The organism is Thermocoleostomius sinensis A174 (assembly GCF_026802175.1).
Lineage (GTDB): Bacteria > Cyanobacteriota > Cyanobacteriia > Elainellales > Elainellaceae > Thermocoleostomius > Thermocoleostomius sinensis.
Genome location: NZ_CP113797.1, coordinates 57,672 through 115,342 on the forward strand (window position 1 = coordinate 57,672; position 57,671 = coordinate 115,342).

General features: G+C 49.0%; 40 protein-coding genes (2 of these 40 cut by a window edge). 24 read left to right on the forward strand and 16 right to left on the reverse strand.

Annotation, left to right across the window (positions count from 1 at the left end):
* From OXH18_RS00240 to OXH18_RS00295, 12 genes are all read left to right on the forward strand, one after another.
* Positions 1 to 540: the end of a glycosyl hydrolase family 8 gene (locus tag OXH18_RS00240; protein ID WP_268610361.1), read on the forward strand. It extends 870 nt beyond the left edge of the window; the window shows 540 of its 1,410 coding nt (coding positions 871–1,410); the start codon falls outside the window, past its left edge; it ends in the stop codon at positions 538 to 540.
* Between the two features lie 38 nt (positions 541 to 578).
* Positions 579 to 3,011 (forward strand): cellulose biosynthesis cyclic di-GMP-binding regulatory protein BcsB, encoded by a 2,433-nt coding sequence (locus tag OXH18_RS00245; RefSeq protein WP_268610362.1) that lies wholly within the window; start codon positions 579 to 581, stop codon positions 3,009 to 3,011.
* A gap of 102 nt (positions 3,012 to 3,113) precedes the next feature.
* Positions 3,114 to 5,741 carry a UDP-forming cellulose synthase catalytic subunit gene (gene bcsA, locus OXH18_RS00250; protein ID WP_315874798.1) on the forward strand — a complete coding sequence of 876 codons (2,628 nt, stop codon included), beginning with the start codon at positions 3,114 to 3,116 and terminating at the stop codon, positions 5,739 to 5,741.
* Positions 5,742 to 6,470: 729 nt separating this feature from the next.
* A complete protein-coding gene (locus tag OXH18_RS00255; protein WP_268610365.1) occupies positions 6,471 to 7,580 on the forward strand; it encodes a response regulator in 1,110 nt (369 codons plus the stop codon).
* Positions 7,581 to 7,764: 184 nt separating this feature from the next.
* Positions 7,765 to 8,142 carry a response regulator transcription factor gene (locus OXH18_RS00260; protein ID WP_268610367.1) on the forward strand — a complete coding sequence of 126 codons (378 nt, stop codon included), beginning with the start codon at positions 7,765 to 7,767 and terminating at the stop codon, positions 8,140 to 8,142.
* 4 nt (positions 8,143 to 8,146) lie between these two features.
* A complete protein-coding gene (locus OXH18_RS00265) occupies positions 8,147 to 8,659 on the forward strand; it encodes a chemotaxis protein CheW (protein ID WP_268610368.1) in 513 nt (170 codons plus the stop codon).
* A 64-nt stretch (positions 8,660 to 8,723) separates the two neighbouring features.
* On the forward strand, positions 8,724 to 12,230 hold the full coding sequence (locus OXH18_RS00270; RefSeq protein WP_268610370.1) for a GAF domain-containing protein: 3,507 nt from the start codon (positions 8,724 to 8,726) through the stop codon (positions 12,228 to 12,230).
* A 116-nt stretch (positions 12,231 to 12,346) separates the two neighbouring features.
* On the forward strand, positions 12,347 to 15,613 hold the full coding sequence (locus OXH18_RS00275; RefSeq protein WP_268610371.1) for a hybrid sensor histidine kinase/response regulator: 3,267 nt from the start codon (positions 12,347 to 12,349) through the stop codon (positions 15,611 to 15,613).
* 44 nt (positions 15,614 to 15,657) lie between these two features.
* Positions 15,658 to 16,239, forward strand: coding sequence for a chemotaxis protein CheW (locus tag OXH18_RS00280; protein ID WP_268610372.1), 582 nt, complete (start codon positions 15,658 to 15,660; stop codon positions 16,237 to 16,239).
* An 86-nt stretch (positions 16,240 to 16,325) separates the two neighbouring features.
* The gene (locus tag OXH18_RS00285) at positions 16,326 to 17,021 is read left to right on the forward strand and encodes a pentapeptide repeat-containing protein (RefSeq protein WP_268610374.1); all 696 of its coding nucleotides are present in this window, start codon (positions 16,326 to 16,328) and stop codon (positions 17,019 to 17,021) included.
* 121 nt (positions 17,022 to 17,142) lie between these two features.
* Positions 17,143 to 17,898, forward strand: a complete 756-nt coding sequence (locus tag OXH18_RS00290; RefSeq protein ID WP_268610375.1) for a hypothetical protein — start codon at positions 17,143 to 17,145, stop codon at positions 17,896 to 17,898.
* Positions 17,899 to 17,910: 12 nt separating this feature from the next.
* Positions 17,911 to 18,465 (forward strand): hypothetical protein, encoded by a 555-nt coding sequence (locus OXH18_RS00295; protein ID WP_268610377.1) that lies wholly within the window; start codon positions 17,911 to 17,913, stop codon positions 18,463 to 18,465.
* Positions 18,466 to 18,509: 44 nt separating this feature from the next.
* On the opposite strand, the gene OXH18_RS00300 is transcribed toward OXH18_RS00295, so the two are convergent.
* The 3 genes from OXH18_RS00300 to OXH18_RS00310 all read right to left on the reverse strand — a co-directional run bounded on the left by OXH18_RS00300 (position 18,510) and on the right by OXH18_RS00310 (position 22,409).
* Positions 18,510 to 20,324 (reverse strand): tetratricopeptide repeat protein, encoded by a 1,815-nt coding sequence (locus OXH18_RS00300; protein WP_268610379.1) that lies wholly within the window; start codon positions 20,322 to 20,324, stop codon positions 18,510 to 18,512.
* 346 nt (positions 20,325 to 20,670) lie between these two features.
* Entirely contained in the window at positions 20,671 to 21,048 is a 378-nt protein-coding gene (locus OXH18_RS00305) for a roadblock/LC7 domain-containing protein (RefSeq protein ID WP_268610380.1), read from the reverse strand.
* Between the two features lie 446 nt (positions 21,049 to 21,494).
* Entirely contained in the window at positions 21,495 to 22,409 is a 915-nt protein-coding gene (locus tag OXH18_RS00310; protein ID WP_268610381.1) for a glutaminase, read from the reverse strand.
* 371 nt (positions 22,410 to 22,780) lie between these two features.
* On the opposite strand from OXH18_RS00310, the gene OXH18_RS00315 reads away from it, so the two are divergent.
* Together OXH18_RS00315 and OXH18_RS00320 are read left to right on the forward strand one after the other, a co-directional pair.
* Complete coding sequence (locus OXH18_RS00315; RefSeq protein WP_268610382.1) at positions 22,781 to 25,354, forward strand: serine/threonine-protein kinase; 2,574 nt, start codon at positions 22,781 to 22,783, stop codon at positions 25,352 to 25,354.
* Positions 25,355 to 25,653: 299 nt separating this feature from the next.
* A complete protein-coding gene (locus OXH18_RS00320) occupies positions 25,654 to 27,390 on the forward strand; it encodes a tetratricopeptide repeat protein (protein WP_268610386.1) in 1,737 nt (578 codons plus the stop codon).
* 35 nt (positions 27,391 to 27,425) lie between these two features.
* On the opposite strand, the gene OXH18_RS00325 is transcribed toward OXH18_RS00320, so the two are convergent.
* Complete coding sequence (locus tag OXH18_RS00325) at positions 27,426 to 28,073, reverse strand: pentapeptide repeat-containing protein (protein WP_268610387.1); 648 nt, start codon at positions 28,071 to 28,073, stop codon at positions 27,426 to 27,428.
* A 39-nt stretch (positions 28,074 to 28,112) separates the two neighbouring features.
* Positions 28,113 to 29,546: a DICT sensory domain-containing protein gene (locus tag OXH18_RS00330; protein WP_268610388.1), complete on the reverse strand. Its 1,434-nt coding sequence runs from the start codon at positions 29,544 to 29,546 to the stop codon at positions 28,113 to 28,115.
* Positions 29,547 to 29,850: 304 nt separating this feature from the next.
* On the opposite strand from OXH18_RS00330, the gene OXH18_RS00335 reads away from it, so the two are divergent.
* The 4 genes from OXH18_RS00335 (at position 29,851) to OXH18_RS00350 (ending at position 34,648) form a co-directional block, all read left to right on the forward strand.
* Positions 29,851 to 32,079: a WD40 repeat domain-containing serine/threonine protein kinase gene (locus OXH18_RS00335; RefSeq protein ID WP_268610389.1), complete on the forward strand. Its 2,229-nt coding sequence runs from the start codon at positions 29,851 to 29,853 to the stop codon at positions 32,077 to 32,079.
* Complete coding sequence (locus tag OXH18_RS00340; protein ID WP_268610390.1) at positions 32,073 to 32,261, forward strand: hypothetical protein; 189 nt, start codon at positions 32,073 to 32,075, stop codon at positions 32,259 to 32,261. Before OXH18_RS00335 ends, OXH18_RS00340 begins: the two co-directional genes overlap by 7 nt.
* Before the next feature lie 82 nt (positions 32,262 to 32,343).
* Positions 32,344 to 33,081, forward strand: a complete 738-nt coding sequence (locus OXH18_RS00345; protein WP_268610391.1) for a dienelactone hydrolase family protein — start codon at positions 32,344 to 32,346, stop codon at positions 33,079 to 33,081.
* 133 nt (positions 33,082 to 33,214) lie between these two features.
* Complete coding sequence (locus OXH18_RS00350) at positions 33,215 to 34,648, forward strand: MFS transporter (protein ID WP_268610392.1); 1,434 nt, start codon at positions 33,215 to 33,217, stop codon at positions 34,646 to 34,648.
* 225 nt (positions 34,649 to 34,873) lie between these two features.
* On the opposite strand, the gene OXH18_RS00355 is transcribed toward OXH18_RS00350, so the two are convergent.
* The 4 genes from OXH18_RS00355 to OXH18_RS00370 form a co-directional block, all read right to left on the reverse strand.
* On the reverse strand, positions 34,874 to 36,031 hold the full coding sequence (locus OXH18_RS00355) for a septal ring lytic transglycosylase RlpA family protein (RefSeq protein WP_268610393.1): 1,158 nt from the start codon (positions 36,029 to 36,031) through the stop codon (positions 34,874 to 34,876).
* Between the two features lie 558 nt (positions 36,032 to 36,589).
* A complete protein-coding gene (locus OXH18_RS00360; protein ID WP_268610394.1) occupies positions 36,590 to 37,801 on the reverse strand; it encodes a DUF3747 domain-containing protein in 1,212 nt (403 codons plus the stop codon).
* A gap of 828 nt (positions 37,802 to 38,629) precedes the next feature.
* Positions 38,630 to 39,487 carry a DUF1206 domain-containing protein gene (locus OXH18_RS00365; protein ID WP_268610395.1) on the reverse strand — a complete coding sequence of 286 codons (858 nt, stop codon included), beginning with the start codon at positions 39,485 to 39,487 and terminating at the stop codon, positions 38,630 to 38,632.
* Positions 39,488 to 39,696: 209 nt separating this feature from the next.
* Entirely contained in the window at positions 39,697 to 42,108 is a 2,412-nt protein-coding gene (locus tag OXH18_RS00370) for a glycogen/starch/alpha-glucan phosphorylase (RefSeq protein WP_268610396.1), read from the reverse strand.
* Between the two features lie 233 nt (positions 42,109 to 42,341).
* Here OXH18_RS00370 and rlmD point away from each other — a divergent pair, with 233 nt between their 5' ends.
* Positions 42,342 to 43,793, forward strand: a complete 1,452-nt coding sequence (gene rlmD / locus OXH18_RS00375; RefSeq protein WP_268610397.1) for a 23S rRNA (uracil(1939)-C(5))-methyltransferase RlmD — start codon at positions 42,342 to 42,344, stop codon at positions 43,791 to 43,793.
* 42 nt (positions 43,794 to 43,835) lie between these two features.
* On the opposite strand, the gene OXH18_RS00380 is transcribed toward rlmD, so the two are convergent.
* On the reverse strand, positions 43,836 to 44,342 hold the full coding sequence (locus tag OXH18_RS00380) for a molybdenum cofactor biosynthesis protein MoaE (RefSeq protein ID WP_268610399.1): 507 nt from the start codon (positions 44,340 to 44,342) through the stop codon (positions 43,836 to 43,838).
* 142 nt (positions 44,343 to 44,484) lie between these two features.
* A complete protein-coding gene (locus tag OXH18_RS00385) occupies positions 44,485 to 45,132 on the reverse strand; it encodes a sigma-70 family RNA polymerase sigma factor (protein ID WP_268610400.1) in 648 nt (215 codons plus the stop codon).
* A gap of 966 nt (positions 45,133 to 46,098) precedes the next feature.
* Here OXH18_RS00385 and OXH18_RS00390 point away from each other — a divergent pair.
* On the forward strand, positions 46,099 to 48,273 hold the full coding sequence (locus tag OXH18_RS00390; protein ID WP_268610401.1) for a S8 family peptidase: 2,175 nt from the start codon (positions 46,099 to 46,101) through the stop codon (positions 48,271 to 48,273).
* 11 nt (positions 48,274 to 48,284) lie between these two features.
* On the opposite strand, the gene OXH18_RS00395 is transcribed toward OXH18_RS00390, so the two are convergent.
* Positions 48,285 to 48,506, reverse strand: a complete 222-nt coding sequence (locus OXH18_RS00395) for a cupin domain-containing protein (protein ID WP_268610402.1) — start codon at positions 48,504 to 48,506, stop codon at positions 48,285 to 48,287.
* Positions 48,507 to 48,662: 156 nt separating this feature from the next.
* Entirely contained in the window at positions 48,663 to 49,103 is a 441-nt protein-coding gene (locus tag OXH18_RS00400) for an allophanate hydrolase-related protein (RefSeq protein ID WP_268610404.1), read from the reverse strand.
* A 97-nt stretch (positions 49,104 to 49,200) separates the two neighbouring features.
* Between OXH18_RS00400 and OXH18_RS00405 the strand changes: the two genes are divergently transcribed.
* Positions 49,201 to 50,436 (forward strand): DUF4336 domain-containing protein, encoded by a 1,236-nt coding sequence (locus tag OXH18_RS00405; RefSeq protein WP_390904409.1) that lies wholly within the window; start codon positions 49,201 to 49,203, stop codon positions 50,434 to 50,436.
* A 153-nt stretch (positions 50,437 to 50,589) separates the two neighbouring features.
* Here the strand turns inward: OXH18_RS00405 and OXH18_RS00410 are convergent, their stop codons facing one another.
* Entirely contained in the window at positions 50,590 to 51,309 is a 720-nt protein-coding gene (locus OXH18_RS00410; RefSeq protein ID WP_268610408.1) for a DUF305 domain-containing protein, read from the reverse strand.
* Positions 51,310 to 51,484: 175 nt separating this feature from the next.
* Positions 51,485 to 53,317 carry a ShlB/FhaC/HecB family hemolysin secretion/activation protein gene (locus tag OXH18_RS00415; protein WP_268610410.1) on the reverse strand — a complete coding sequence of 611 codons (1,833 nt, stop codon included), beginning with the start codon at positions 53,315 to 53,317 and terminating at the stop codon, positions 51,485 to 51,487.
* 150 nt (positions 53,318 to 53,467) lie between these two features.
* On the opposite strand from OXH18_RS00415, the gene OXH18_RS00420 reads away from it, so the two are divergent.
* On the forward strand, positions 53,468 to 54,673 hold the full coding sequence (locus OXH18_RS00420) for an HhoA/HhoB/HtrA family serine endopeptidase (RefSeq protein ID WP_268610411.1): 1,206 nt from the start codon (positions 53,468 to 53,470) through the stop codon (positions 54,671 to 54,673).
* Positions 54,674 to 54,715: 42 nt separating this feature from the next.
* Here the strand turns inward: OXH18_RS00420 and OXH18_RS00425 are convergent, their stop codons facing one another.
* On the reverse strand, positions 54,716 to 56,053 hold the full coding sequence (locus OXH18_RS00425) for a TldD/PmbA family protein (RefSeq protein WP_268610412.1): 1,338 nt from the start codon (positions 56,051 to 56,053) through the stop codon (positions 54,716 to 54,718).
* A 250-nt stretch (positions 56,054 to 56,303) separates the two neighbouring features.
* On the opposite strand from OXH18_RS00425, the gene OXH18_RS00430 reads away from it, so the two are divergent.
* Together OXH18_RS00430 and OXH18_RS00435 are read left to right on the forward strand one after the other, a co-directional pair.
* Entirely contained in the window at positions 56,304 to 56,915 is a 612-nt protein-coding gene (locus tag OXH18_RS00430; RefSeq protein WP_268610414.1) for a chorismate lyase, read from the forward strand.
* A gap of 480 nt (positions 56,916 to 57,395) precedes the next feature.
* Positions 57,396 to 57,671, forward strand: partial view of an ArnT family glycosyltransferase gene (locus OXH18_RS00435; RefSeq protein WP_268610415.1) — the beginning only. It continues 1,545 nt past the right edge of the window; only the first 276 of its 1,821 coding nucleotides appear in the window; it begins with the start codon at positions 57,396 to 57,398; its stop codon lies off the right edge, out of view.

Sequence of the window (57,671 nt, forward strand, 5' to 3'; positions counted from 1 at the left end):
GGCAAATTTGAACCCGTGCAAGAAACTGAAACGCTGCGATCGAGCTATGGATTTGATGCCTATCGAGTTTGGTGGCGAATTGCTTGGGATTTAGCCTGGTATGGCGAACCACGGGCTGAAGAATATTTGAGTCAACACTTATCTCACTTGCAACAGCGCTGGCAAATGACTCAAACCATTCCCGCTCGCATTAGTTTGCAGGGAGATGCCTTGGTTGATTATGAAGCCACGTCCCAGTATGCCATGTTGTACTATGCCTTTCGCCTAATCGATCGTCCAGTGGCAGAGCAAATCTATCAACAAAAGCTAGAACCCGCCTATCAGGATGGTTTCTGGGATAATGATTCTGCTTACTATACGCAAAACTTGGCTTGGTTTGGGCTATTGCCGTTTACCGTTTCAGAGGATTTGATGCGGGCCCAATCGCGCTGCATTAACTTTTTAGGATCAATTCCTAATTATCTTTTAGATGAACCTGCTTCACCTCCTCACACTCAGGGAGACACTGGAGGTCTCTTTGCTTGTCGATCGTTATCTTAAGGTTTTGTTTTAATTTTTCCTAATCTACCTCTAGCCGTATGAAATATCGTCACCGCTCTACCCGTTCATCTGCTCGCGATCGTCTCTTGCGAAATCGCATTTCTGGTCATGACATCAGTTGCAAATCGCATCATCGTGTTTCGCGATCAATAGTTTCTCAAAAACTAGCGATTCTACTCACCTGTGTATTGACTAGCAGTCTTATTGCTGTCACTTTGCCGCTGATTTCTACGGCTCAGGCTCAGCGTGAACCTGAACCGGCATCCATCTCTCAACCATCTCCATCTACATCCCTATCTCCATCACCTACCTATGTTCTGCCCTCGTCAACTGATGTTCCAGTTGTGGAGCCGCCCGCTGGTGGACAATATGTACTAGAATTTAACCGCAGTCCAGTCGTGGGCAATCGTCTACGTCTGGAAAGTATTTATGATGAAGTGCGCTTGGGATTCACGCGACCGCGCAACTGGACCCCGGAAAATGTTCAAGTACTGCTGCGCTATCGCCATTCAGCAGCGCTCTATGCCAGTCGTTCAAACCTGACCGTGTTGGTGAATGGAACGAGCATCGGTAGTGTCCCGCTGAACAAGCCGCGGGGCGAAATTGGTAGCGTTACGTTGAGTGTGCCAAAGGATTTGATCCAGGACTACAACGAAGTAGTGGTGGCGGCGCTGCAAAACAACTCGCCGACGTGTACCCAAGATCCCTACGATCCGTCCTTGTGGTCAGAGATTTTACCAGACTCTAAGATTGTGTTTGATTTTCAGCCACAACCTGTGGCAATGGACTTCAACCGCTACCCCTATCCAGTTTACGATACGCTGAGCTTGCAAACTAATCAGGTAGCCTATTTACAACCAGAAACCTTAAACGAGGCGTGGCTGACAGCAGCAACTCGCTATCACGCCTCCCTCGGTCGAGTAGCAGACTATCGTGCCCTCGATACCCGTTTGGTGCAATCGTTAGATGAGGTGGAAGAAACCGATCGGCTTGTTATTATTGGTACACCAGAGAATCAGGCGGCTTTGTCCTCGCTCGATTTGCCCCTGCCGCTACAAAACGGACGCATTTTAGACGCCGAGCAAAAAGTACTGCCGCCGGATGTGGGTGTGCTGATGTTAACGACGACCGCCGATCGACGAGTTCCTGTTTTGGTAGCAACCGGAAATGGAGATGCGGGTGTCACCAAAGCCGTGCAATTCCTAGTACAGGCTCAAGATCAAAAAATTGGTACAGGGAATGTCATTTTTGTAGAACAAGTTAATGAAATTCCTTCTCCCGCATTGCGCGAATGGCCCAATTACTTACCCATTGAAGATTCATTCAAACTGGCAGATCTGCGATCGTTCAATGGTGAACCCTACAACGATGTCACGGTGCGTGGCTCTCATGCTCCTGCACTAGAGTTTGATTTTCGGGCATTACCAGACGATCAATTTTTGCCGGGAAGTTCCATGATCCTGCGCTACAGTTATGGCCCTCAAACGAATCCCGTTACCTCACTGGTAGAAGTGGAACTTGACGGCATTCCCCTAGACGGACGCCGCTTGACTTCAACTAATGGCGCCAATCGACAAGAATTTCGTCTTGACTTACCCACCGATCGCATCAAGCCCAACTCTAAAATGCAGGTGAATTTTCGCCTTGATCCGCGTGAACGCCGTTCTTGTAGCCGCGTTACCGATCAGCAGCTTTGGGGCACAATTCATGCGGATACCAGTTTCAGCTTGCAGCGGCAAAACGTGGTGCGCCTGCCCGATCTAGAGTTATTTCGCTATGGTTATCCGTTTGCGGCTCCGCAGGATCTGTCTGCCACCGCGATGGTTGTTCCTGATCAACCCAGCGATGCCGATCTATTGCTGTTGCTAGAAGCTAGCGAACGACTGGGGCGATTGAGCAAAGCTGATTCAATTAAACTCAATGCCTATCGTGCCAGCCAATTACCACCCGAAGCACGCAATCAAGCTCATTTAATTGCGATCGGCACACAGGCTCAGTTTCCTTTCCCCGAAGCCTTCCAAGGTAGTGGATTTGCACTGAACGCTGCTTCGGTGCGCCAGTGGCAACAGAGCCAAATTCAAACCAACCCCGATCGGGGCGGCGTCGTGAAACAAATGGTATCGCCGTGGAATCAAGAGCGAGTGTTGCTGGTGCTGACCGGACAAACCGATGCAGGACTTGAGCAAGTGCGCCATCTCATTGGGCAAGATCCGCTGTTCTATCAACTAGAGGGAGACACAGTGCTGATTAGCGCCAACCGCGATAACCCATCTCCCTATGAAGCCAACGACTACAACCTAGAGTTTTTGCAGGAATCGCCCCAGCGTCAAATTGTAGGCGATCAGAGAAGTTGGTGGTTATTGCTACGAAGCAACTGGTTTATTTTGGTTCCCGCTGTCGTGGTAGCTGCCCTCTTCCTTTATGGCGTCGCGCAACTGTACCTGAAACGAGTCGCCGTCCAGCAGCGCTAGAAGCAAAGAGGAGAGGTGAAGGATAAAAGAAAAGATGAAACATGCCCCACTCCCGACTCCTCGCCCCCCAGTTCCCACAGCCGATCGCAACAGGAGCATTTGATGGTCAGTCCTTCTTCCAAGCCGCATCGAACCCCAGCATGGCTCGATCGATTTAAGGAAAATTTTACACATTGGCTGGTAGACGATATTCCACAGCTATTTGATTGGCTGTTGCAGTGGTTAAGCCGTCGCCAGTTAATTGTGCTATTAAGCTGTTTGTTGTGGCTCTTCACCCCGCTCATCTCAGTGCGTCCAACACTTTGGCAACAGGGATTTGTGGCACTGTTGTTAATTAGCGTAGGACGGTTTTTGCTGCATTTAGAAGAACGACAGCGACGATCGACAACGAGCGAGCAGTTACATTTACTGTTGATGTGCCTGAGTGTGATGGTGACATTGCGGTACTTCTATTACCGCACAATTTATACCCTCAACTTTGATACGTGGGTGAATACAGTTTTTTCTGTTCTGTTATATATGGCAGAGATGTATGCTATCGCTACGTTGATGTTGGCATACTTTCAAACGGCCCGAATTCGACATCGGGAACCGATCGACATTTCTACCATTCCTGAGAACAACTTACCCACGGTTGATGTCTACATTCCCACCTATAACGAAGATGTAGAAATTGTACGGAAAACCATCCTGGGTGCATTGGCGATCGACTATCCAGCCGCGAAGAAACGAGTGTATGTGCTAGATGATGGCCGCAAGTTTCACGATCGCCGTATTCACCTCTATCGCATTTGTGAAGAGTTGGGCTGTACACTGTTAACCCGAACTAATAACGATCATGCGAAAGCGGGGAATATCAACACAGCACTGCAAAAAACGCACGGCGATCTGATTTTGATTCTTGATTGTGATCACATTCCCTCGCGCCCATTTCTACAAGAAACGGTTGGATTTTTCTTAGATGAAAAAGTAGCACTGGTGCAAACCCCGCACTGGTTCTATAATCCTGATCCGTTTGAGCGCAACTTGAAAACGGGCGGACGTGTGCCTGTTGGCAATGAGTTGTTCTACAAAGTCTTGCAGAAAGGAAATGATTTCTGGAACGCGGCGTTCTTCTGTGGTTCAGCGGCGATCGTGCGACGTAAACCGCTGATGGAAGTGGGCGGCATTGCGGTAGAAACGGTGACAGAAGATTGTCATACCTCACTGCGGCTGCATTCACTAGGCTACCGAACGGTGTATTACGACAAAATCATGGTGGCAGGATTAGCCCCCGAAAAATTCTCGGCCTATGTGGGGCAACAGGTGCGCTGGGCGCGGGGCATGGCGCAAATTTTGCGGCTAGAGCATCCCTTAGTAAACCCCAAACTGAAGCTCAGCATTGGGCAACGATTGTGTTATTTCAGTGCCACCTCTCACTTCTTCTTTGGCTTTCCTCGCCTGATGTATGCCGTCGCTCCAACACTATTTCTGTTGTTTGGTATCAACTCAGTCCGTGGTTTGGGTCTAGAAACGTTGTTTTATGCGTTGCCGCACATTGTACTATCGATGCAAACCAACCACATTCGCTATCGACATGTCCGCTTTTCGTTCTGGAACGAAATTTATGAATTTGCCATGTCGTTCCAAGCAGGAATTGTAACGATGCTGGCGATGGTGAATCCCAAACTCGGCAAATTTAACGTCACCGATAAAGGGTTAACCGTCACTGAACGTAAGTTTGACCTAGACTCGATTCGCTATTTGGTGATTTTGGGAGCTATTACCAGTGCCTCACTGATTGCAGTTCCGTTTTGGCTCTTGCTCAGCCCCCGCGATACAGAGGCGGTTCTAATTAATGCCCTATGGTGTACGTTTAATATTCTGCTGGTGCTAGCTGCCTGTTTAGCTGCATTCGAGCAACCCCAACTACGCAGTGCCCACCGTTTACCGCGCCAATTGACCGCCATTATCCACAGTGGCGATCACAGTTGGACCGGACGAACCATGAACGTCAGCGAATCCGGTGCGTCGATTTTGTTGGATGTTTGGCCCAATATTCCCGATCAGGTGCGGGTGGAGTTGATTGGCGATTTTGGCGCACGGGCGTTATTAGACGCAGAAGTGGTGCGCGGCATTGCCACCGACAGGCTAGAAACCGTACTCGCAGTGAATTTCATCAATGTTAGTCGTACTCAATTAGATGATTTGATTTTAGTGATCTTTTCCGATGTGCAAGAGTGGTACTCGCAGAAGCGCCGAGAGGCTGATAAGCCCCTAGATTCGCTGCGGTTCATTTCTAATAGCCTCAGACGAGCCTTTCGCGAATTTCGCCCAGAGATTGGGGTCAAGGTGCGCAAATATGTGGATGCTGATGTGCAGCTTTACTGGGAAGGCTGGGAAGGGAGTTCTTACAATGCTAAACTCACCGAGATGGGACTACGAGAGTTGCGGTTGGAATATAGTGGGCCATCGATTTTGCACCTAGATGCTGTTCGAGTGACGCAACCCCTAGTTGCATTGGCTATGGGGCATGACAAAACTGACCCCTATGCCTATAGTTTGCTAGCCCAGGTACAAATGGTGGAAGAATTGCCGCCGCTTCCGGCTGATTATTTTTCCGAAACGTATGTACAACGAGTGGCGATCGAACTGCGCTTTCCCGAATTTCTCGATCGGCAGCAGCAGAACAAAATTCGGCGCATTTTGCAGTTGCTAGATAGTGAACGGGAAAATTCCCTGTCGGCTTAGGAAAGGGGGAGGTTGGCTTGCTTAAGCCTTACGACATCTTCACGCTTGCAGCCTAGATCTTCACAAACCCATCCTAGAAACATGGAATAGATTTGATAGGCTAGGTGAAAGATTACCTATGCAGTCGTTAATTCGTTCATTGATCGCTAATTGAAGCGATCGTTGACTTCTGTGAAGCGTTTCGTAACAGCTTCCACCTCAAGTTTTTAGGGACGCGCTACCACAGCTATCTTGTCGATTTTCTCTTTCAGCCTTTTTTCTTTCAGCCTGTTGATGACAGTTGTGCAATCGTCTGACCTCAGTTGGCTCACGGTCGATCGCAATTCATCATCTCTTTAAGATTCATGCCATTCTGCTGAGCTATTGATGAGAAGCTTGATTTCAAAATTGGCAGTGTTATTTTCGGCAGAAGTTGACTGATGAAGGTGATTTCGCTTGAAAAATGTTCAAGGTAGCTGTTACTAGTTTCCATCTACTGTTGAAGCTTGTCCTAATTTAAGTTTAATTTGTAACTTTTAATGGGCAGATTACAGCAATTACCATTCAACTCATTCAACCCACATTGTTTCAATTTCATTCCCAAACTTAATTATAGTCCGCATCAACTGAACTGACCAACCATTGTGATAAGGGCGTTCTCAAATACTGTGCAGCCTCATCAGGAGTGCTTTCATCTTCGCGATAAGGCTCGTTCAGATCTTGCCCCACAAGTTCAACGGAGCGATACACATGAATACCACGACTATGGCTAGCTACAGACCTTTTCAGAAGTTGCATCCTTTAACGCTCTTGGCACAATTGTCCAGTCGCCAAGCGAACGGCTGTCTACAGGTATCCAATGGTTCTACCTCGTGGTTACTGTATCTGGAACAAGGGAAACTGTTGTATGCCACCAATTCAATGAACCCGTTTGAACGGCTCGATCGGCATTTGCGTCGGCTCAGCGCTCAAATTCCCAGTTTGGTGAGTGCAGTTCGGGTACAAGTGCGGTTGCTGTTTGAAACACAGGTAGAAAATGCATCGGGGCTACCCGCTGACTATCAGGCCATTTGCTGGCTTGTAGAGCAGCAGCATCTTCAGTCCAATCAAACTAGTCTTTTAATTGAAGCCCTGGCAGTTGAAGTCATCGAGTCGTTCCTGACGGTTCAAGATGGCAGCCACGAACTAGTTCCACCAGAGCAGTTGAACGAGATGCCCAAGTTCTGTCAGCTTGACTTGCGGTTTCTTGTCGAACAGTGTCAAACCCGCCAGCGGCAGACGGCTCGGGCTGTAACGAAATCGCCCGTTGAACAACCATTTATTGCGAATCAACCTCCTCAACAAAACGGCATGGGCTTGAAGCCGGAGATAGATTCGGAACCAGAACCTGCTTCAGAGCCAACGGTGCCGACGACGACGACCCCAGCGATCGCCAATTCTGATCCTGGACGTCCCCAATTCACCGTTCCATCCTTACTAAGTTCCACCAGTAAAACCCACTACACGATTGCTTGCATTGACGATAGCCCCACTGTGCTGCAAGCCATTCGATCGTTTCTTGACGACAAAAGCTTCACAGTTTTGATGATCGATAACCCGGTGAAAGCCTTAATGCAAATCGTGCGCAGCAAACCCGATCTCATTTTGCTAGACGTCACCATGCCCAACCTCGACGGCTATGAACTATGTTCATTATTGAGGAAACATCCTAACTTCCGCTATACCCCCGTGATTATGGTAACTGGCAATACTGGTTTTATCGATCGAGCCAGAGCGAAATTAGTTGGTGCATCGGGCTATTTAACGAAACCCTTTACCCAGTCAGATTTAGTGAAGATGGTGTTCAAGCATTTGACCTAGTTGGGGATTAGGGGTTGGGGGTTAGGAATTAGAAGCAACATACTCATCGACCTATGTACTCATCTACGTTTTATTCTTTACCTCTCGTTCTTCATTTCGGACTTATCCTTCATCCTTTATTCCTCAAAATCCGGATGTCGATAGCGTTTGCAGAAAGAATTAATTGACTTGCAAGGAATTTAGAATGAGCACAACCTTGATGGGCACCATTTTAATTGTTGAAGATACCCTTTCCGAGATGGAATTGATCACCCATTATTTGCGAGAAAGCGGGTACAGCGTTATCGGTGCGGTGAGTGCCAAAGAGGCGTTGAATCTAGCGATCGAACAAAAACCAGATGTGATTGTGACAGATATTGTCATGCCTGGTATGAGTGGATTTGAATTATGTCGCAACTTAAAAAAGAACCCGGCCACGGAAAAAGTTCCCGTGGTCATTTGTACATCTAAGAATCAGGAAATCGATCGGCTTTGGGGAATGAAACAAGGGGCCGATGCTTACATCACTAAACCCTTTACTCGTGAACAACTCATTCGCGCAATCAAGTCTGTTGCTGGCTAATGCTATGAATTCCTCTGCTCTGGTTCCTTCCTCAAAAAATTCCTCTCGTCGTACGTCAGGAGATGCTTACCTGCGGTTTGAATTGTGCCCTCAAACTTCAGCGGTTCTATTCATGCGCTATGTGCAAGAAGCCATGATTTTGTCGGCCCGTCGCCTGACCCCCATGCCCAACATGCCTCCCTGTATGTTGGGGTTGATGAACCGCCGCAGTCGCGTTCTTTGGGTGGTGGATCTAGCGCAAATGCTAGGTTTGGCAATTTTGGATACTAATGCTCAGCAGTACAGTTTAGTGCTCATTCAAGTGGGAGCGGTGTCATTGGGATTAGCGGTACAACGGGTAGAAGGAATTGCTTGGATTGATCCCAACCAAACGCAACCGCCGATCGGTCAAGTGCTACCGTCCTTGCTTCCCTATTTACGAGGCTGTGCCGTTCAACAACAAGAGCACAGACAAGACATTTTGTTGATGCTGGATGCGGAGGCGATCGCCCAGTCTCCGATTTTGCGCAACCCATAAACCATCTCTCGTTTGCGATTTTTCATTCCTCTCTCGTCTAGCCGTGCTATAGGGCATTCGTTGTATGACTACTCAACCTCGTCACCTCTCCGCTGATGACCACTCGGGACAACCAGAAGACTCCTTTTCGTTTCAACCCATGCTCGATTCATCAACAGAGCGACCAGAGCGACCAGAGCGACCAGATGCAAGCAAGCCATCTCCTCTGATGCGCCATCCAGATGTTCAATCCAGCAAACCCATCACCGAAGGATCGCGGCTGCAATGGTTCTATGACATGCCTGTTCGCCGCAAACAATTGACCGGGCTGATTACGTCTGAGGTGATCTCAGTTGTGGGACTAGTGGGCGTCGGCTCCTTCTTGATTGTGGCAGGCGGGCGTGCCCAGTTGCTGCAACAAGCCAAGTCAGAACTCTCCGTTACCGATCTGGCTTATAACATCAAAGTTAACCAGATGGGATATGGCTTTCGGGGGCAGTCAGACAATGCTGCCATTATTGCAGCCGCTCGGGAAGCGGCATCAGGTCGTCTTCCGGCTCCAGAAACGATCGATCCAGTAGAACGCATTCTTAAAAATGAGGTGACAGCCCGAGAAATTGAGTATGCCACGCTAGTCGGTCGGGATTTACGCATCATCGCCGGAGCCAATGCCGATCGACGCGGCGAGCGATTTGACCCTGGTGGACTGGTGGGCACAGTGTTGGCCAATCCGCGCCAAATTAAAACGAATGCGATTGTCAGTTGGGAAGAACTGCAACGGGAAGCGCCACCTCTGCCTGAAGGCTTAACCGAGCAAGATGCCCTCATTCGCTATGTGCTGACGCCGGTCAAAGATCCCACCACTCAAGAGGTACTGGGTGTGTTGGTAGCAGGGGATATTGTCAACAACAAATTGCCGATCGTTCAGGGAACCGTCGAAGCCTTCGACAATGGCTACAGCGCTGTTTACACCCGCCAGCCAGACGGAACGTTTCAGCTAGCGACCGCTCTACAGTTGCCAGATAATAGTCCGATCGAAGCGGCACGTCCCGCTATTCCGTTGTCTGATACCAACATTTTGGAGTGGGCCACCCAGCAATCGAACGGGCCAGTCACGCGCCGGATGCAAATTGGTGATCAAACCTACACCGTTGCGGCTCAGGCGGTCTACGACTTTAATAATCAACCTGTGGGGGTATTAGTTCGAGGCACATCGGAAGTCGCTTTAAATCAACTGCTGCGCAACAGTTTGCTGCTACAGCTTGTGATTGCAGCCCTGGCCTTGGCGGCTGACATTGTTTTGGCAGGGTTGTTGGGGCGTGCCGTGGCCAATCCAATCGAGGAATTGCGCCGGGCAAATCGGCGGTTTGCCGAGGGCGATCGCAGTGCCAGAGCGAAACTGTTTGCCAAAGATGAGATTGGGCAACTGGTGGGAACCTTTAATCAGCTAGCTGATACGGTGGTGCGGTCGGAAGCAGTCCTAGAAGAGCAATTTCATCGTCAGGAAGCGTCTGCTAGACGATCGCAGCTACTCGCAGAGTTAACCAGCCGCATTCGCCAGTCGTTGGATTTTGACGAAATTCTCAAAACCTCGGTGACGGGTGTGCGCGAGGTGCTTAAGGTCGATCGGGTCTTAATCTATCGCTTTAATCCAGATTTGAAGAGCGGTGTCATTGTGGCGGAATCGGTGGGTCGCGGTTGGCTGAAAGCATTAGGGCAAACCATTCACGATCCACTGGTTCCTGGGGCGATTGAACGTTTCAAGAGCGGTCGCATTTCTACGATTGATGATTTGGCCACCGCAGAACTGAGCGAATGCCACTGCGAAATCCTGCGTCGCCTAGAGGTGCGAGCTAATATGGTGGCGCCGATCGTGATTGGCGATGACCTGATTGGATTGTTGTGTGCGCATCAATGTTCTGGGCCCAAACATTGGGAAGAAGAAGAACTTGATTTAATACAACAGATTTCTACTCAGGTAGGCTATGCCTTGGCTCAAGCCACAGTGCTTAGACAGCAGGAAGAAACAGCCGAGCGCGAACAGCAATTGACGAAAATTATCTTGCACATGTGGGAATCGCTGGAGCGCGAAACAATTTTCCAGACCGTGGTGCACGATACCCGCGCCGTCCTCAAGACCGATCGCCTGCTTGTGTTTCTCTTCGATGAAAAGTGGGAAGGCACCGTAGTGGCAGAGTCCGTCGAGCCAGGCTATCCTGCTGCAATGGGCGCGCAGATTGCCGATCCGTGCTTTACCGAGAAATACATTGAACAATATCGTCAGGGACGGGTAAAAGCCACAGATAATCTACAAGAAGCGGGGTTAACCCAGTGCCACCTAAAGCTGTTGGCTCCGTTCCAGGTGAAGGCCAATTTGGTTGCTCCGATTAAAGTAGACGATCGGCTGTTGGGGCTATTAATTGCCCATCAGTGTTCCGGGCCACGCCACTGGCAGGATGGTGAAATTAAATTTTTCCGTCAATTGGCGGCTCAGCTTGGGTTTGCCCTAGAGCAAGCGGAGTTGTTTGCCGAATTAGAGCAAGCACGCCTCAAAGCCGAGAAGCTATCGGAAGAAAGACGGCTACAAAAAGAAGCCCTGCAACTTCAGTTACTGGATTTGCTGAGTCAGGTAGAAGGAGCCGCACGCGGAGATCTAACGGTGCGCGCCGATGTCACCGATGGGGAAATTGGTACAGTAGCCGATTTCTTCAACTCGATTGTGGAAAGCTTGCGACAAATTGTGACTCAGGTAAAACAATCTGTTGTGCAGGTGAATGCGTCCCTCGGAGAAAACGAAGCGGCGATTCAACGCTTGGCCGAACAAGCTCTGCAACAAGCCGATGAAACCACACGCACCCTTAGCTCGATCGAAATGATGACGCGATCGATTCAGGTCATGGCTGAAAATGCTCAGCAAGCAGCGAAGGTCGCTAAATCGGCTTCTACGACGGCTGAGATGGGTGGCTCGGCGATGGATCTCACCGTACAAAATATTCTGAGCTTGCGGGAAACGGTGGGCGAAACGGCCAAAAAGGTCAAACGCTTAGGCGAATCATCGCAACAGATCTCTAAAGTAGTATCGCTGATTAATCAAATCGCCATGCAAACCAATTTACTGGCTATCAATGCCGGGATTGAAGCAGCACGGGCGGGTGAGGAAGGACAAGGATTTGCCGTGGTTGCCGAAGAAGTAGGTGAACTAGCAGCCCGATCGGCCGCAGCCACTCAGGAAATTGAACGCATTGTAGACAACATTCAGCGCGAAACCAGCCAAGTTGTCGAAGCGATGGAGCAAAGCACTGCGCAAGTAGTGGAAGGTACACACCTAGTAGAAGACGCCAAACAAAGCCTCCAGCAAATCCTGGATGTTTCTCAACAAATTGATCAGTTGGTGCAGTCGATTTCAGAAGCGACCGTTTCACAGGTGTCAACTTCGGAAGTGGTATCCAAGCTGATGAAAGAAATTGCACTGGTATCTGAACAGACTTCACAATCCTCGCATCAGGTATCATCGGCACTGCGCCGCACGGTTGAAGTTGCTCAAACCTTACAAGCTTCGGTAGGAGCATTTGAAGTCGGTGCGGATATCTAGAAAAGGATAAAGTCTCAAGGATAAACCTAGCATTTCCTTTGTATCCTTCTGTATCCTTCAGCCTTTCGCCTTTCGCCTTTGTCCTCTTTCCTCCCCTATCTACCCCCTCTAGAGCTATGTCACAGGATAAGGAACTCGAAATACAGCTTCAGTTTCTCGATGAGGCGCAGGAGTACCTGGATACCGTAGAGGCAGCGCTCCTGGGATTAGCCAACAGTGGCGTTGACAGTCAAAAGATCAATGCTGCTTTGCGGGCCGCTCACTCTGTCAAAGGCGGTGCAGCGATGATGGGATTTCAAGCCCTGAGTCAGTTGTCCCACCGCTTGGAAGATTCGTTTAAGGTGCTCAAAGTTCAAAAGAATACAATCGCCATTGATACAGACCTGGAATGGCTGTTGTTGTCTGGGTTGGACTGTTTACGGCGCGTGACCGAAGACTGTCGTCAACGACGATCGATCGATGCCGCTTGGTTAAATGACCATGCACAACCAATTTTTGATCAATTGCGCGATCGACTAGGCGAACCCCAAGCCGAAGATGCCACCTCGGTGCTGTCACCAGAAGAAGGGCAGGATGTTGTGCGGCTGATCTTTGAAACCGAAGTAGATGGCTGCCTTCAGCGCTTAGAAACAGCGATTCAAACCCAAGATCCCTGCTTGCGAGAAGAAGTTGAAATTTTGGCGCAAGAATTAGAAGGACTGGGAGAAATGTTGCAACTGCCAGCCTTTACGCAATTGTGCCAATCGATTGCGCAGCATTTGACCTCCACCGATCGAGTGGTTGTGGTCGCCCAAGCTGCCCTGGAAGCCTGGAGACGCTCACAAGCCTGTGTATTGACTGGTAATCACAGTGCGCTGCCCGATCGCATTCAGGTAGAAGGAGTTGTGATTTCTGACGCAGCAAGTCCTGAGATCGCAGCGTTTGATTGGGGCACAGAATCAATATCAGAAGCGATCGAACCAGCCGTTGATCCATTCTTTCATTCAACAGACTTTGAGCAATCCGAGTTTGCTTCAGCAGAATTCGATGATTTCAACGATACAGACCGATCGCCAGTTGAACCGCTTGTCGATTCAGATGAATTTGACGTTCCTGCTGCGTTAGCTTCAACCGAACTCACTAATTTTGAGTTAACCGGTTCTGAATTGACGAAGGCTGATCAACTCGATTCTGAGCAAGTTGATGCTGCAACACCCCATTCGCCTACCTTCCATCAGGAGTCACTAGATTCGTTCACAAATCCATTTTCGCTTTCTGAATTAGACTCGTCCTCCGTCAACACCGACTACGAAGCCCAAATTGTTAAGTCCGATCGATCGGATGCACAGACGTTTCATTCACCCAAAGATACCTATAAAGCAGAGTTTCAGATTTCTAGTGATACAGCCTCTGCTTCGTTTACAGAAGAAATTCAAGACAATACGGTTCGTGTTCCAGTCAAGCATCTTAATCATCTTAATGATTTGTTAGGCGAATTGACCATCGAACGAAATCGCCTTGATCTTCACCTGAAACGGTTACGCAGTTTAATTCGGACAATGACTCTGCGGGTGCAAGTTCTTGATCAATCAAATTCTCAATTGCGTAATGCTTACGATCGCGTTACAACCAAATCTTTGACAACCTCACCATTGCTCTTAGCTTCAGCAAATGTAGAGGTGCCGCTTGAATCCATTTCGACAACAAACAGCGAGAATCATTTACACAATCAATTTGATGAACGGTTTGATGCGCTGGAAATGGATCGCTACAATGAGCTACATTTATTGTCCCAAGAAGTGATGGAAACAATCGTCCAGATTCAAGAAGTCACCAGCGATATAGAACTGGGGCTGGACGATACCGAGCAAATTAATCGCGACTTACATAAAACTACCAAGCAACTGCAAATTGGCCTCAGCCAAGTACGGATGCGTCCCCTATCTGATGTGGTGGATCGCTTTCCTAAAGCTATCCGGGAATTATCTCTTCAGTACAACAAGCCAGTTCAACTTAAAGTTCACGGAAGCAATACTTTAGTCGATCGCAATATTCTGGAAGCTTTAAGTGATCCATTGCTACATTTGATTCGCAATGCGTTTGATCATGGTATTGAGGACTCGGAGACTCGCCGTTCTCATGGAAAACCAGAACAAGGGTTGATCGAAATTCAAGCATTTCATCGGGGTAATCGCACAATTATTACCGTTCGAGATGATGGTAGAGGGATTTCGCTAGAGAAAATTCGATCGCGAGCACAACAAATGGGGCTAGACGAAATGTTGCTCGCAGCGGCAACGGACGAAGAACTGCTGTCGCTAATTTTTGAACCCGGATTTAGCACCACCGATCGTGTGACTGATTTATCTGGGCGTGGTATTGGCATGGATGTGGTGCGCAACAACTTGAAACAAGTGCGGGGTGAAATTCGTGTTAGCACCGAAGCTGGGCTGGGAACCACTTTCACTTTGTCAGTTCCATTTACGTTGTCGATCGCCCGAGTATTGCTGGCTGAAGCGGGCGGCATGTTGATTGCCTTCCCCACCGATGTCATTGAAGAAGTGACAATTTTAGAGCCAGAGCAAGTCACCAACACCGCTGGCAGTGAAGCGCTGCGCTGGCATGATCAGTTACTGCAATTGATCCGATTGTCGCGCTGGCTAAAGTTTAATTGTCCTCGTCAGATGGATGGTCTGGAAACACCACCGACCATTAACGAGCCAGCCGTGTTAATTCTGAATCAGGCTGACCAACGCATGGGAATGCAGATCGATCGCTGTTGGGGGGAACAAGAAGTAGCCCTCCGCAAAGTTGAAGGCAATCTTCCATTACCACCTGGCTTCAACAGTTGCACCATCCTAGGAGATGGGCGAGTTGTGCCTTTGGTCAGCATCTCGGAAATGCTGCATTGGATTGCAAGCTGCGATCGCGCAGAATTCTTGACCGGTGATCAGGCGATCGCCCCTAGCTTGCCCGAAAGCGGAGGGGGACGGTTGCCTGCGCCAACAATTATTCCGACGCGCAAGCCTACTATCCTAGTGGTTGATGATTCCATCAATGTGCGCCGCTTGTTGGCGCTGACGTTGGAAAAAGCGGGCTATCAAGTAGCCCAAGCGAAAGATGGGCAAGATGCCATTGACAAACTCACAGCCGGCTTGCAGGTTCAAGCGGTGATCTGCGACATTGAAATGCCTCGATTAGATGGCTACGGCTTCCTGGCCAAAGTGAAATCGACCCCTACTCTGGAGCAATTGCCTGTTGCCATGTTGACCTCTCGCAGTGGCGATAAGCACCGGCAATTAGCGATGAACCTTGGTGCAACTGCCTATTTCTCTAAACCATACAATGAACAGGTGCTGCTCCAAACCCTGAGTCGGCTAATTGACCTAGCCCCCGCTAGTTAATTCTTACTAGTCCGTTTCAGCGCTTACTCTTCACATGTGGCCCTATGACGCTCTCTCACTATCGGCGCGATCGACGCAATTTGACTCGGCGTGAAACAACCCAGCAACTAATTGTCTTTCGCATTCGTCGGGATTGGTTTGCGCTGCCAATTCGGGCTGCCTATCGAGTGATTCCGCTGGGGCAAGTGTATGGTATCCAAGGCGATGTCAGCCTAACTCGTTATCAAGATCGGGATGTCAGTATCATTGATATTCAACGCCGCATTTTTGGGGATGGTCAAAAACCGATCGATCGTCCCAGTTTGCCCACGTCATCCTCAACTGCTGCGTCTCACATTACCAGCCAGAACACAGCGTCGATCGAAAGAACCGGACAGCATCACCTTTTGCTTTTACAAAGCGCAGAAGGAGAGTTAATTGGCATTCCGCTCAATGAGTTTCCAAGTCTGCGCCGTGTGCCAGAGTCGGCGTTCACACCTGTTCCCCAAACTTATTTAGCCGAAGGAGGGATTCGCTGCGTCAGTGCCCTGATCACCTCACCTCAAAACGAAGCACCCATTTTTTTACTGAATCTTAATCAACTGATTGATAGTCAAGTTAATCTACCTCTAATTAAAGATAAGTAGAGAAATATATTTCATTTCAGCCAACAATATACGAATTAATTAAACGAGACTATGAACTTGTTGATGAAACAGATAAACAAATAATTATGAGCATTCGAACAATTTTAGCTGTGATATCTGTACTGGCTGCGCTCTTGCCGCTCGTTATTCATGTGGCCATGAATACTTCTGTCACCCGGTCGCTAGAAATCAGCGAAACTGATAGCGATCATTCAATCCAAAATCAGCCAGCCCCTACCCAAGATATAGGGGCGATCGGGCACAATAAGCAGTGTGCAGGTTGTGACCTAACTGAAGTCAATTGGCGCGGACTAGATATGAGCCGCGCGAACTTACGAGGAGCACAGTTACAACGAGCTAACCTTCAAGGAACAAAGCTGATCAACGCCGTGCTAACAGGTGCAAACCTGAATCAGTCCAACCTCTCACAAGCGCATTTGTATGGCGCTGATTTGAAGACCGCCAGCTTGCAAGACGCCAATTTAGAAAACGCTCAATTACTGCATGCCAGTTTGACCAATGCAGACTTAACCGATGCTGTGTTGGATCAGATCGAATTACGCGATGCCGACCTCAGCGCCGCTACTCTCAAAAATGCTTCCATGCAGCGGGCCAGTTTGTATGGAGCCATCCTTCGTGAAGCCGATCTCTCAGGAGCTAACCTAAACAGCGCCGATTTGCGCTATGCGGATTTATCCGATGCCAACCTAGAAGGAGCCGACTTTACCAACGCTCGGTTGGACTTCGCCATTCTTCCTCCAAATGTTCCCCATTTGCGCTAATTCAAACTAATCGTCAATCTACTGTGATGCTCTCTTAAAGTTTGGCTGAAGCTCAACCCTAGCCTATTTTCAGTCTTCTATACTCGAAATAGACCATATTGCTGAAGGGTGAAGTTTTGATATGTCTGGAATGCGAAGAGGAGATCGGCGCACTAATTCTGATGATAATGCTGTAAGAAATCCACGATCGCGACAACAAGAACCGCCTTCTCCCCACGACATTAAAATTCGGATCGCGACGCTACAGGCTCAGCGAGATGAGGCCCAACAAATTGCCAAAGCGAAAGAAAAAGAAGCTCAAGAAGCTCAACGATTGTATTTAGAAGAACAACAACAGCGGCAATCCACTCTTGCTCTCTATCAGGAAGAGCAGCAACGATATCAATCAACTTTGACCCTTTATCAAGAAGAACAACAACGGTATCAATCAACTTTAGTACTATACGAAGAAGCCCAAACGCAAGTGCAAACTTATCTAACCTTCTATGAGCAAGAAAAGGTTAGAAATAACGAATTGCTAGCTCAATATGAAACGGCGCGAGCCGAACGCGATCGATATTTAATGCTCTACAATGAAACGCAAGCCGAATTGAAGTTTGAACGACGCTCAAAAGCAGGGATTAAAGGTTGGGAAACCCGTCGCAAACGGGAAAATGAACGGTTAAAGCGAGAAATTGCCGATATGGCGATCGTATTACGCGATTCCCTAGAGCGGAAAGAAGCAGCGATTGCACATTTAGAAGAACTAGCAAACCGAATGGATCGAATTCAAAACTTGGTTGACTCGGTAGAAGACAATTCTGATAATAATCCAATTGGGCTGCTGCAAAAATTTAAGCTAATTTGGCAGGCTGTAAAAGATATTCTTGCGGAATAGGGAGTCGAATTGATGAGCAGCGATCTAGTACCTGTTTCTTCCATCGCTCAGTCACCAACTCAGCCAACAAGAATAAATGCAAACTTGAGCGATCGCCTCCGCCATATTGTTACTCAATTGAGGCAAGAAGGAGAGGTGCAAATCAAAGCTACGTCTCGTATCTTGGGAGCGGCGGCCCAAATCGCTGAAAATCACGATCGTCTGATTGATGAAGTAGTGGACATGGTTGAGGAAGATCTCAATCAACCATCTCCGTCACCTCTGCCTGCGTTATCGGAAGCATACACTGTAGAACGACTCAAACAACAGTTTGGAAAATTCCAAGCTGCCAAAGACCATTTTGGCGTCAAAGCTTCAAGCTGGGCAAATTTAGTAGATAAGCTTAATCAGCCCATTACGACGCCTCCACAGAAGCCGCATTCCCATTTGTCACATGCGTATAAGTCACGGCAAGATTCGGCTATCGATCAACGACTAGCAGCGATCGAAGCAGAGATTCAAGCCATGCGAGGCGATATCAACCGCATTCTCACTCTGTTGGAACATCTTGTTTTAACGAGAGAATGATGCAGGAAAGTCTCTGTAGCGATTAATCTTTGATTGGTTTGATGCTATTCGTTTGATTCATTTGTTAGAAACCGTTTAATGGCTTTGCCCATTGACTGAAAAAAACTTTGAGAAACCCTACGATCGGGCATTTCCTCGGTCAATAGCTGCCATAAACTCGGATCAGTGCTCTGCATCCATCGGTTCAGGTACTGCTGCTCCGACGAATCTGCTGGCAAACTGTTCAACGCTTCCTGCCAAGCCTCTTGTGCTGATTGCGATCGCCCTTTCTGAAGATGTAAAACACCCAAGTTGGTGAGCGTCTTGGCTGCCGAGTTCTTCAACCCCAGTTCTTTCAGTAACGTTAGACTCTGGTTGTAAAGGGTTTCCGCTCGATCGAGATCAGATTGATACACACAGAGATTCCCTAAATTGTTTAGTAGCTCTGCTTCAGCTTGCCGATCGGCTAGTTGACGAGTGGCTTCGAGGGCTACTCGATGCAACCATTCGGAGTCTTGCCAGTGGGCATGGGCGGTAAAAAAGAGCGCCAATCGCCTAGCAAAATCCACTACCAGACTCCACGATTCTGCTTGAACTGCCCACTCGATGGCCATCATCAAACTGAGATACTCCCGTTCAAACCACGTTAATACTCCCTTTGCCAACTGTTGTTCCGCTTTCGAGGTAGGTTGCTGGCGGGTTTGGTTCAGGGTTTGTGTCACCTGCGATCGCGTTTGAACATCTAATCCTAGGTTCATGATGCCGCAGGTAGTTGAGTACCATTGACTTACCCGCAGTCGAATGGTTTGCCGCGTGGCAATCGATTCTTCGGTTGCTGATAGCCGCCGTGCCAACAAGCGGATGCTATCGTGAAACACTTGATAATGATCCCCTCCTATTCGCTTGACAAGGTTCACATCAACTAATTGCTCAACTAGTTGTTTAGCCTCATCTAAGTCAACGTCCAGCAAGGCGGCGGCCAATGACAGCGTGAAGTGCGCATCATTTAAAAGTCCTAATCTTCGTAATAATTGTGCCGCTTGGGGGGCAAGCTGTTGATAGCTGAGGGTGAAACTGGGGCGAATGGTTGCATAGGCCGAGTGCAGGTGTTGAATGGATTTGTGTTGCTGACGCAGTTGCTCAACGTAATTGGCTAATGCTTTAGCAGGCTGATTTTTGATGGTTCCAGCCGTTAGATGAATGGACAGCGGTAAGCAATGACACAACTCAACAATTTCTTTTGCAACATTCATTGTCAGATGAATGATATCTCGATTCACGAGTTTATGTAAAAGTTCAATTGCTTCTGTTTCCGCTAGTTCCGTTAATTCCAGTTGAATAGCATTTTCTAGTGATAGTGCCTTACGACTAGTGATCAAAACAATGCCAGGCATTTGTGTGGGAATCAAGTTGTGAATTTGCGCATTCTCAACATTGTCTAGCACCAAAAGAATAGGTTGGTGACTCAATGCTGCTTGAAAAAGCTGAGTGCGCTCGTGCGGGTCAATCGGGATTGACGCTTCTGCAACGCCCCAAGCTCGTAGAAGGCTGAGAGTAATGTCGTTTAGAGAGCGAGATGGTTGTTCAGTACTGCGCAAATTTACGTAGAATTGTGCCTCTAGAAAGTTGGTTCGCAACCGATGCGCTAGATGAATGGCTAGCGCTGATTTGCCAACACCAACCTGCCCAGTGATACAAACGATCGTTGGTTTGGGTTTAGGATCGGGTTCTCCGTGATTCACTAGCGCCAGAACCTGTTGAACCTCGATCGATCGTCCAACAAACTGATCAATATCCGGCGGAAGCTCGTGTAGTGCTGTTGGTTGAACCAAATGACATGCCAAAACTTGAGCAACGCGCCCAACGTTCTGGCTTGGCATAGGGTTTGCACTAAAGTAGTGCAATGGATACCCTGATCGATCGCCAATCATGTGAGATCCTGCCGTATTCGATAAGATTAATGTTTTTTAACGGTGGCTTCCAGAATGGACTATTGCATGGTCAGCCGCAGCTTCATAGACCGGAAGACGACAGACGCTTACGTCTGCTGCCGACCGGCTATAGGTTTGTGGTTGCAACGCTTCCCATTCTATCCATTGCTATACCTGTTGATTCCCCCTTGCCTTTTTAAACAAGGGGAAACCAAGCTCAATGTCCCCTTGCGTCGGCGAAATTGAGGGGATCTCAATTTTTGTCACCTAATAGTACGACTTTTCAATTTATCCGTTAAGGGATATTTAGCACCTGTCTTAACTCTGAAACGGCCCGCTTAATTTCTAATAGCAACACGCCCTGCTTAGCCGATCGATTAGCCAACACTAAAAATACGGCATCTTGACCACAACTGGTTAAAATGCTAAACCCTTCTTCTCCCTCAACATAAATGCGATCGATCGCTCCGCGAACCAACTCCACGCCAATTCGTTCACCCAACGACAGCATTGCTGCCGACATAGCCGACACTCGCTCCTCGTCCATTGAACCAGGTAGGTTAGTTGCAAGCGGCAACCCATCGGGCGTCACTAAGGCAGCCCCTTGCACTTCCGCTGTCGTGGTGACAAAATTTTGCAAAATATATCCCAACTTTTCGGTACTAATGGCCATCTTGCGTCCTTAATTAAGTAGAGTACTTGCGTTGTTTGCCCTATCGTTGGTCGTTACTCATCTCGAATACATTCCCGTTTTGTCAGTTTGTCCTGATTCCCCAACCCCTACTTCCAAGTTTGGCAGAGGGATAGGGGACAGGGGCACAGACGTGGGGTGTACTCATCATCTCAACGATTGTGTTGACACCGGATCGACTAATTGCTGCGTCAATCTTGCATCACTAAATTAATTCGTATGAAGGACGATCGATCCGCATAATTCATTTAGAAAAGCGGGAAAATCCACAGAGTTTTTGCACCTGGTGTGGTGATAGCGCCCTGAACCAATGGACAGGCTGATTCAGCATTAGGGTTGTGGTATTGATTGGACATTCTGTTCGCTACAGAGTCATACCAAGTCGCGGGATTGTACAGTTGCTTTGCCTCACCGCAGTTGACGATATCCTAGCCAAACACGCTAAGTTGTAGAGCTTGTGAGAGAGTTTCTACTAAGGCCACGCCAGCTACGGGGTTGCCAACGTGATCGAGGGTAGGGCTATAGCAAGCGATCGCACCTTGATGGGGCACAACGGCAACCAAAGCCCCGCTAATGCCAGATTTCATTGGCAGCCCAATTCGCACCGCGTACACGGCAGACGCTTCATATAATCCGCAGGTCAGCATAATGGCATTGACCGTCCGGCGGTGGTAAGCGGAAATAGTCGAGCGATCGCTAGCGAGTAGTGTTCCCAGTTGCGCCAGATCGCTAACACAACCAGACAAACAACAGATTTGCTCATAGGTATCAATGGCGCTCTCTGGCTCGTTCAGCGCTCCAACCTGAGACAGATAATGAACCAACGCTTGATTCGGTTCTCGTCCTGCCGATCGCACAGACGTTAGCATAGCTTGGTCAAGGCTCAGATGGCAGCCCCCCTGTCGATTGAGCCACGCACAAAACTGTTGACAGCGATCGTCTCCGGTTTTGCCCGGTAATTTATCGGCAAGTGTAATAGCACCACTGTTGATCATGGGGTTGCGCGGCCGACCGCCATCGTTGATCAATTGTTGTAACGAGTTAAACGGCAAATTGGATGGCTCCACCCCTACCAAGTCAAAGACCTGCATTCCTCGTTGCTCTAGCAAATACAGCAACAGAAATGGTTTAATCGCACTCATTAAGGGAAAGGTCCGATCAAGATCACCACTTTGATAAAGGACGCCTGTTTGAGTACGGATTTCGACTGCGAACCACTGGGGGTCTGTTTTGGATAGAAGCGCAATACGGCTGGCAACATGTCCCTGATGAGCTTGCAGTTTTACTTGGTTAATCCAACCATCTAAATCCGTTTGTGAGAACGCTTCTAGTTTAGTTAACACAATTTACCTGCATGAATGACAAATAAGCAGATTGAGCAAGACTTGTTCAACCCTCTTTCAAGGTATTAACAGATAAATCGCAGATAGATTGTTCAGGATCATAAATTTTTGCTACAACAGCCGCCTATTTCAGGAAACGCAAAAATCTATTGTGAAATAACCAGTGTGGCAAACAGAGATCGCTGACCGAGTATAGACCAGACAAGATCCATCAGATCCTAGATTAGGCATTTAGTCGAACGATAAAGTTCTACCTTCAAGAGACCGATCGCCCATCGCAAAGGTCTCTAACTTTTGTAGCGTCACGACTGCCTTCTAGTGACTTGTCTCATCTTCTATGTCTCTTATCTCTCTTTACTACTTTCTTTGCCATGCTCAGCACAATTCTAAGTGGACGCTATAAACTAATTCAACATTTGCGATCGAGCGAATTCACCGATATTTATCTAGCTCAAGACGAGCAATTCCCCAATGCTCCCCACTGTATCGCCAAGCAACTCAAGCCACGATCAACCGATCCAGATACTTTAGAAGCCGCCAGGCGCTTATTTGAAACCGAGGCAAAAGTTTTGTCGCAGTTGGGTAGCCACGATCGAATTCCCCGCTTGTTGGCCTATTTTGAAGAAAACCAAGAATTCTACCTCATTGAAGAATTAATTGATGGGCAAACGCTGGATCAGGAACTAGCTCAGGAACAAAAATTCACTGAAACGCAAGTGATTTGCTTGCTACAAGAGGTGCTAAAAATCCTTGAATTTGTGCATGAACAGCATGTAATTCATCGCGATATTCATCCCAATCACTTAATTCGTTGTCGAGCAGACGGTAAGCTCATGCTGACAGGGTTTGGTGCAGTGAAGCAGGTCAATACGCAAGTTGTGACGCAACCAGGACAAACTAGCTTTGTTATGGCAGTAGGCAATCCGGGTTACATGCCGAATGAACAACGAGGCGGCCATCCTCGCTTCAGCAGTGATATCTATGCTTTGGGAATGACGGCCATTCAAGCGTTGACGGGCGTTGCTCCAAGAGACTTACCCGAGGATGAGCAAACTGGAGAAGTGCTTTGGCGATCGTATGCACCGCAGATTAGCCCCAAATTTGCTGCTATTCTAGACAAAATGGTGCGGACTCACTTCCGCGATCGCTATCAAACAGTTGAAGAGGTGCTGCACGATCTTCACGGTTCACAGCAGATCAGCAAAAAACGACTAATTTTGGCGCTGTCTGCGTTGGGACTTGTGGCAGCAGTAGGACTGACGGCAACGGCGCTTCATGTGTTCTCTCCCAGGCAACCGCGGATTGCGGCTGAAAATTGCCGACCTCAAAGTGCTGCTGAATTTATCGCCTGTGGGCAAGCGCGGCTGGAAGCAGGACAGTATAACGAAGCTTTGGTAGATTTTGCAGCGGCGGCCGAACGAGACCCAGACCTAATCGAAGCCTGGATCGGTCAAGGCGATGCGCTCCAAGCGCTCAATCGTCCTGATGAAGCGATCGCCGCCTACGATCGGGCGTTGCAACTTGATCCGAATCATGTAGAAACGCTAGCTCGCAAAGCCAATACACTGCTATTTAGTCAGCAGCAGTACGAGGAGGCTTTGGCGGTGTTTGACCAAGCGGTTGAGATCGATGCCACCAATCCTGATTTGTGGAGCGATCGCAGCATTGTCCTACTCAACTTGCAGCACAACGAAGAAGCCCTGGCTTCAGCCGACAAAGCGATTCAAATTCAGGCCAATCATCCCTATGCGCTGGCTAACCGAGGAGATGCGCTGTTTGCTCTCAATCGACAGGATGAGGCGATCGCCGCCTATCAGCAAGCCCAGATGGCTGCACCCGATTATCCCTATCCCTTCATTCGGCACGGTGATGTGCTCAGATTTTTAGAGCAGTACGCTGACGCGATCGAGCCGTATGATCAGGCGATTGCACTCGATCGTCGGAATTCGGATGCGTGGGCTGGTAAAGGGTATGCGCTGAATGGACTGGGGCAATCAACAGAAGCTCTAGCCGCGTTCGATCGGGCGGTTGAAGCAAATCCAAATTCTGTCTATGCGCTTTCCGGTCGAGCCGCTCTCCTTGATGTGCTGGGGCGACACGAAGCAGCCTTGGCTGCAACGGAACAAGTTTTGGCAATCGATCCGACTTATTTCGACGGGTGGTTAACGAAATCTTCTACATTACTAAAATTAAGACGGTTAGACGAAGCGATCGAAGCGGCCGATCGGGCAATCGAGCTTAGTCCGGATAATCCAATCTTTCAAGCAGAGGCTTGGACTCGAAAAGCTAATGCCGTTTATGAATCTGGACGCTTGGAAGAGTCTTTGCCAGTTTATCAAAAGGTCATTGAACTTTATCCAGAGGGCGACGTTGGCTGGTCAAACCTCAGTGAATTGTTGAATCGGCTTAAGCGCTATGCTGAGGCTCTGGAATCTGCTAATAAAGCATTAGAAATTCGAGAAACCCAATCGGGATGGAATCAGCAAGGTAATGCCCTGGCAGGGTTACGGCGCTATGACGAGGCGATCGAGTCCTTTGATCAGGTGCTTAGTCTCAATCCCGACTACCACTATGCATGGGTCAGTAAGGGGAATGCATTTCAGCAGCTTGGGCAATATCAGGAGGCTGTAGAGTCCTACAATCGAGCACTGGCAATTCAGCCGATCGATCGCAAATTGCAAGATCAAACTGATCAATTCAGTACTTTAAATCAAAAAGGGAATGCCCTACTCCAGCTACAGCAATACGAACAAGCATTAGAGGCGTTTGAACAATCTGTCGCCATTAAGCCAGATTTTGCTGACGCTTGGTTCAACCAAGGACGAGCTTTAACCGCACTACAACGCTATGAAGAAGCTCTAGCGGCCTATGACCAAGCTTTAGCACTGAACCCGAATTTTAGCGAAGCAAAAACAAGGCGAGAACAAGTACAGCAACAGCTTTAGTGACAAATCAAGATCAAGGGTGAACGAACATTCACCCTTGGTAAAAATCCTATGAAAAAATTATTTCTCGATAGAGAGTATGACTACTATTTGGCAATAATCTGTGATGCAATGGGAAGTTTTCGGAAATGATTCTGACAGTTATTCGATGTACAACCTTGATAGGTGGTTGATAGACAGAAATTCTCCAGAACCTGTTCACTCGATCGAACAAGAATTGGCTTTAGAACACAGCTTGAATGCAGTTTGTATTCTCATCAATCCTGTAATACTTTATTTCTTACATCAATTACACAACCATGCAAGGACAAGTTATTGGCGGACGCTATCAAATCATCCGATTTTTGGGAAAAGGAGGATTTGCGGAGACCTACTTGGCCGAAGATACACAAATGCTAAACAGTGCAGAGTGTGTCGTCAAGAAACTCATTCCTCACGCCTTTGATCCCAAAACACTACAAGCGGCTAGAGAACTATTTAATCAGGAAGCACATGAGCTATCTCAGTTAGGTAATCACGATCAAATTCCTCGCTTGTTGGCTCACCTCGAGGAAAATGGCGAGTTTTATTTAGTTGAAGAGTTCATCGATGGAATAGATTTAGACAAAGAGTTGCGAAATCAGCAGCAACTCAGTGAAGAACAGGTCGTTGAATTATTAAGAGATGTTCTCAACATTTTGACGTTTGTTCACCATCATCGCACCATTCATCGAGATATCAAACCCTCTAATTTAATTAGACGAACAGATGGCAAGATTGTGCTGATTGATTTTGGAGCCGTTAAGAAGGTTCGGACTCAAATGGTGACAGCGGGTGGACACACCGTGCAAACCAAAGTAGTGGGTACCTATGGTTATATGCCCAATGAGCAGCAGGGCGGCAAACCTCGGTTTAGTAGTGATATTTACGCTTTGGGCATGACCGCCATTCAAGCCTTAACAGGTCGATCGCCCGATCGCATTGAAGAAGATGTGCGGACGGGGGAGGTGATTTGGCGACCTCATGCGCCTCAGATCAATCCTAAACTGGCGGCAGTTCTCGATAAGATGGTGCGGTCTCACTTTCCCGATCGCTATCAAACAGCCGAAGACGTACTCAAGGACTTGCCTCGCTCTAGTAAAATTACTAATCCTCAGCCAGACGAACCCACATCTACGCCTTGGCGATCGTTGCTCAAACCTTGGTATGCCGCCGCCCTTCTAGGGACAGCCTTGGCCACGTTTGGTGGATACAAGCTGGTTTCGCGTGATCCAGTCGTTGTGGCAGCAGAGGTGAATGAATTGATCAATCAGTGCTACGAATTACAAACGGTTCAGCAGTATGACGAAGCGATCGAGGTAGCTAATCGAGCAATTAAGATCCAGCGCAATCATCCAAATAGTTGGAATTGCAAAGGCAATGCTCTACAAAGCTCCGGGCAGTATGAAGAGGCAGCCGAAGCCTATAATCAAGCGTTACAATTCAACCCAAACGAAAGTTTGCGTCTAGCCTTGTTAAACCAACAGGGAGTAGTGCTGAGTAGTTTAGAACGATTTGATGAGGCGATTGAATCCTTTGAAGCAGCGATTGCACTCAATGGAGATGAGCCAACTGCCCAAGGAAATCGAGGCTGGGTGTTTCTGTTACAAGCACAGTATGATGAAGCACTAGTCGTTTTTGACCAGGTACTCGCGCGAGATGCTAACAACATAAATGCGTTAGAAGGGAAAGGGCGAGCATTACTGGCCCTAGAGCGGTATGATGAAGCCTTAATGATTTACGGCAGACTGACTGCGCTAAATAGCAAATCATCGGTGATTTGGTTTAATCAAGGATTAGCCCAATACCACCTAGAACGCTATGCTGAAGCTCGCCGCTCCTTTGAAGAAGCCACCCGGCTGCAAGATGATTATGCCGATGCTTGGTTCGGCTTAGGGCGATCGTTAGAAGAATTAGGACTATCTGATCAAGCAACCGCTGCCTACGAGAAAGCAACGGCACTCAATCCCGATCTGGAAGAGACGATCGACGCTGAAGACTCCCAAATTGAGCTATAGCAAACGTCATCACCAAGCATACCTACTAACCATCACTACGGTTCTAGAGGCGGATGTTCCAGAACGGTTCCTTTTAAGCAAGCGTTGACAAGGCGTGCTCCGTCTAGGTTCGCTCCCTCTAGATCAGCGCAAAGAAGATTGGCTCCGGTGAAATTAGCTCCAGCTAAGTTGGCATCGCGGAGATCGGCTTCTTCTAAATTGGCATCACTGACGATCGCTCCCTGCAAATCAGCCTGCGCTAAGTTAGCTCCGCGCAGATCAGCAGCACTGAGATTGCTTCCACGGAGATCGGCTCCGCGTAAATCAACCCCGCGCAAGTTCACATTCATCAAATTTGCTCCGCTGAGAAATGCCCCTGCCAACACCGTTTGGGCTAAGCGCGACTGCATCAAGTTAGCGCCGCGAAGATTAGCGCCGCGTAAGTCAGATTCCGACAAATCGGCTTGCATCAGGTTGGCTCCTAAGAAATTAGCTCGCAAATCGGCCCGCACCAGTTGACAGCCCAGCAAACTCGCACCGTCTAAACTGGCACCGTTAAGCTTTGCGGCGGATAAATTCGCGCCATTGAGGTTGGCCCCCGCCAGATTGACACGACTTAAATTGACCTGAGACAAATCCTCATCTTCAAGATTAACTCCGGCTAGTTGCTTTAGTTCTCCGGCGCGAATCGCGTCAATATCCATAGTGAGTCAGCTTAGTTTCCAGTCTTTCTAGTTTTAGTCTTATTTCGCCTTTAATTCTCCCATTTCGTGATAAGTCAGCGGTAGGTCTTCCTCCGAGTAGGAGTCCAGTAGCCACAGCCCTGACGCAATTTTGGGTAACGCAACCGGCAAACTTAATCCTTGCTGCATGGCGCTAACCAGCAAACCCAAGGCTTCCACCAGTTTCGGGTCCCAGCGATCGCCCTGCTGGGCACGACAGTCAGCCAACGCTTGCATGAGCCAATCCGAGTGGCTCGGTTCCTGATCCGCCGCCGATCGTCGCTTTGCCAACCGTTCCTGAAAATCTGCTACCAGCCCCAAGATCCGAGATTCGATCGGAATTTCATCTCCCGCTAAACCAGAGGGTTGGCCGGTGCCATTCCACCATTCGGTTTGATGGGTCAAAATCGTGGCAATAGCTCGTAGGCGCTGCATCCGACGCAGCACTTGGATACCTGGAATCAAGGGACAGGTGAGCGGCACACTCGTTTGATCGTCGTGATAGCGAGTGGAAGTACCCGGCGCTAACACCGTTTCGCAGGTGCGCAGAAAAGCAATTCGGTGCAGTAAGCCTGCCAGCCGCAGTCGATGCAATTGCCAAGCGGGTAAATCCAGCAGTTGTCCTATGGCTTCTGCCAGCGTTGCCACTTCTGCTGCTGCCATGGGATTACTTAAATCGGTTTGATCGATTAGTTGCGCGACTCGCAAATAAGCCTGAAGCTCATTTGAGGTGAGGTTGTCATCTAAAGACGAGTGCTGCACACTAGCCTGATGAGTTGTTTGTAAATAGTTGACCACTCTCGAGACAATTGCTCCCAAATGATCAGAGGTGGGTGAGCCACACAGTGCTTCTTCCCGCTGCAATCGATCGGCAATAGCTCGAATTCGTGCGGTAAGTTGTTGCTGAAGTGCCGCATCGTACTGTCCAACATGGGCAGCAGCTAGTTCGGCCGTTTCCAAAACCAGATCGGGTTCAAACGTCCAAAAGCCGTAAAACTTACGCTCTAGATCGTGTGTGGGCATGCCAGTGGTGCCATAGTCTGCATCAGATAATTCCTGGCAGAGCACCATCGCCGTATAGTCGGGCGAGAGAATGATCAAGTGCCATTCTTGCGCTACCGGATCAGTTTCATGCAAACTCACCAGCGCCACGTTTGGTTTTTGGCTAGTGGCATGGTCGGCAAACCCCGTTTCTGGAGTCGCCATAATTACGACTTGCTGAGATTGATCGGCAATGGCCCCATAGCGATCGGCTTCTTCTAAATACCACTTTCCGCGCTGAAATGCCGTAATCATTAGCGGACGGTAATCTGCCGAGAGAATGGCATCTTCCAAGGCATGGCAAAGCGCTACTAGCGTATTTTTATAGTAAATCCCGAAATGTAGCGGCTTTTTCCCGACCTGCCCTGACTGGTGGGCCGCTTTCAACTTGGCGAGGATGGAACCTTCTAACATGCTGCGCAGAATGGAACGTTGCTTATCGTTGAACCTAAAGCGAGCCTGATCGGTTTTTATTCTCGCAGACTCTAGGTTAACTATAACGAGGTGACCGGTATATTTCAAAACTTGATCGAGCGTTAGATCGTTGATTTCTTTTCATGGTTTACAGATGCGTGAGCAAAGCTTAATGATTTCATTAAACTTTCGCTACGGCTGGTAGACATCCGTTTGATGATTATTAGAGTATTTAACGTATCTCTTACCTAACCGCCGCTCAGTTGCCTTTGATCAGGTGACTGCAATCTGTGGAGACAGACGAATGAATTTCTCTCAGCCGCTTCAATCTTGGCTTGGTCAAACCATTGACGATCGCCAGCGCTATCTCCTCAATCAGCGTATTGGCGGCGGCGGCATGGGAGAAGTGTTTTTGGCTACTGATACCTTGCTGGGTCAGTCGGTTGCGCTAAAGCTATTGAACAGCAAACTGGCCAACGAACAAATGCGCTATCGGTTTGAGCAAGAAGTGGCGGTATCTGCTGCGCTCAGAAGTAATCACATTGTTCAGGTGTTTGATTATGGCGTGACGGCCGAGGGGTATCCCTTTTATGTGATGGAGTATCTTTGTGGTCAAACCTTGGGACAACTGTTGAAGCGGGAAAAGCGACTGTCAGTCGATCGCACGGTAAACATCATCACCCAAGTCTGTGCCGGGTTAAGTTTGGCTCATCAAGGCGTTTATTTGCGCTGGAAAGGAGATAAACCAGGCAGCAGTCGTGATGTTGTCAAAGTTATCCACCGCGACCTCAAACCCGACAATATCTTCTTGCTCCCTACCAGTTTGGGCGAATTTGTCAAGATTTTGGATTTTGGGATTGCCAAGATCCGTACTGAACACCCAGACTATACCTACGCCACCAATATGTTCATGGGCACGTACCAGTATGCTTCACCCGAACAACTGAGAGCCGAGAAAAATTTGGATGCACGAGCCGATATTTACAGTTTAGGGGTGATTCTCTACAAAATGCTGAGCGGGGCACCGCCGTTTCAGTTTGAACTAGAACACCAGTCCGAGATACAGCCGAGTGCTGCTGTGTGGGCTGTTGCGCATTTAACCAAACCCCCAATTCCATTACGAGACCAACCGGGTTGCGCTCATATTTCCCCCATGCTGGAAGCGGTAGTCATGCGCTGCTTGAGCAAAGCTCCTAGTCAGCGGTTTTCGTCGGTGCTGGAACTGACTCAAGCCCTGCACACCGCCGTCGGACTGCCCGATCCAGAGGCGATCGAAGCCACCCACGCCGGACAGTTGCCGATCATAGCTCAACCTGCCCCTCTGCCGTTACCGTCGCTCTCGCCTCCAATCGAGCCAGAGTTGAGCGATTCTCCGACGGAAGAATCCTGCTATCACACGGCTCAGGAGGTGGTGGCTGGGGAAAAAGAACGCGAAACAAGGCGGTTTTCTCGGTCTGTTGTGCTTCTAACCCTTTCCGGACTAACCATTGCCATGGCCTTGGGCACGCGGGTGCATTCGTTGTGGTCGGCGGCATCACTGTCTCTCTCGAATGATCTTGCTGGTGACTCACCGATCACCGCGTCTCAAGATGGAAGGGGGGCTTCTTCAGTACCATTAAATCGATCTGGACACTCGCCAACTGTAAGAACCATTACTACAGCAACACAATTGCTGACCGGTCATACTGACACAGTGTGGGATGTAGAAATTAGTCCGGATGGTCGCACGGTGGTCAGCGGCAGTTTTGACAAATCCATTCGCTTTTGGGATGTACAAACTGGAAACTTAAAGCAAACCCTGTTGGGTCATACCGATGCGGTGCGGGCGATCGCCTTTAGCCCCAACGGCACAATTCTGGCGAGTGGTAGTGGTGATAAAACTATCAAACTTTGGGACTTGCCCACGGGCAAATTACGTCATACGTTATTGGGACACTCGGCAGCAGTGTGGTCAGTAGCCATTAGCCCGGATGGGCAAACCCTAGCCAGTGGCGGCTATGATGGCGTTGTTAAAACGTGGAATGTGCAAACTGGCGAACTGTTGCAAACATTTCCCGAACACTACGACTCGATCTGGTCAGTAGCCATTAGCCCGGATGGACAAACCCTAGCCAGTGGCAGCTATGGCGGCACAATTCAAATTTGGGAATTGTCCACTGGGCGGGTCATTCGCACCCTTGCAGCCCATACCGATGCCGTGCGATCAATCGACATCAGTGCCGATGGACGAACGTTGGTCAGCGGTAGCTGGGACAAAACCATTAAAGTGTGGGACTTGCAAACGGGTGAACTGCGCTACACGCTCACAGGACACAGCGATCGGGTGCTGTCGGTGGCAATCAGCCCCAATAATCAAACCGTCGCCAGCAGCGGCATCGATCGGCGCATTCATCTGTGGAATCTGCAAACGGGCACCCTGCAACACACCTTAACTGGGCATAGCGACTGGGTAATTGCGGTGGCGTTTAGCCCCGATGGCAACCAGTTGGTCAGCGGCAGTAAAGATAAAAGTATTCGCCTGTGGCAATGGTGACGGACGTGATTGGCGTGATTGCACTGGCATGGCTGAATCGAGCTATGAATCTGACTGCCCCCCTTCCGCTCGTCCTCTTCCAACAAATGGGGGAACTCGCGATCCGGCTCTCTGCTCCCGGAAGAAGGGGTGGGGATGAGGGCAAATACTTACGTGAATTTGGCAATGCCATTTCACCCTGACTGACTGTCGGATAGCGCACTCTCGCGGGCTTCATGTATCTCCTATAATTTGGACCAACACCCGATCGTCAGGAGTACGTGTGTGCAAATCACAACGCGCAATCTGGGGTTAACCGTAGACGATAGCCTCATGCGAGTGTATGTCGCGGCTCCCAAGCCCGAAGGAACATACCCCGGCATTTTGTACTATTCGGACATTTACCAACTAGGACGCCCTATTACCCGCTTGGCCGATCGGTTGGCTGGCTATGGCTATGTGGTAGCTGCTCCGGAGATTTTTCATCGACTTGAACCGATCGGCACGGTGATTGAACCGAATGACTTAGGGCGCTTACGTGGCAATGATGCGGCCCGTCGAACTGAGATTGCTGCCTATGATGCCGATGCGCGAGCCGTGCTGGATTGGTTGAAGCAAGACCCCAACGTCAGTCCTGCCAAATTGGGTACGATGGGATTCTGCATTGGCGGGCATTTGGCCTGTCGGGCGGCGTTGCAACCCGATGTGCAGGCAGCGGTGTGTTGCTATCCTACTGGCATTCACAGCGGCAAACTGGGGCGCGATCCGGCGGACACCTTGCCACGCATAAGTGAGATTCATGGGGAGGTGCTGTTGATTTTTGGCACGCTTGATCCGCATGTACCTGCTGCTGGACGACAAACGATCGTAGAAACGTTGCAAACAACAGGTGTTTCGCATCACGTGCTCCTTTACGACGCCGATCATACCTTCATGCGTGATGACGGCCCTCGGTTTGATCCGGTTGCGACCGATTGCGCTTGGGACGAAATTATTGAGTTTTTCAACCGCACGCTGGCTTAGCTCTCGACAGAAAGGACTCGTATCGGTAAGCTTGGGGCAAACGAAAAAGGAAAAAGGAAAAAGGGGAACGATTGTGGTGGAACCCTTTCTCATTTTTCCAACTTCTTGTCCTTTCGTGAGTCCGATCGCCCGCATGAGTGATTCTTCTTTGCCTACCGTGCCGCAACGCGAAAAGCTCAATCTCTTCACGAAGTTGTCCTATGGTGTCGGAGATTTTGGATCGGCCGTGGCATCCAATGTTTTGATCTTTTTTCAACTGATTTTTCTGACGAATGTAGCTGGACTCAGTCCGGTGTTGGCCGGCAGCATTCGCACCATTGCGGGCATTTGGGATGCAGTGAATGACCCGATGGTGGGCGTCCTCAGCGATCGAACCCGAACCCGTTGGGGGCGACGATATCCCTGGATGTTTTTGGGCGCGCTGCCGCTGGGAATTTTCTTTGTGTTGCAATGGGTAGTGCCACAGTTCAGTGCCGATCCAGGGCGGCAAGAAATCAGCCTGTTCTGGTTCTATGTCATCATCAGCATTTTCTATAACATCGCCTTCACCGCCGTTAACTTGCCCTACACCGCCCTCACCCCTGAACTGACCCAAGACTATGACGAGCGCACAACTCTAAACCAATATCGCTTTACCTTTTCCCTAACTGGGGCGGTGCTGTCTTTGGTGTTTGCGCAAATTATTTTTTCAACGATCGACAATCCAACTCAGCAATATCTCTGGATTAGCGGTATTTGTGCCATCTTCTGCGTCATTCCCCCTTATCTCTGCATTTGGGGAACCCGACGTCGGGCGGCTCAGTTTCAAGCGCAAGTGGCTCTGGATGATGAAACGGCTCCGTCGCTATCGATCGCCCAACAGATTCGAATTGCCTTCAGCAATCGCCCGTTTCTGTGCGTGATTGGCATTTATCTATTTTCTTGGCTAGCCCTGCAAAATACGGCGTCGATTATTCCTTATTACGTGTCCAACTGGATGGGGCTGCCCGCCCAACATTCAGCCCAAGTTGCTTTAGCGGTTCAAGGCAGTGCTGTATTGGTGCTGTGGTTTTGGAGTGCTGTCAGTCAACGGGTAGGCAAGCGCAGTACCTACTTTATGGGCATGGGCGTCTGGATTTTGGCTCAAATTGGGCTGATGTTTTTGCAGCCCGGTCAAGTTGGCTTGATGTATGGGCTGGCGATCGTAGCAGGCTTTGGTGTCTCGGTGGCATACCTAATTCCGTGGGCGATGTTGCCCGATGTGATTGAACTTGATGAATTGCGAACCGGACAACGGCGAGAGGGAATTTTCTATAGTTTCATGGTATTTCTGCAAAAAATTGGGTTGGCGATCGGGCAACTGTTGATTGGCTTAGTGTTAGGAGCGGCTGGATTTGATGGTAGTGCTCAAACGCAACCGGAATCTGCCCTATTGGCCATTCGAGCGGCGATCGGACCACTACCTGCCCTGTTTTTGGTGTTTGGCATTGCGATCGCTTGTTTCTATCCGATCACCCGCGAAGTCTACGCCGAAATTTTGCTGAAACTAAATGAACGCCGTGCCGCCCGTGGATCGGAACATTCCTAGGAAAACGCAAAATTGGTTGATCATCTCGGAATAGCAATGCCATAAAAAAACAGAGGGCACGTCTTTGAGTACCCCCGTGTCAAATTCAGCCATCGTTTCATTATTTAGTTTTCAGCCATGAGATATGCAGCCATGAGGAGCTATACACGTCTAGAAAGGTCAAACATTGTAACAGAAGGAAGTGCGAGAAGAGTGCACTGGAAGAATAATACGAACTGAGTAAGCTTAGTAAGCAGTCGGTTGGGCTGTACCCAGTACTTCTAAACTGACGGGGGCAACCCCAGAGTGCACTAGCCCGATCGCCTCGGCAGCTGCGGTAGACACATCAATGACCCGATCGCCGTGGAACGGCCCCCGATCATTGATACGCACCACCACCGACAGTCCATTGTCCATATTTGTAACTCGAACCTGCGTACCAAATGGCAAGGTGCGGTGGGCAGCCGTCAGGGCATTTTGATTAAAGACTTCACCACTGGCACTGTAATTACCATCAAACCCCGGCCCATACCAGGAAGCCATGCCGCTAAAAGCAATTTCAAACGGGCCAATAGAAACACGAGTTTCCTGGGTTCGCGGATCGCCAGAGATGCTCTGAATCGGTGGTGCATTGCCTAACTGCCGACGCAACAGATTGGTAATCTGAAGGGTGTCTTGTGCAAGGTCTTGCGTTGTGTTGGGGAGGATAGTTTCTGAGTCAATGCCAACTAACTCTTCATCCCCAATCTTGACCAAATAGCGCTGCTGTTGTGGCTCCCAGACAGCCGTAATGGTTTCAGCGTCTACGTTATCTCGATAGTACTGATTCAAACGCGCGGCGATCGCCGTTGCTCGCCAAACCGGAGAATTTGAATCAGCTTCAGCGTTTAGTGTCCCTGCCTGATCCGTCGAGCTTGGATTCGAGCGAGCGACGGGTACGTCAGTTGCAGAATTTTGGAGTGAGCGGTTTTGCACGCTGGCAACCTTGATTTCTGAGTCACTGATATTGCCCTCTGCCGCCTCTGACGAGGGAACAGCGGCTGATGTTGCATTAGAACCAAGGAACGTGAGGACCGGAATGTCACGGACATATAGCGTTACCGCTTGCCGTCCATCCATCTGATGGGAAACTAACTCAGTGATGGTTTCCTCAGCTTCAGATTGATCCTCCGATTGGTATTCACCCACCTTGACAGCTTCAGCCACTTGGGCGGCGTCTGGGTTAGAGGTAGATGAGGGCGAGGTGGATGCAACCTGGTCAGAAGGCGGCTCCTGTGAGGGAACTTGCGCCTCCGAAACCTCGTCGTTTGACCCAGGCTGATCCGCATAGCTCAGCGGGGCAATTCCCAAGGTCGTGACCAACAAAGTTGCGGCAGTAAAACCGCTCCAAAGTTTTTGATTCATACGTTCTTTTCAGAGTGTACTAGGAGAGAGAGCTAACCAAGGGCGATGAGAACGGACAACTGGACCGAATCGCCATAACGGTTAAAAGGGCTAACTCGTACTCGTTACGTGTTTACTCCTAATGGCTGAACTGCAACAGACTAGCATGAAGTTTTTGTCTTGGGGATCAGGGACAGCTTCAAAACTTGCACAACTTTACACAAGCTTCATAACCTCGATCGAGCCAAGACCATTATCCTACAGGAGTTTTATTAAAATATTGAATTTTGTAACTTCATTAAAACTTCATATAAATTTCATATTTCTCTGCCAAGTTTCATTGGGTTAACATCAGGCAGAATTAGAAGAAGAATTAGTTTTTCTAATCACTTGACTCATACCAACGGGGATCGCGATTGATTTCACCCGGTGAACTTTCGCCAGTGAACAATGCCTGGATAGGGCTGAACAACCACGCTGAACAGTTAGACAATTTTCGGCTTCATCAGAGCCAAACTTATGAAAAAGGCCCGATCGATCGGGCCTTTTATCACCGTAGAATCAATGAACTAATTAGTATTAATTTGAACCAACGGCTGGCGGCGAAACAGAACAATTGAACATTCGCAGAGTGGCAGCAGCAGCATAATTTCGTAAGGTAGGTGCATCAGGTGCAAAGGCGGTGCCTCGATCATTTACCGGCGTGGCGATGCCACAGTAGGCAGACATTTGCGTAATTAACGACTCTGCCCAGTGACCGCTGGTGTCCGAGAAGGGGATGGGTTGCTGGGAGGGTTGTAGATCAATCGATGCTCCTTGCTGAGCTTTGCTGTACTCGGCGGCTCGTCGTAGGACAGCAATCATTTCGGCTCGGGTGACGGGTTGAGTGGGGCGAAACGTCCCATCTTGATAGCCACTGACAATGTTAGTATCGCGGGCAAACTGAATTTTGGCAGCGCTCCAACGAGATGCTTCTACATCGACATAGGGACTACTCGATGCGGTGGTAGGTAACACAATGTTCAAGTTGGGAATACGGCTCAACGACTCCAGCACCATTGACACCAACTGTTCGCGAGTTAGGGTATCTTGGGGACGAAATGTATTGTCTTCAAAACCAGAAATAAACCCAGCATCGATCGCTTGCTGAATTTCGGGGCCGTATACATCAAACGCAATGTCACCAACGGTGTAAACCAAAGCTGGAGGTAGCACAATCGACTCTGGCACAATGCCCTCGTAGGTGACGTAGACATGCCCCAACACACGATCGTTCAGCGTGCGCTTGGTAAATCGCCAACCGGGGTTTAAATTGATACGCGCAAACCCGTTTGTGAGGCCATTGGTTCGTCCAACTTCGATATCTGGAGCATCCCGATTCGCCGGATCATTCAACGAAGCAACGAGTACGAGATCGTTACTGCGTTGCTCAATGCGAAATTGGTAGTGGAGAGCCAGATCTTGTCCATTAATGCGAAGCGAGTAACCATTCGCATCGGTGCTGCGTCCACAGATGCCTGTAAAATCAAAGCTCAGCATGAGTGGATCAACCACCGTTGGATTGCTGCCAGATTCAGTCCAGCAGGGACGATCGTCGGAAATTTGCTCCAAAATTAATAACTGGCGTTCATTGCTGTTTCCTACCGGAGCCGCTACGGCAATAAATCGCGTTTGTTCAACCTCAGATTGCCCAAAACCACCAACTGCCCACGCTGAGTGGGTCACAAACAGGGTTGTGAGGGCAGCAGAGCAGGCTGCGAAGATTGTCTTTGTTCGGGTGCCAAGTCTCATAGCGTCAACCTGTTACGCTGTACAGTCGAAACGTCACAAACACACTAGGAATAAATCGTTGCGGCTGTACAAGATAACAAATTTTGAGGGCAAATACCGTGAAGATTCAGAAAACTATATCGATTAATGTGGGTAGTGTGGGCAACTACGATTTCTATTCTCTACGCTGTAAAAAGTGAGTCACTAGAAACATCGCAATTCAACGATTCAGTTCGCTCTTTAAAAGCATTTCTACTAACTCACCATTCACCAATTCGTACAATCTATCTGTACGTCGTCATAGTTCAGGTACGCTTCTAGCGTCATGATTTTTGATGCGCTCGTCATGGCAGCTAGACCTGTCCAAATCACTGAGTGAGTGGAAAGCTCAAAGATCTTCGACCCTATCAATTTTCTTGGGCGTTCCAAACGAACCATTGGTTGACTAGCAACTATGAAATTGACGAAAATTGAATGAATTTCGCCAATCAGTCGCTTTGCCGATCAAGGGAGATCGCTTCTATACTGAAACCAAAGTTGTGCAACAATCAGATTGAGGCTAGGATTGGAGCGATTGAGCAGATTGTCAGCAAGCAAAGTGTTCGCACTGAGAATCTTGAATGCAAAGGAAAAGATCTGCCTCCGGAGGCGAAATCTATAAAAGCGGTAGAGAGCACCCTAGAGGCTTTGAAAGTTATCACGTCCTAATGCTAGGCTACGTGTTTGTAAAGATGATGTAATGCAGGAAACAACTTTAAACAAACTATAAAAATAACCGGAAAAAATGCAATAAATTCAAAATTCAACCCTTTGCTTTTACATTCTGATTCAGATTTCCTTCCCCTTGCTTCAACGAACGCTGGCAATGCGGTGATATTTGGCATCGACGATCGAGTAAACGCTGTAGGCAATAAATCCAAAGGCCACAAACCCGAGAAGCCAACGTCCGAAGGGTTGCTCAGATAAAACAGCTAGTGCTTCACCGACCCCTTTGGCTTCGCTAGCATCAGAGTTTAGGGCTGCTTTAGCGAGAAAAACGCCCATTACCGAAAACACAATCCCACGAGACGTAATGCCAAACTTTCCCACCCAAGTAGTCCACTTCTTCTCCTTGGGAGTCATTTGCTGCCAATTTAATTCACTGCGGAATTTTGCTTTGAAAGCATAATAAACCATATAGAGTCCAACGCCGATCGTCAGCAGCCCAGCCAGCCCCACCAACCATTGTCCAAATGGTTGCAACAAGAATCGTGCCGTCCAATCTTGTGTCGAACTCCCCCCACTGCTATGGGCTGCTCCCAAAATTAGTTTGATTGCCGTAAAAGCAAGACCTACATACACAACTCCACTACCGGCATAGCCAAGCCGTTTGGCAATATCTTTGGCTTCAGGTTTTTGGTGTTGATTATCTGGATCAAAAATAGCTTGAACAAAGCGCCACAGGGCATAGCCAATCATCCCTAACGTGATAATTGCTAGTAAAAATTTTCCAAATGGTTGAGTAACAATGGTCTCTAGCGCTCCTTCGTTGTCTGTGGTTCTGCCTCCCATTCCCAAGGCAACTTGGGCAGCCAAGAGTCCAACTGTGAAATACACAATTCCCTTCGCAACATAGCCAAACCGGGCAAGACGCTCAAACCAAGGGTGGGCGGTTGCTTGCTTAACGGGGGCTGTGAGGTGATCAGAAGGTAAATCAGGGCGTGACATGTTGTATTCAACCGTCTTTCAGGATTAGAGTGATTCCATTAACTGCAATTTTTTCTGCCTATACATCTGTCTAATAGGAGAACTGCGAGGGAGTCTGTCCTGTGGTCGCTCTCACCCCCAATCCCCCTTCTATGGGGCGAGGGTTCGATCCGGCTTCCCTTCCTCCAAGTGAGTAGTAGGAGTTAGTTGTTTACTGAGCTACTAACCAACTATGCTTGTCTGACGCCTAGGGATGGAATCGCCACTGGTTCAATATTCCAGAGGGCTTGGCTATTGGCTTGAATGATCCGATCGCAGGAGGTTTGCCCAATCCGCGCTGCGTTGAGAATCGACAGGCGAGTCCACCAGTCTTCGTCAGCATAGATGGCTGCAATTTGATCCTGGCAATCAACGTAGAATGGATAATCAGCCAACAGCAAATCATGGTCTTGTTCCAAGATGGCGTCAATTAATGGCTTGAAGGAATTGGACTGGGGGTCGGTAAAGTCGCCCATAGCGATGCGATCGATGACTCGTTGTAATTCGCGATGGTTTTGATAGAAATGCCAGGGGTCATAGCCGCTGGATTGAAGCGCCACCACTTCATCAGCCGTGAGTCCAAATAGAAAGAAATTGCCTTCTCCCACCTGACGCTGCAAGAGTAAGCTAGTCGCATTGAGTGTGCCGATCGTCAGAGCACCATTCAACCCTAGGCTTAGGTGGCTCAAATCAATCTCGTCTGTGGTGGCAATGGCAATCTGTTCGATGAGATCAGTAGCAACATACAGCGTTTTCATCACCGCCAGTGGAGACTTCAAACAAACCACTTTTAGTTGATCGCGTAGATCTCGATCGTGATTGATCACCTGTGCCACAGACTCAATTAACTGAGCCGTCAGCGTTGCCATGATGTTACTTGACTGACGGGTGCTATTAAAGACAAAAGTGCGTGGAGTAATGTCTAGGGTAGGATTCAGCTTTAGACGGTTGTACAACGTGATGATATAAAACACACTCAAAAGCTGTCGTTGGGATTCGCCAATGGGCTGTATTTGTACGTCAAGTAGCGCCTGTGGATTAATGGAGACTTGAGTAGCTTGCTGCACCCAATCGGCAACGGCGTGTTTGTGGGCTTGCTTAATCGATCGCCAAGCTTGGCAAAAGTCTGTCGAGTCCATCAATGCTTCCAGTTGGTGTAACGCTTGACACTGCCGAATCCACCGCTTGCCTAGATTTCGGGTAATGAGTTGAGACAACTGCGGATTCAGCGCCAATAGCGATCGATGACAAATGCTGCGATCGTCTTGGTCTTTAAACCTATCAGGAAACAAGGCTTGCAACTCTGCTAGTCCTTCATGAAAGGCCTGATGAGTGCGAATCGTAATGGCTCCAGTGGTGGCATAGCTGCCCAATACGGCTAGATGCGGCAAGCGAACGGTATCGTCGTCATCAATCAGCGATAAGCGACGAATGCATTCATCATTTACTGAAAATTGCTGGCGAATATCTGCCAAAAATCGCTGATTTATTTCATAAATTAGTTCCAAGTGACGAGGCAATTGCTGCTGCAAGATTAGCTGATTCCAATCCCTTATTTCTTCTAGCGTAGATGGATCATAAGAGTAAGTAAATGTATTTTGAGTAATTCGCCAAGCTGTATCCCAATCAAGTCGATACTCATCCAAGAGTAGTCGCATGAGTTCAACAATGGCAATTGCCTGCGCTGCTCCATCGAGTTGCACTGTAAAAGCATTTGGCAAGGTTTCGATCGGTTGTTTTCGCTCTATACAATGCATTCGCAGCATATCCTGAAGCGAACAAGCCATTAAAAAATAGTGTTGCTGAAGCCGATCTAGGGTTAATCGCTCCGATCGAGCACCAAGATCCACCGATTCAGTCCCCAAAGCAGCCCACAACCGCACGGTATTTACTGTATTGGTGCGATAGCCGGAAATAGGAGTATCATAGGGCAGACCACGAATCACCCTTTCAGGAACCCATTGCACACAAAAGCGTCCCTGCTCATCAATACGGGATTCGGTATGTCCCCCAACTTTCACCTCTACTAATTGCTCCGGGCGTGAAATCTCCCAAGGATTTCCAGAACAATAGAGCCGCGTTCCTTGTCGATCCATCTGGCATTCAATCATAGGTTCTGTTTCGACTTCATAGCGAATGCCGTAGCCTATCGCCGGAAATGCTAGACTTGTTAGGGCATCAAAATAATGGGTCAGCAAGTAACTAGATGCTTCTAGCTCTTTACCCTGATCCAAAATCACATCATGTTTTAATAAGTCTTCTAAGCTCAGTCCAAGCTCATCAATCGCTTGACAAATTTGCTCTTGAATATCTAGGTTGATTAAGTAAGTTTCCAAAGCAGTTCTGGTCAATAGCCCAGAGGAAAGATAAACAAGACGCTTGATGTGGGGTTGGGTATAGGTTTGTGTTGTAGCCATCCATCCTGACAGCAATCGATCGCGCACGGTGTAAATTAAAGCGATGTAGTAATCATGGCTGGTGGCTGTTTCGGGCAATTTCCCGCGCAGATAAAATAGGTGATTCATCAGTGATCGCTTCAACGCTTCAACGCTGACACTGGTGCGATCGTCTTCAATCCGGCTCTGATTCTGCTGGGTTTGCATTGTTTGATTTAAGCTAATTTAATAAAATGATCGAGAAAAGACAGCTTGATTTAATCTCTCCCATTTTCCCCGATCTACCCAGGTTTGATACTTATTTCTTGATATGTTTTCATACCTCTTCACGCACTTGAGAAACCTGAAACCACGATTGATCAAGGAATCGGTTGAACTAGTGAAAAGAACATTACAATTATTAGCGTTCTATTAAGCGAGTATTCCTAAGTGAGTGACCATTGAGACGAAAAACCCAGCCCGTTTTTGAGCAAATTCCCATCGCTGGTCTTGGGTCTAAAGGAAAACCAATTGCCTACGTGGACGATCGGCTTGTGACCCTCGACCGAGGGGTGCCGGGCGATGTAGTCGATTTGCAAGTGATTCGCAAACGCAAAACGAGTCTCGACGCTAGGGTGATTCGGATACACCATCTGTCGCCGCGTCGGGTTGAGCCGTTTTGTCAGCATTTTGGTGCTTGTGGTGGCTGCAAATGGCAAGACATACCCTATACAGACCAACTCATCTATAAGCAAAAATCTGTTTGGAATGCGTTCGATCGGTTTCTATCTACAAATTCTGCGATCGAATCAGCCGCGATCGACCCCGCTGAGCCTGTGAAAGTTCGTCCGATTCTAGCAGCCCCCAGCACCCAATTTTATCGCAACAAATTAGAATTTACGTTTTCCAACCGTCGCTGGCTCAGCCAAGCCGAAATTGAATCGGGAGAACGCTTCGATCGACAAAACGCCTTGGGGTTTCATGCACCAGGTATGTTTGACAAAGTGCTAGATATTGAAACCTGCTACCTCCAACCGGAACCGTCCAATGCCATTCGGCAATCGCTGCGGGCTTTTGCCCGGCACCATTCCATTTCGTTTTACGACCCCAAAACTCACACGGGCTTGTTGCGCACACTGATGATTCGTACTGCTAGTACGGGTGAAACAATGGTGGTGGTGGCGTTTCAGCAGGACGATCGCCCTATAATTGAGGCGGTGATGCAGCATTTGGCCAATACGTTTCCGCAGATTACCTCGCTGATTTACACCATCAACCCCAAGTTCAACGACGCGCTGTATGATTTGGAAATGACCACGTGGCGCGGTCAGGCATTTATTACTGAAACGTTGGGCGATTTGCAGTTTCGCATCGGCCCAAAATCTTTTTTTCAGACCAATACGGCTCAAGCGCTGACGCTCTATCAACAGGTGGCGACCTTGGCGGGTCTTACTGGAACAGAAACCGTGTACGACCTCTATACAGGCACCGGCACAATCGCCAATTTCGTAGCACGGCAAGCCCAGCGAGTCATTGGCATTGAATGTATTGCCGAGGCAATTGAAGATGCCAAGGAGAATTCGTGGCTGAATGGCATCGGCAACACCCAGTTTTTTGCCGGAGATATGAAAGCGGTATTGACGCCGGATTTTGTGGCTCAGATGGGAGCACCAGATGTGCTGATTACTGATCCACCCCGGGCTGGAATGCACCCAGATGTGATTGAAAGTATCCTGACGATCCAACCACCTCGCATCGTTTATGTCAGTTGCAATCCCAAAACGCAAGCGCAGGATATCGAGGCGTTGTACTCGCACTATCGCCTAGTGATCATGCAGCCAGTGGACATGTTTCCTCAAACCTACCATGTGGAAAATATTGTCCTGCTGGAACGTCGGTCGCCAACAGACTAGTCAGCAGACAGAGACCCATACAACGAGGACCCAGAACGAGGACTAACAACACCGCACCCAGCTATACTCGCGATCGTTGTACCATTCTTTTTTCCAAATCGGTGCCTGGTGCTTCAGCGTATCGATCGCATATTTGCACGCTTCAAAAGCTTCTGTGCGATGGGGACAGCCGATCGCCACAATCACGCTGACTTCGCCAATCTGCAACCGCCCTACCCGATGGTGAATCACCACATGCGACACATCCGCCCAGGTTTTGCGAATATCAGCGGCAATTTGCTGAAAAACTTGCAGCGCCATTGGCTCATAGGCTTGATACTCCAACGCAACTACTGGCTTGCCGTCGGTTTGATTGCGCACCATGCCGCTCATCAACACCACCGCACCATTAGCCGGATCATCTGCCAATGCATAAGCATCAGACAAAGACAGGGGCGCTAAGGTGATGACAAAGTGATCAGGATGATCAGGGGGATTGGGACAATCAGTCCGGTGATTTACCGGATGATCAGGCCATGGGTTAAGCAGTGAGGGAGCGATCGAGTTCATAGAGATTCTGATGAAAACGTCACGACAACATCGATTGGGTGTACTCGTATGCTAAAGCAACTTGGGCGGTTTCTGCTCGTGTATTGTTCTGCATTGTTCTTGTTCTGGCTTCTCCGAAAATTCCTTTGGAGCAATAGACAAATTAGCGCTGTTCGCTTAATCCGTCTGTCAATTGTTGAGACAGTTCTCGCCAGCGTTTGGAGATGGTTCCTTGGGTCAGTCCCAATTCTCTGGCAATTTCTAGTTGGCTTTTGCCCTTGGTTCGCTCTTGCCACAGGGTAAGATAGTTTCGCTTGGGATACTGCCGATCGAGGGCACGAATCAGATCTAAAACTTGGCGAAGCTGCTCCGATCGCTCTACTGTGTCCAGCAAATTCAATTCATCAGCTAAGGTATCTAATAATGAAAGATCGGTTCCAGGGAGTTTGCTATCTAAGCTAATCCAGCGTTTTCGTTGCTCTTGTCGAACCAGATCGATCATTTCAAACCGTGCTACTTTGGCACACCAGCGATGAAATTCTAGGATGCCGCCTTGGCGAAACTTTCCAGCTTGAATGGCTTGTAATACTTTCATATGCATTGTTTGTGCGGCATCTTCCCAACCGAGCGAGGTTCCTTGAGTTTGCTTACGAGCCATGAATTCAATCTGTTGACAATACGATCGGCTGGCCAGCAGATTTTCATAGGCTTGGAAAATATTAGCTTGAGAAATAAAAGCATGAGTTACTTGATGACCATAACTATTTACGGAGGGATGGTGGGGTAACTCGGAAAAAGCGGATGACGACATGGAACTTTATACCTTTAGAAGAGCCAGTAAACTAATCGACATTGCAATTTTTCGGTAGTTACAAACTCACAATATTTAGTTCTAAAACAAATCGTTCTAGAGCAAATTTCTTTAAAGACAGCCTTGTATTGACTCAGCAGAAAACTGTGCTAAAAACTAAAACTTTTCTTGCTTTTTAACTACAAGCAGAACTAGAATTAGCGATGACCTGTAGCCAAAAATAATATTTTTCAAACTCGATTAATGCCTCTTGAGCCATCAAGTAGAGCAAGGAGATAAGTTCCAGAATGGATTGAATACTGCGTGTCAATACTGTGCACCAACTTGGCATGGGCATCAGCTTGACTAAGTGAATGCTTTGTATGTGTCTCCGAACAGTCTACTGATGTGTAAATCTATGATTTAACCACTTTTGGCGTTTTATGATATGGCAATCTGGATGGTTGATAATTTTATCTTTTGCACTATTCAAAAGGCAGATGAAAGGGTCAGGTGAATTTTAAGAAACTGTAACGGCGATCCAGAACGAAGACTTTGATAGATTTTTTAAGGATACAACTCAAGATATAGCTCAGATATAACTAAACTACAACACTAAGCACGTGCACTTCGGAAATTAACTTGCTTGGTGCGAACATTTTAAGATATCGCTGCACTGTCAAATACCAAATCTCTATCGAGTTACATGTTATGCTGACCCCTCCTACCATACCCTAATTAAGAGGAAGAGCCGCAGGTGGTGGGGCGAATTTTATGCAGCATTATATAGAGAGTCGTATAACACATTTCATAGGAGTTATAAGTAGTTAATTTATTGATTGCATGATTTTGATTTGCTCAACTGATGAATTGATTTTTATGCGATCGCGGCAATAAAAAACAAGAAAAATCAAATCTGTACTTAACAATTGGAATATTTTTACCGGCTGTTTCGTTATAGAGAATGAAAGCTTTTAGGAACTATTTATGTCTCAAACTTTGCAAGATACGCAACCATATTACTATGCAGATGGAAAGAAAGTATTCTTAACACCATCTCAACACTATGTAGCGATTCAGACTTCCGATCGTGAAGAGCATGAAGGTGCTGCCATTCGACAATTGGCCGAGCAATTATCACCTGTAGCCATGCCTGGAGAAGTGCTGGAACTGCCACAGTATCATTTAACCATTGTCAAAGTCGCTGATAACCATTCGCGCAGCGCTGCCGCTTCAGAAACCGTGCGATCGTTTGTTGATTCCCAGCCTGATCTATCCATTGGGCCATCAGTTTATGAGCCAGCAAATTCCACAGCCGATGAAGCGCTAATTCCCGTTGGCGAGGTGTTAGTTAAGTTTAAAGCCAATGTTTCTGATACAGAAAAACAACAGGTTCTAGCGCAATACAACCTGATAGTGCAGGCGAGTGACTATCCAGAACCAGGGGTTGATTTAGTATCAGTTGATCGGGCTGATGCCACGCTGTCGATCGCCAATCAACTGCATGAACAGGATTTAGTCGAGTATGCCCAGCCCAACTTTGCGCGATTAATGCCGCGATTGATGCCTTCCAATGGCAGCGGAGCCGCGCTCCTGGAAGCGGAGACTCAACCTGACGGACGTTATTCATTTGATCAAGAGCCGTCGATCGTCCGTGCCGATAGTCCTGCTCCTGCGGCTAGCGTCAATGATCCAGCCTTCCCGTCTCAGTGGGCCCTGAGAAAAATCAAAGCGCCAGAAGCGTGGGATATTTCGATGGGCAATCCCACTATTTCGATCGCCGTTCTGGATGAAGGCTGCGATCTGGCCCATGAAGACCTATCCTACAAGCTGCCGGGCTATGATGCCGTCAACCGCACCAATGATCCGTCTCCGCTGCCCCGCGATGGACACGGCACGTCTTGCGCTGGCATTGCGGCTGCCAGAGCCAACAATGGGCTGGGTGGTGCTGGTGTTGCCCCCAACTGCAAGATTCTGCCTGTGCGGATTGCCTATGGTTCTGGAGGTCGTTGGATTACCAGTGATGCTATTATTGCCGATGCGATTCGCACAGCGGTTAATCGAGGAGCCGATGTATTGTCTAACTCGTGGGGTGGTGGTGCACCCAGTTCTGCAATTACGAGCGCTTTCCAGTATGCGCAAACCAACGGGCGCGGTGGTAAAGGCTGTCCGATCGCCATTGCTACAGGAAACGGTGACGTGCGAGGTGTCTCCTATCCGGCCAATCTATCGCCCTCGATTCTGGGAGTGATGGCCGTGGGCGCTAGCAACGAATGGGACGAGCGCAAGAGCAGAACCAGTCGCGACGGTGAAAACTGGTGGGGATCGAATTATGGCCCCGAAGTGGATGTGGTGGCTCCGGGTGTGCACATCTACACTACGGATATTTCTGGGAGTGGTGGCTATGGCAGCGGTAACTATATTGGCAACTTCAACGGTACGTCTTCGGCGACGCCCCATGTGGCAGGCTTGATGGGCTTGCTGCTCTCGGTTGATCCCAATCTGCGCTCTTGGGAAGTGGAAGAAATCATCAAGCGTAGTGCCGACGATTTGGGGACGGCTGGACGGGATGAACATTTTGGCTTTGGGCGGATCAACTGCCGTCGGGCGTTGGATATGTTGGCTCCGATCGCCTATGGCATCAGCGTTACACCAGAGTTTATTGGTTCAGGTCGAGAATGCTTTATGCGGGTGAACTTGCGGCTGTTTAACCCCAGCATTAACTGGGTGCGGTTGAATTCAGTCACCTTGACTTCGCACAACCCCGACTGGACGGCTGAGATCGATCGCTTTGAGTATGTTTACAACGTCGCCAATGGCACAATGGCTCCCTTCAGCGGACAAGATGTACAGTTGAAGAAAATTCTGCTGAAAGCCAATGGCAATCAGTCAGGATGGAGCTACCGCTGGTCCTTGAATTGGTCGTATACTTTCTGGCGTCCTTCGGCTCCAGGTTTACCCTTATCCGCTGCGGCGCTTTCAGAGGCGGAAGGTGTGCAGGTATCAGGCAAGTCTGCTAAAGGAGGGGACAGCAAACGAGTAGCATCTAACGGTTCTGCCCAGCAGGATGCAGTCCGGTTGGGAAACGGTACGACCAGCGAAGCAGGGGATGAAATTACCGTCGATCGCCAGAGCAAATCGATCACGATCGTGATCCGCTAACCGGAATTGGTTCACCAAAGCCATGACAGTTGCTCATCTTTGGTAATCACCTCCAGTGATCTCCAGCAATAGCCCGGACACTTTTGTGCCAAACCACCCTCATCCCCCAACCATTTCTCCCCAAAAGGGCGAAGGAGAGCCGGATTGAGGGTAAGGACCGAAATTTGCGGCGTGGCAAGGGTTTTCAGCATTTCCACAAACTGTCCGAAGGATTGCTCCAGAAACAGCCACACCCTGTGGGGGCGGGTTGCATCCTGCCCTCACTACCATTTCTTTGCCACTAGCTATGGCAATTAGGAGCCTGTTACGTTTGCAAGTTGCGGCATTTAGCCCGCATCCCCACCCCTGCTTCCATCTGGCAGCAGAGAGCCGGATCGCTTCCTCGCCAGTTAAGGCTGGGGTGAGGGGGAACGGTCAGAGTCAGATCTCGATTCAGCCATGCCTGACTTTGAACTCACGCTAAGATAATTTCGCCACCCTCCCCAGGCAGTGATATTGCGCTGCCCTTCACACAACAGCGGTTCACCGAGTACACCCAACACTTCCTCGCCGTCTGCTAAGCGAACTTTGCCAATGCAGAGACCAGGAGGTTCTTGCCATAAAATTTGTGCAATGCCTGCTGCTGGCACAGACCAGATTTCCAAGGCAATGGCCCGACCTCCCTGCTGAACTTGCATCATGGCCGGATGACGATCGCCGATTGACCACAGCATATAAGTGGGTGCGGTCATTGCTTCCCGCACAAAGGAAGCTCCCACGGCTAAAAGATTGCCATTTAATTCTAACCCGCGCATCAGCGTTCCGTTGACAGCTAATAACACCTGATCCATGCCTGTAAGATAGGAGAACTGATTAAATATCTTATAAGGAACAAAGTGAGGGTGATGTTGAGCAGCGACAAGGAGGCGTAGCGTGGATAAACCCACGATCAACGCACAGACAGTACAACCACAAACCGAAGCAAATATAAATGATTGGAACTGGCCGTTCTGGCCCGTCGTACCACTCTACCCCTACGGCAAACGGCGCACGTTGCGGCGAGAGGTGATCAAAGATACGATTTGGACATTTGACCAGTTGCAGGGCATTCTCTACGTTACCGTGCCGATTCGGATGACGGTGGTTCGTCTGCAAGCTGGAGGGCTGCTCGTGTATTCACCCGTTGCCCCAACGCCAGAGTGCATTCATCTAGTGCAAGAACTGGTGGCAGAGCATGGGGATGTGAAATATATTCTGCTGTCAACGGTAACGGGCATTGAGCACAAGGTATTTGTGGGTCCGTTTGCTCGCTGCTTTCCCACTGCCCAGGTCTATGTTGCGCCATATCAGTGGAGCTTTCCACTGAATTTGCCGTTGAGTTGGCTGGGTTTTCCACCGAAACGCACGCATTTTCTGCCAACCGATCCCCACAACGTGCCATTTGCCAATGAGTTTGACTATGCTTTGCTGGGGCCGATCGATCTGCGCTTAGGAGCCTTTGCAGAAGTGGTGCTGTTCCACAAACCATCGCAGACCCTTTTGGTGACAGACACTGTGCTTTCTGTGCCCAATGAGCCACCCGCCATTGTCCAGCTTGACCCCTATCCGCTGTTGTTTCATGCCCGCGATCGAGCGACCGACATAGTAGAGGATACAGCCGCCAATCGTCGGAAGGGTTGGCAGCGCATCGCCTTATTTTCCTTCTATTTTCGCCCCAGCGCCCTCACTGTTTCTAGCGTGAGACAAACCCTGCGAGACGCCACCCAAGCTGCCGATCGCTCCAGAAAAGGCTACTTTGGGCTATTTCCGTTTCAGTGGCAACCCAACTGGCAATATTCATTTGAAGCACTACGAGGCGGCGGTCGCTTGTTTGTGGCTCCCATTTTGCAAACGCTCATCCTCGATCAAGCGCCTGATTTAACGCTAGATTGGGTCGATCGAGTGGCAAGCTGGAACTTCCGGCATATTATTCCTTGTCATTTTGATGCGCCGATCGACGCAACACCACAGCAATTTCGACAAGCGTTCGCCTTTTTGCAGTCTGATTTGGTCATTGGCTCCAACGGGCAAGCATCCCTACCGGCTGAAGATTTTCAGTTTTTGCTGAAACTAGAGCGAAAGTTGCATAAAGTGGGACTAGCGCAACCAGCAGGAGATAAAGGAAAAACGAGAGAGGAAGGATAGAGGAGGAGAAACACGGAAAGTTTGATTTTTCGCTCAAAAATCGTCTCATACCAGTTTAGATTGGCAGATTGGGTAAGGGCGATTCGCGAATCGCTCTTACTTACAAGCGGTTCATCTGTTGCAGAAATTGTTCAATGCGGTATTCCTTAGATATTACTGTCCGTACCAGTCCTGTCGCCACTGCCGCATTTGATCGATCTCGACTTGTTGTGTGTCAAGAATGGCTTGAGCCAGTTCCTGAATTTCCGGTCGATCGCTCTTTTGTAAGGCTTCTTCCGCCATGACCAATGCTCCTTCATGGTGGGGAATCATGGCATTGATGAAGCGCAAGTCAAACTCATCATCAGCAGGACCCAAGTCCATGCTCATCATCATGTTGGACTTCATTTCCTGCGACATTGGCATCATGTGTCCCATTTCAGCGTGGTACATCACTGGATCATCGCCCGCATCGGGATACCAAGCTTGCCGCCATTCCTGCATTTGAGCAATTTCCGTCTGCTGAGCCGCAATGATATCCTGCGCTAGCTCTTGCACATCTGGTCGATCGCTCTTTTGCAAGGCTTCTTCGGCCATGTCTACCGCGCCTTGGTGGTGCAGCCGCATCGCATCAATAAATCGCAGATCAAAGGTGTCATCCGCCGGACCTAAGTCCATACTGGCATGATCCATTCCTGTGTGACCCGATTGATTTATCTGTCCATGATTCATCGAACCGTGATCCATTTGAGCCGTTTCAGTTTCAACTGTTTCAAAGCCAACAGTTTCAGCTTGTTCTGTTGCAGTTTGGGCAGAGGGAGTCGTACTACAGGCTGCAAGCGGCATGAGCGGCAAAACGCCAAACACAAGCAGAGAGGCAAGCGATCGGTTCATAAACGTCTACCTAGTTACTCAACGTTGCTCAAAATCAAAGTTGCTTTGGGAATGAGTTACTATTAATCATTCTTTTTAGTCATTCTTTCTACCATGGCACAGGACTATGAAACTAGAATGAATTTTGGGTGTCAAGCATTTAACAGTTGAAGCCTAGCTCTTGAAAAATTAGCTCTTAAAATGGGGTATATCGTACCGAAAAATAGATGCCGCTCTCCTGCCAGGTACGATCGGGCGATTCTACGGAAACTAGCGGAAAGGCAAGATCCAGCCGCGCTGATAACGCCTCCCCCTGTTGCCACACTAGCCCCACTCCCATGCCTGCGAGCGTACTTGGATCGGGATTGAAGCCATCTGCATTCCATGCAGTACTCAGGTCGAAAAACGGCGCAACTTGCAGCAGCCCATCCAGGTTGGGCACTCGCAAAACAGGCAACCGTAATTCCGCCGATGCTAGCACACCGCTGTCGGTGAGTAGAAAATCTTGACGATAGCCGCGCACCGTTTGCACCCCCCCAAAGCCAATTTGCTCCAGCGGGACTAGGGGAGAATCGGACAGTTGCACGTCCCCGCGCACCAGCAGCAATGTATCGGGAGCCAGTAAATGCACCCATTGGGCTTGCCCCCGCCAGGTCAAAAATCGGCTGTCGGGTCGATCGTCATTCACCGTGGCATCTAGTACATCTACCCCCAAACTGAACTGCGATCGCACGGCCACTACATCTTCACTAGTACGCCGCACCCACTCCTGAAAAAAACGCAGCGTCGAAATGCGGGTTTCTCCTTTGGCATTAGCCCCAGCCGAGAGGGGAAACGGCTGATTGAGCAGTTCCGTATCGCTTTCCTGTCGCGAGACAACGAGTCCTAGGGCAATTTCTTCAGTGGGCGATTGGGCGATCGGTTGCCGCACGGTCAGTTCGTAGTAGCGAGAGTCGGCTTCAATGTCCAACGCATCAAACGGAGGTTCGATCACATGGCTATGCGTCCAACCTGCTGCAAATTGCAGAGTGCCGTTGCGCGCATTAATGGGCAGCGTGTAGCTAGCAGACAGTTCGTTGCTGCCATCGCTATTAGCATAGCTGAGGCTGAGTTCGTCGCCCCATCCCGACAAATTGGCTTCACGGATTTGCACCTGTCGCTGAAAACTGCCGACGCTGGGCGAGCGATCGTTTTCAAGCACCAAATCAACTTCAAAGGTATCGGCTTCTGTCACTTGCACTTGCAGCACACTGGTTCCGGGCTGTACCCCCGCCTGCAAATCCGCCGCGATCGTGGCAATTAAGGGGTCAAGCTGAAGCAGTTGTAACCCTGCCAGCAATTGATTGATGTTTAACGGTGCAGTCCCTGCCAGCGCCAGGCGACGACGCACATAGGTTGAATTGAGGCGGCGCGTTCCGGTAACGTTAATCTCATCTAGGCGACCTTCAAGTACTTCAATGATCACCACCCCATCAGTAATCGTCTGGGGAGGAATCAGTGCACCAGAGGTAATATAGCCGCGATCGACATACAGTTGGGTCACTGCCGATCGGGCTTGCAGCAATTCCACAAATGTTAGATCGCGCCCTGTAAACGGTTCGGTAACATGTGCGAGTTCTTCTGCACTAAACACCGTGCTACCTACGACCTCAAACCGCTCAACTCGAATGGTATCGGGAATTTCATCGGGATTAGGAAGCGGAGGTGATGGCAGCAGTTGGTCTGGTGGCGGCAACAAATCTTGTAACAGTCGTTCGGGCAATGGCTGTGGCAATGGGACAGGCGGTGACTCTTGCGAGGGTGGTTGTGTTGGCGGAATGAGCAAGGGGGGGCGGGCTTGCGCTTGGGTTGAAGGAGATGAAGACACGGCTGAAGCTAGGTCGTCGATCGGCTGCGCCCAGCCCGCTTGTCCTAAGCTGAGTCCCAACAGCGACAACATCCCATACTTCCACCAACTAGGACACCTTTTCTTTGCTTCCACCCGAATTACCTCAGCAGTCACCCAATCCGTTGCCAACTTTAACGGCATTGTAAGGGATCGGTGAATTCCGCCGATCGGCGGCAGAAATAAACGTAAACCGGTCGGCTACTATTTGTTACAGTTAATTTATCAAAACTAGGTAGTGTTGCGGCTCAACCTTTGAGCGATGCGATGGCTGCTCTGACATAACAGAAATATATGAGTAACGCACTCAAGCAGATCAGTGTTTATGCGACGCTTCTGGCGATCGGTGGTGGTGTGGGTTGGGCAGGTAGCCGCTACCTTAATGAACGTGAAACTCCGACCGCAGCGTCAAGTCCACAACCCCCCGTGGCGGTGGATGTGGCGGTACGAGAGTCACCGATCGCCCAAGTTCCCGTCCAAATCGAATCGGCTCCTCAAAATCCCAACTTTATTGCTGAAGCGGCCGAAAAAGTCGGTCCGGCTGTCGTGCGAATTGATTCATCGCGCACCGTTAATAGTGGCATTCCCGACACCCTCAGACGATTTTTTGGCGAAGATGCACCCTTGCCGCCCACACAAGAGCGCATTGAGCAAGGCACAGGGTCAGGCTTTATCCTCAGCACGGATGGCAGAATTATTACCAACGCCCATGTCGTGGAAGGAGCCAGTACCGTGCGGGTAACGCTTAAAGATGGTCGCAGGTTTGAAGGACGAGTGCTGGGTACGGATGCGGTCACTGATGTAGCGGTTGTCAAAATTGAGTCTGCCGATTTGCCGACGGTGGTGTTGGGACGATCGGATGAACTGATTCCAGGACAATGGGCCATTGCTATCGGCAATCCTTTAGGGTTGGATAATACTGTAACGGCTGGCATCATCAGTGCTACTGGGCGATCGAGCAATGATGTTGGCATTCCCGATCGGCGTGTTCGGTTCATCCAAACTGATGCAGCCATTAATCCGGGTAATTCTGGTGGACCCTTGTTGAACGATCGGGGCGAAGTGATTGGTATTAACACGGCGATTCGTGCCGATGCACAAGGATTGGGCTTTGCAATTCCCATCGAAACAGCTTCTCGCATTGCCGATCAACTGTTTCAAAACGGCAAGGCGGAACATCCGTATTTAGGCATTCAGATGGTGGATTTGACGCCTGAACTGAAAGACCAACTGAATCAACAAAAAAATTTGGGGGTGACGCTTGCGACCGATCGAGGGGTGCTGGTGCTGCAAGTGATGAACAATTCTCCGGCAGCGGCGGCCGGGCTACAGCCGGGCGATGTGATTCTGAAGGTCAATGCTGTCACAGTGTCCTCGGCGGCAGAGGTACAAGAACAGGTGGAGAATAGTCAAGTAGGAGAACTGGTGTCGGTAGAGGTGCTGCGCGGTGATGATAATCAAGTGTTTCAAGTGCGTCCAACTGCCTATCCGCAAAATTAATGGGTCTAATGAAAAACTAGGGATAATAGACAAATTACGACATTATAGGGTGTAGGTAAATTCCTCTATCAACGCCCCTGGAACCCAACTGCCCCCAACCGATCGGTTGTCATAGGTCCCCACTTCGGCAATAAATTCTTGGGTATCGGTGAAAGCCAGCAAGTTCTCACCAAAGCAGCGATACAGACTTTCGTCAAATCGTAGATTTTCGATCGGCGCAACGATTGTCCCATCCTCGACCCAAAAGCAGGCATAGCGCGTCATACCCGTTACCCGTCCGGTGGGACGATCGCTCCAGTTTAGATAATGTAGGTTTGAGACATACAAGCCTGTCTCTAGCCGGGGCAGCACAGCGGTTGCCGATAAATCACCCGGAGCAATTTCAGGCGATCGCAGCGATTCTCGTCCATTGGCTCCATTGGCAATTTTGCCGTACTCTTTGGCAGTGCGAGAGTTCACTAACGTGTTTACTAACTGCCCAGCTTGAATGATTGGCAACTCTGATGGAGCAATTTCTCCCCAATTATTAAAGCGAGGAACCAATCCCCGCTGAAAATTCTCTGTTAAGTAAAATAAAGGAGAAAACTGCTTTTCACCTTGTTGTAACAACCGTAATGCACTGGCTCCCTGTTGCATCGCTGCTTCGCTAACACCACCCCACGAAAACATTTGCAGCAATTCTGAAACCGCCGCCGGAGCTAGATAAGTTCGATAGGTGCCACGGGGAATAGACTTGGGCGATCGAGCGAGTTGAGCAAGCTGGTGTTTCGAGTCTCTCAACTTCTCGGTATAGGCGGTTTGATCCCACTCACTGCCCGCAAAGGTGCCTTTGACAGCTTGCCCCTCTGCGGTAAACAGCGAATAATCTAGCGTAAACGTCTCTGTGGCAAACCAGTGTTGTTGCCCAGCCGAATCTGCGTAGGCCCGCACCAGTGATCCGGCCGCATAGATTCCCGTAAAATCTAGCTCAGCAACGGTAGGAAGAATGGCGTCAACTGCCGATTCAGCCGGCAACAGTGCACCCGAATACACTTCATGACTTTTGGCATTGCCAGTCGGCAGCACCAAGTACGGATCTTCGGGTAGCTGCGGCACGTCTTGGCGCAAGTCCAGCAGCACCGATCGAGCTTGCTGCCAATCGGTTTCCCAATCGCCAGTAACGGGCAGATGCCAGAAGGCATGACGTTGATTGTGCATCAAGGTCAGTTCCAACTGAGCATCGTTGACGCAACCAGTCTGCCGCACCTTGGCATGGTTAAAGCGTGTAAACTGGCTCTGTTCTCCTATCAGCCCAATCTTCAGATGCTCGTCGGGTTGCAATTCATTCAACAACGCGGCCACAAGGCGATTGAAAATGGCTTCTAAGTTGGAACGCTCCATGCAACCTCCCACACCTCTGTTTCTCATACTCAGTGACTGTTCTTGGGTTCATTATCGCCTGTCCTGCCCTGTTTTCAGCCATTTCGATTTGCCGACAAATAGACCAGTGCTGGTGGACATACTGGTGGACATAAAAGCACATGGGCAGACGGGGAATGTGTTTACCTTTATCCTCCTTTTATTGTTTGCCTTCATCCTTTCGCGAATGACTGTAAGATAGTGCATATAGAAATTAAAGATTTGTAACGCTTTGACTCCAGCCTTTAAACCAAACAACAGTGTAGTTTTGTCTACGGCATGGCACGCCCTTCATCCTCTTTGGCAAGGAGGAGAAGAGGTGGTGCAACGAGGTTTGCCGTCACAGCAGCTTGCTCCGACTTGGCAAATGTTGATGTTGGGAGATGGCTCTCCGACTCGGCACTTACAATTGCTGACCGGAGAACCGACCGAAGTTGATGTTATTGATATGTCTCCGATCGGCCATGATCCAGACAATGCGCCAGCGGTGATTGAGGCAGTTCCAGGTCCGCGTTTACGGCGACAGGTGTGGTTGCGAACGGCATCTGGACAGCGCCTTGCCTATGCGACTTCTTGGTGGGAAGCCAGCCATGTTGATGAATATTTGCAGAATCGATCGCTGCCGATTTGGGCTAGTCTGGCGCAGTTGCGCACTGAACTGTATCGCGATATTCAAGGAATCCACTATGGGCATTCTCGCGCCTTAGAGTTGGCGTTTGGGCAAACCGGGCCATTTTGGGGACGACACTATCTGTTCTGGCATCATGGACGCCCCCTAACGCTGATCTACGAAGTGTTTTCACCGTACCTCTCGAAGTATCTGGGGCCGATGCATCTAGAGTGAGGAGATCTGGCATAAGGTAATGAAGCTCTACAAGTCGAGGAGCTTAACCGCTAGAGCGCTATTAGAGAGTTATGTTGGTGACTTATTGCCAATTACTTGATGCCACTCACCCTTTCAACCAGCCTGGTTGTCAGGTTGTTCAAATTAGATGGACGGATAAGCAGCGCCCCCCTTGAAGTTTTCCCGCAACTCGTTTGGTGGACACTACTTTCCGCGATCGGATTCCTACAGATACTCTGCTATTATCTTGACTTTGCTTGATAACAAACTCCGTGAAACCACGAGTTTCATCCATCATTCTGGTGACACCACGTTGATTTGGATGCAAATGTATGGGGAACTTACAAAGCGGTTCAGCTTTCCAGTAAAGTAAGTCCTGACTCCATTGGTATACCAGCATGAAGTGATTTAGGTTATTTCAGAGAAACATCGCTGAATTGACACGATAATGACCCTATCAAGCCGAAAACGACACGATCGATGAAAGATCTATTAGCTCACCTAGAACGCAATCGTGGTTTAGCCTACCTGTTGGCAACCCTGTGGGTTGGGTTGATAGTGTGGATTGTCGCCTGGTTCCGGTTGAACGGTATTGGTTTAGTCGATGAAACCGAGCCGCTGTTTGCGGAAGCGGCCAGACAAATGGTGGTAACAGGCGACTGGATTACTCCCTACTTCAATCAAGTCACTCGCTTCGACAAGCCGCCCCTGGTGTATTGGCTGATGGCCGTTGCCTATCAAATGGTTGGCGTCAAT

Excerpts from the sequence above, each read along its gene's own strand:
- OXH18_RS00330 (WP_268610388.1), bottom strand. The coding sequence starts at position 29,546 with ATGTTAGAAGGTTCCATCCTCGCCAAGTTGAAAGCGGCCCACCAGTCA.
- OXH18_RS00290 (WP_268610375.1), top strand. The coding sequence starts at position 17,143 with ATGTCTGGAATGCGAAGAGGAGATCGGCGCACTAATTCTGATGATAAT.
- OXH18_RS00360 (WP_268610394.1), bottom strand. The coding sequence starts at position 37,801 with ATGAGACTTGGCACCCGAACAAAGACAATCTTCGCAGCCTGCTCTGCT.
- OXH18_RS00270 (WP_268610370.1), top strand. The coding sequence starts at position 8,724 with ATGACTACTCAACCTCGTCACCTCTCCGCTGATGACCACTCGGGACAA.
- OXH18_RS00385 (WP_268610400.1), bottom strand. The coding sequence starts at position 45,132 with ATGTCGTCATCCGCTTTTTCCGAGTTACCCCACCATCCCTCCGTAAAT.
- OXH18_RS00320 (WP_268610386.1), top strand. The coding sequence starts at position 25,654 with ATGCAAGGACAAGTTATTGGCGGACGCTATCAAATCATCCGATTTTTG.
- OXH18_RS00315 (WP_268610382.1), top strand. The coding sequence starts at position 22,781 with ATGCTCAGCACAATTCTAAGTGGACGCTATAAACTAATTCAACATTTG.
- OXH18_RS00265 (WP_268610368.1), top strand. The coding sequence starts at position 8,147 with ATGAATTCCTCTGCTCTGGTTCCTTCCTCAAAAAATTCCTCTCGTCGT.
- OXH18_RS00335 (WP_268610389.1), top strand. The coding sequence starts at position 29,851 with ATGAATTTCTCTCAGCCGCTTCAATCTTGGCTTGGTCAAACCATTGAC.
- bcsA (WP_315874798.1), top strand. The coding sequence starts at position 3,114 with ATGGTCAGTCCTTCTTCCAAGCCGCATCGAACCCCAGCATGGCTCGAT.
- OXH18_RS00410 (WP_268610408.1), bottom strand. The coding sequence starts at position 51,309 with ATGAACCGATCGCTTGCCTCTCTGCTTGTGTTTGGCGTTTTGCCGCTC.
- OXH18_RS00365 (WP_268610395.1), bottom strand. The coding sequence starts at position 39,487 with ATGTCACGCCCTGATTTACCTTCTGATCACCTCACAGCCCCCGTTAAG.
- OXH18_RS00355 (WP_268610393.1), bottom strand. The coding sequence starts at position 36,031 with ATGAATCAAAAACTTTGGAGCGGTTTTACTGCCGCAACTTTGTTGGTC.
- OXH18_RS00300 (WP_268610379.1), bottom strand. The coding sequence starts at position 20,324 with ATGCCAAGCCAGAACGTTGGGCGCGTTGCTCAAGTTTTGGCATGTCAT.
- OXH18_RS00305 (WP_268610380.1), bottom strand. The coding sequence starts at position 21,048 with ATGGCCATTAGTACCGAAAAGTTGGGATATATTTTGCAAAATTTTGTC.
- OXH18_RS00280 (WP_268610372.1), top strand. The coding sequence starts at position 15,658 with ATGACGCTCTCTCACTATCGGCGCGATCGACGCAATTTGACTCGGCGT.
- OXH18_RS00425 (WP_268610412.1), bottom strand. The coding sequence starts at position 56,053 with ATGGAGCGTTCCAACTTAGAAGCCATTTTCAATCGCCTTGTGGCCGCG.
- OXH18_RS00325 (WP_268610387.1), bottom strand. The coding sequence starts at position 28,073 with ATGGATATTGACGCGATTCGCGCCGGAGAACTAAAGCAACTAGCCGGA.
- OXH18_RS00400 (WP_268610404.1), bottom strand. The coding sequence starts at position 49,103 with ATGGATCAGGTGTTATTAGCTGTCAACGGAACGCTGATGCGCGGGTTA.
- OXH18_RS00255 (WP_268610365.1), top strand. The coding sequence starts at position 6,471 with ATGAATACCACGACTATGGCTAGCTACAGACCTTTTCAGAAGTTGCAT.
- OXH18_RS00340 (WP_268610390.1), top strand. The coding sequence starts at position 32,073 with ATGGTGACGGACGTGATTGGCGTGATTGCACTGGCATGGCTGAATCGA.
- OXH18_RS00370 (WP_268610396.1), bottom strand. The coding sequence starts at position 42,108 with ATGCAAACCCAGCAGAATCAGAGCCGGATTGAAGACGATCGCACCAGT.
- OXH18_RS00245 (WP_268610362.1), top strand. The coding sequence starts at position 579 with ATGAAATATCGTCACCGCTCTACCCGTTCATCTGCTCGCGATCGTCTC.
- OXH18_RS00390 (WP_268610401.1), top strand. The coding sequence starts at position 46,099 with ATGTCTCAAACTTTGCAAGATACGCAACCATATTACTATGCAGATGGA.
- OXH18_RS00420 (WP_268610411.1), top strand. The coding sequence starts at position 53,468 with ATGAGTAACGCACTCAAGCAGATCAGTGTTTATGCGACGCTTCTGGCG.
- OXH18_RS00260 (WP_268610367.1), top strand. The coding sequence starts at position 7,765 with ATGAGCACAACCTTGATGGGCACCATTTTAATTGTTGAAGATACCCTT.
- OXH18_RS00415 (WP_268610410.1), bottom strand. The coding sequence starts at position 53,317 with ATGCCGTTAAAGTTGGCAACGGATTGGGTGACTGCTGAGGTAATTCGG.
- OXH18_RS00380 (WP_268610399.1), bottom strand. The coding sequence starts at position 44,342 with ATGAACTCGATCGCTCCCTCACTGCTTAACCCATGGCCTGATCATCCG.
- OXH18_RS00350 (WP_268610392.1), top strand. The coding sequence starts at position 33,215 with ATGAGTGATTCTTCTTTGCCTACCGTGCCGCAACGCGAAAAGCTCAAT.
- OXH18_RS00285 (WP_268610374.1), top strand. The coding sequence starts at position 16,326 with ATGAGCATTCGAACAATTTTAGCTGTGATATCTGTACTGGCTGCGCTC.
- OXH18_RS00295 (WP_268610377.1), top strand. The coding sequence starts at position 17,911 with ATGAGCAGCGATCTAGTACCTGTTTCTTCCATCGCTCAGTCACCAACT.
- OXH18_RS00275 (WP_268610371.1), top strand. The coding sequence starts at position 12,347 with ATGTCACAGGATAAGGAACTCGAAATACAGCTTCAGTTTCTCGATGAG.